The following is a 56,127-nucleotide window of genomic DNA, read 5'->3' on the forward strand; positions in this document are numbered from 1 at the left end:
ATCCGCCACCCGTGGAACCAGCACACGATCCCGCACCCGCAGAAGCGCGACTTCTCGGGCAACTACAGCTGGGTGATGTCGCCCAGATGGTTCGACGGGACCGATCACCTGGCGCTCGACACCGGTGGCGGCCCGCTCGCCCGGCTGTGGTCCACGGCGCTGTCCGGCCTGGTCGACATCGGCTACGTCAAGGCCACCGGGCACAGCGTGATCATCAATCTGCCGAAGACGGCGCTCAAGCCCGAGAAGACGTTCGAGTGGAAGATCCCGCAGTGGAGCAACACCATTGAACGCAACAGGGCGAGGACCTACTTCCAGGCCTACGCGGCGGCGTGCGCCCTGCACTTCACCGAGATGGCGCTGGCCGAGGTGCGCGCGGGCCGTACCCAGACCTGGGCGCCCTTCAAGGTTCCCGAGGAGGCCATCAGCTGCGGTTTCACCGAGGCCGTGCGCGGTGTTCTCTCGCACCACATGGTGATCAGGAACGGGAAGATCGCGAACTACCACCCGTACCCGCCGACACCGTGGAACGCCAGCGTCCGGGATTCCTACGGCACGCCGGGCCCCTACGAGGACGCGGTGCACAACACGCCGATCTTCGAGGAGAACTCGCGGGAGAACTTCAAGGGCATCGACATCATGCGCACGATCCGCAGCTTCGACCCGTGCCTGCCGTGCGGCGTGCACATGTACCTCGGGCAGGGCAAGGATCTCCGGCGCCTGCACAGCCCGCACGCCTTCACCACTCTGTAGGGGACGGGAACGATGACAGCGACGCAGGTGCGGGCCACAGGCGACCAGGTGGAGACACTGCTGTCCGAGCTGGCCGCGATCAGCGACGCGGGCACCCGGGCCAAGGCGGAGGAACTCGTCCGGCTGCTCGTCGAGCTGTACGGCTCCGCGCTCGGCAAGGTCATGGAGATCGTCACCGAGAGCGAGGCGGCCGACGTGCTGCGCCGGCTCACCGCCGACGACCTGGTCGCCGGGCTGCTCGCCGTACACGACCTGCACCCGCTGAGCACCGAGGAGCGGGTACGGGCCGCGCTGGACGGCGTGCGGCCCTACCTGGGGACGCACGCCGGCGGGGTCGAGCTGCTGGAGGTGGGCGCCGAGGGGGTGGTGCGACTGCGGCTGGAGGGGACCTGCCACGGCTGCCCCTCCTCCCTCGTCACCGTCAGGACGGCGATCGAGCGGGCGGTCGTGGAGGCGGCGCCCGAGGTGCTGCGGGTGGACGTGGACGGCATGGTCGACGCCGTCGGCTCGTCGCTCCTGCAGGTCGGGCTGCGCCCGCCGCCGGGGCCCTGCCCGGTGCCCGAGGGGGCCGGTTCATGACCTTGCGCAAGTTCGTCCTGCCGCCTCCCGCCGCGGAGGCGCCCGCGTTCGAGAGGTGCGAGATGTGCGCCGAACGGATCGGGGAAGAGCACGGGCACGTGGTGAACGTGGGCAGCAGGGCCCTGATGTGCGTCTGCCGGGCCTGCCACCTGCTGTTCACCCGGGCCGAGGGGCGGTACCTGGCCGTCCCCGACCGATATCGGCACGATCCGTCGTTCGTCCTGGCGGCGGCGGACTGGGAGGAGCTGCGGATCCCGGTCCGGATGGCGTTCTTCTTCCACAACTCGGCGCTGGGCCGTACCGTCGCCTTCTATCCCAGTCCGGGTGGGGCCACCGAGTCGGAGCTGCCGCTTGACACCTGGGAGCGGGTGCTGGCGGCCAACCCGTCGCTGAGTGATCCGCTCCCCGACGTCGAGGCCCTGATCGTCGACCGGCGGCACGGGGGTGGCGCGGGCTACCTGGTGCCGATCGACGCCTGCTATCGGCTGACCGGTCTGGTCCGCACGCACTGGAAGGGGTTCGGGGGCGGGCAGGAGGCGTGGGAGGCGATCGACTCCTTCTTCGCGGAGCTGCGCGAGCGCAGCCTGCCGGTCCCGGCGGGAGACGGCCGTGGCTGATCTCGACTTCGCCGTCGCCGACGCGTGGGCCGACCGCTACGCGGCGGCGCCGACGCTCGTCTTCCGGCTGGGCGTCACCGCCCCGGCCGCCGTCCACGCGATAGCGCTGCGCTGCCAGATCCGGATCGAACCGCAGCGCCGGGGCTACGGGGCCGAGGAGCGGGAACTGCTCGCCGACCTGTTCGGGGAGCCGTCCCGCTGGGGGGACACGCTCAAGCCGCTGCAGTTCGCCACCGTGTCGACCATGGTGCCCGGTTTCTCCGGCACGCGGGAGGTCGAGCTGGCCGTACCGGTCACCTACGACCTGGAGGTGGCGACGGGCAAGTACTTCGCCTCCCTGCGGGACGGCGAGATCCCGCTGCTGATGCTGTTCAGCGGGACCGTCTTCGCGCGGACGGCGGCCGGATTCGCGGTCGAGCAGATCTCCTGGGCGTGCGAGGCCCGCTACCGGTTGCCCGTCCAGGTGTGGCGGGAGCTGATGGACCACTACTTCCCCGGCCAGGGCTGGATCCGGCTGAACCGCGACACGCTGGACGAACTGCAGCGGTTCAAGGTCTCCCGCACGCTGCCCACCTGGGACGAGGTCATCCACACTCTTCTGAAGGAGGTGCGAGGGTGAGCTCGCGTCTCGAGTCGGCCCGCAAGGTGGCCGACGCCGTGCTCTACGAGGGTTACCTGCTCTACCCCTACCGGGCGTCGGCCGCCAAGAACCGGTCCCGCTGGCAGTTCGGCGTGCTGGTCCCGCCCGGCTTCACCGCCACCGAGGAGCCCGCCGCCTCCCAGACCGAGTGCCTGCTGGAAGCGGGCCCCGACACGACCATCCACCTTCAACTGCGCTTCCTGCAGCTCCAGTCCAGGACCGCGGAGGAGGCCACGGACGACGGTTTCCGCCCTGTCGCCCGGCTGGAGGCCGCCTCCACGACCTACCTGACCTTCGACGAAGCCGTCGATCGTTCCGCGGACGCCACCTTGCCGCTGGCCGGACTGCTCACCGGAACCGCGCAGGTGGTGACGGTGGAGTTCGCCGCCGGGCAGTCGGTGGAACCGGTCGCGGACGGCCGGATCGTCCACGAGCACTGGCCGATCAGCGCGGCGCTGCGGGTCAAGGCGGAACCCCTGCCCGGACCGTACGGCCTGGCCAGGCTGCAGGTCCGGATCGAGAACACCGGCTCGTGGACGGGGCCGTCCCGGCAGGAGGCGTTGCGGCACTCCCTGATCGCCACGCACCTGCTGGTCGCGGTCGACTCGGGCGCGTTCGTCTCGCTGCTCGACCCGCCGGAGTGGGCGGCGCCCGCCGCGGAGAAGTGCGTGAACCTGCACACCTGGCCGGTCCTCGCCGGCGAGCCCGGCAGCCGCGACCTGATGCTGTCCGCGCCGATCATCCTCTACGACCACCCGGCCATCGCGCCGGAGAGCCCCGGCGACCTCTTCGACGCCACCGAGATCGACGAGATTCTCAGCCTCCGCACGATGACGCTCACCGACGAGGAGAAGCGCGAGGCGCGGGCCACCGACGCGCGGGCCGCCGAGATCATCGACCGTACCGACGACCTTCCGCCCGAACTCCTCGAACGCCTGCACGGCGCCATCCGCATGCTCCGGCCCCGAACCACCGTGCATGCCGGAGCGGGCGAGGACCCTGACCCGGAGGCGCGGCGGGAGAGCGTGCCGTGGTGGGATCCGGGAGCGGACGCGTCGGTGTCGCCGGAGAGCGACGGGGTCGTCATCGGCGGCGTCGAGGTCGCGAGGGGGAGCCGGGTCAGGCTGCTGCCGGGGCGCCCGCGGGGGACGCGGCGAGCGGACGCGCACGACATGTTCCTGGCCGGGCGGATCGCGCTGGTGGAGGCGGTCTTCCTCGACGTGGACGGCAACCGGCACCTGGCCGTGACGCTGGAGGACGACGAAGGGGCCGACCTCGCCAGGGCGCAGGGGCGGTTCCTGTACTTCGCCCCTGAGGAGGTCGAGTCGCTGTGACCCCTCGCATGCTGGTCGCGGGCGTCGGCAACGTCTTCCTCGGGGACGACGGCTTCGGCGTGGAGGTCGTCAGGCACCTGTCGCGCGGCGCGCTCCCGCCGGAGGTCAAGCTGGGCGACTTCGGCATCCGCGGCATCCACCTCGCCTACGAGCTGATGAACGGCTACGACACGACGATCCTCATCGACGCCCTTCCGCGGGGGGAGGCGCCGGGGACCGTCTACGTGCTCGACATCCGGCCGGAGGACGTGCCGAGCGGTACCGGGATCGCGGACGCGCACGACATGGCGCCGGAGGCGGTGCTGGCCCTGCTCGGGTCGCTGGGCGGCAGGACGGGCCGGGTGCTGCTGGTCGGGTGCGAGCCCGCGGACATCTCTCCGGGGATGGAGCTCACCCGGCCGGTCGCCGCCGCCGTGCCCAGGGCCGCCGAGCTCGTGGGCGAACTGATCAGAGAGAACCTGAACGAGGAGCGACAACCATGCTGAAAAGCCTGCTGATCACGGCCGTGGTGGTGGGGATCACCGTCCTGATCGTCAAGTCGAAGCCCGACATCGAGCGCTATCTCAGGATGCGAGCCATGTGAAGCGCTGCATACCGAATGTCACAGAAAGTGAGGGACAGTGCACGAGTTTGGGATAGCTGAGAGCGTTCTCGGCGCGGTCGAGAAGCGCGCCGCCGGACGCGGGGTGAGTCACGTCCGCGTCCAGGCGGGGGCGTTGCTCCGGATCACCGAGCCCGCCTTGGAACAGGCGTTCTCCATGGTCGCGGGGGGCACCGTGGCCGAGGGAGCCAAGATCGATCTGATCGTGCTCCCGGTACGGCTCGACTGCCGCTCCTGCGGGGGGAGCGCGGAGTCCACCGACGCCCTGGCGGCCTGCCCGGGCTGCGGGGGCCTCGACATCGACATGCACGGCGGGGAAGAACTCCTCCTCGAATCGATCCAACTGACGGAGGAAGAGCATGTGCCTGGGGATTCCCGGCGAGGTCGTGGAGATCCTGCCTGACCGTCCCGACCTCGCCAAGGTCGACGTGAGCGGGGTCCGGCGGGCGATCAACATCGGCCTGCTGGAGGGGGAAGGGCTGGCGCCGGGGGACTGGGTCCTCATCCACGTCGGCTTCGCGATGTCGAAGATCGACGAGGTGGAGGCGAAGGCCGCGCTCGACTTCCTGGAGAGCATCGGGCAGGCCTACGACGACGAGATCGCCGCGCTGCGCGAATCCATGATCGAAAAGGGGTGAGGCGGGGTGCGTTTCGTCGACGAGTACCGCGACGCCGAGAAGGCGCGGGCGGTCGCGGCCAAGATCGCCGCCCTGTGCGAGCCGGGCCGCTCCTACAAGTTCATGGAGGTGTGCGGCGGGCACACGCACACGATCTACAAGCACGGGCTGGAGGACTACCTGCCGCCGAACGTGACGCTGGTGCACGGGCCCGGCTGCCCGGTATGCGTGATCCCCATGGGCCGGGTCGACGACGCGATCCACATCGCCGGGCAACCCGATGTGATCATGACGTCGTTCGGCGACATGATGCGGGTGCCCGGCGGCAGGGGCTCGTTCTTCGACTCCATGGCGCGGGGCGCCTCGATCCGCATGGTCTACTCACCGCTCGACGCTCTCAAGATCGCCCGGCAGCACCCGGACAAGCGCGTCGTGTTCATGGCCATCGGCTTCGAGACCACCGCCCCGTCGACGGCGATGACCGTGCTACGGGCCGCCGCGGAGGGGATCGGCAACTTCTCCGTCTTCTGCAACCATGTGACCATCATCCCGGCGATCAAGGCCATCCTCGACTCTCCCGACCTGAGGCTGGACGGGTTCATCGGGCCCGGCCACGTCTCCACGGTGATCGGCTGCCGGCCGTACGAGTTCATCGCCCGCGAGTACGGCAAGCCGCTGGTGGTCGCCGGGTTCGAGCCGCTCGACATCCTGCAGTCGATCTACATGATCCTGGTGCAGCTCGCCGAGGGCCGCAGCGAGGTGGAGAACCAGTACGCCCGGGTGGTGCCCTGGGAGGGCAACCCCAAGGCGCTGGCGGTCATCGACCAGACCATGCGGCTGCGCACCTTCTTCGAGTGGCGGGGGCTGGGCTTCATCTCGCACTCGGCGCTCCGGATGCGCGACGAGTACGCCGCCCACGACGCCGAGAAGATCTTCGAGATTCCCGGCGACCGGGTGGCCGACCCGAAGGCCTGCCAGTGCGGCGAGGTGCTCAAGGGAGTACTCAAACCATGGGAGTGCAAGGTCTTCGGTACGGCGTGCACCCCGGAGACCCCGATCGGCACCTGCATGGTGTCCTCCGAGGGCGCCTGCGCGGCCTACTACAACTTCGGCCGGTTCTCCAGGGAACGAGTGAGGGAGGCGACCCGTACGTGAGCGCGGAACGAACCGGACCGGGGACGAGCGTGACCGCCGGCCAGGAGCGGCGGGCCGACTGGGCGGAGGCCGCGGTCCGGGAGCACGCGGGCCGGCCGGCGCCCACCGGCGAGGAACAGGTGCTCGAACGCATCGAGCGGGCCCGCGCCCGCCCCGCGCGGGTCAAGGAGAAGCACATCACGCTGGCCCACGGCTCTGGGGGCAAGGCGACCCAGACCCTGGTGGAGGCGGTGTTCCTGGAGGCGTTCCGCAACCCGCTGCTGGAGCCGCTGGAGGACGGCGCCGTGTTCACCGCCGGGCAGGCGCGGCTGGCCTTCTCCACCGACTCGTTCGTGGTGTCGCCGCTGTTCTTCCCGGGCGGCAACATCGGCGACCTGGCGGTGAACGGGACCGTGAACGACCTGGCGGTCTGCGGCGCCCGGCCCCTGCACCTGTCGGCCGGGTTCATCCTGGAGGAGGGTTTCCCGGTCGCCGACCTGCGTTCGATCGCCGCCACCATGGCGGAGGCGGCCCAGGCCGCGGGGGTGCGGATCGTCACCGGCGACACCAAGGTGGTGCAGCGCGGGAAGGGCGACGGCTGCTACATCACCACCGCCGGGGTCGGACTGCTGGAGCGGCCCGTCACCCTGGGCGCCGGCACCGTGCGGCCGGGTGACGTCGTCCTCGTCTCGGGCCCGGTCGGCGAGCACGGCATGACGATCATGCTCGCCCGCGGTGAGCTCGACATCGAGGCCGACCTGGTCTCCGACACCGCGCCGCTGAACGGCCTGGTGGACGGCCTGCTCGACGCCTGCGGAGCCCAGGTGCGCTGCCTGCGGGACGCGACCCGCGGCGGCGTCGCGACCATACTCAACGAGGTCGCCCGCGCCTCGGCCGTCGCCGTCGTCGCCGACGAGGACGCGGTCCCGGTACGGCCCGCCGTACGGGGGGCCTGCGAGCTGCTCGGCATCGACCCGCTCTACGTCGCCTGCGAGGGCCGCATGATCGCGATCGTGGACGGCTCGGCGGCCGACGCCGCGCTGGCCGCCCTGCGCGCCCACCCACTGGGCGCGGAGGCCGCGATCATCGGCCAGGTCAGGGACGACCCGCAGGGCCTGGTCCTGCTCAGGACGGGGTTCGGCGGCACCCGCATCGTCGACCTGCTCGTCGGTGATCCACTACCCCGGATATGCTGAGAATGAGGTGTGAGCCATGAGTCATTCAGGTGAATCCAAGGAAACCGGCCGGTCCAGAGGCAAGGGCCGGCACGCTCCCGACACGGGGCAGGCCAGCGCCGAGACCCGCCAGGCGGGCGACCGCGCCTTCTCCACCGAGTACGCGCCGCCTCCCGGCCCGCGCAGGGTGATCTCCTCCCAGGAGCGGAAAGGGGTCCCGGCGACCGACTCGACCGCCGCCTCCCCCCTCGGGGTGGGAGTGAGCGCCGGCAGGCGAGCCGAGGACACGGCCCTGCGGGAACAGGAGAAGGGCCGCAAGACCATGGGCTACGAGGGCAGGTCCCGGCGGCCCTACGGCACCTCCGACGCCGGTGACGCCACCGGGGTCAGGCCCCAGCAGCCCGTCCACAGCGGCAGTCCTCACCTCCCGCCCGACTGAGCCGCCCAGGCGACGACCGGCGCGGGGCCGTCCGGCGATCGGTCGCGGGCCGCGGCGATCACGGCCTGCCCGAGACTGACGCCGCCGTCGTTCGGCGGCACCCTGGAATGGGTCAGCACCCGGAATCCCGCGTCGGCCAGGCCGTCGACGGTTCTGGCCAGCAGGAGCCGGTTCTGGAAGACGCCGCCGGACAGGGCCACCGCGGAGAGCCCGCACGACTCCCGGACGGTCGTCGCCGCGGCGACGACCGCGCCCGCGACGCCGTTGTGGAACCGCGCGGCCACGATCGGCGGAGCCGCCCCCCGTGCGAGATCCTCGACCACCGCGCGGATCAGGTCGCCGCCCTGGATCCGGAACGGCTGCGCGGCCTGCGCCGATGCCCGCGTGAGCCGTGCCGGATAGGCGGTGAGCTCGGCCGGGTCGGCGAGTTGTTCCAGTTCGATCGCGGCCTGGCCCTCGTAGGTGACCTTGTCGCGGACTCCGATGATCGCCGCGGCGGCGTCGAACAGTCGCCCGGCGCTGGAGGTGAGCGGGGCGCCGATCCCGGAGCGGGCGACGGCGACGACGTCGGGCCAGTCGGGGTGGCGCAGCCGTACCGGCAGGTCGTCGGGTGGGGCGCCGGCGTAGGCCGCGTCCAGGTGGGCCGCCGCCATTCGCCACGGCTGCCTGATCGCGGTGACGCCGCCGGGCATCGGCAGCGGCTCGAGATGGCCGACGCGCCGGAATTCCGCGAGGTCGGCGACCATGATCTCGCCGCCCCACAGCGTGCCGTCCAGGCCGTAGCCCAGGCCGTCGAAGGCGACGCCGATCACCGGTCCCCACTCCTGGTTGTCGGCCAGGCAGCTCGCGATGTGGGCGTGGTGATGCTGCACCCCGACCAGCTCGGCGTCCAGGTCTAGGGCGTACTTCGTGGACAGGTACTCCGGGTGCAGGTCGTGCGCGACCAGCGCGGGGACGATGTCGAACAGCCGCTTGAAGTGCTCGATCCCCTCGGCGAACGAGCGCAGGGTCTCGTAGTTCTCCAGGTCGCCGATGTGCGGGGAGAGGAACGCGTGGGTGCCCTTGGCCAGGCAGAAGGTGTTCTTCAGCTCCGCGCCGCAGGCGAGCACCGGGCGGGCGACCCGTCCGGGCACGGTGACGGGATGGGGGGCGTACCCCCGCGACCGGCGTACGGGCAGCTCGCGGCCGCGGAAGACGCGGACGACCGAGTCGTCCACGCGCGTGTGGATGTCCCGGTCGTGGGTCAGGAAGGCGTCGGCGATGCCGGACAGCCGCGCCAGCGCGTCCTCGTCGCGGTAGGCGATCGGCTCGTCGGAGAGGTTGCCACTGGTCATCACCAGCGGTCCGGCGAACTGCCGCAGGAGCAGGTGGTGCAGGGGCGTGTAGGGCAGCATCAGGCCGAGGAACCGGTTGCCGGGAGCGACCGAGCGCGCGAGGTTCGGCGGGGCGGATCTCCTGCGCAGCAGCACGATGGGGCGGCGAGGCGCGGTCAGCAGGACGGCCTCGGCGTCGTCGACCTCGCACAGCTCCCGCGCCGCCGCCAGGTCGGCCACCATCACCGCGAACGCCCGCTCCTCGCGGTGCTTGCGGGCGCGCAGCGCGGCCACCGAGGCTTCGCGGGCGGCGTCGACGGCCAGGTGGTAGCCGCCGAGCCCCTTGACGGCCACCACCTGACCGGCGGCGAGACGGGAGGCGGCGGCGACGACGGCGTCCGCGCCCTCCGCCTCGTTCCCGGCGGCGTCGACGAACCTCAGCCGCGGTCCGCACGCGGGACAGCAGGTCGGCTGGGCGTGGAAGCGGCGATCGTCCGGGTCCGCGTACTCCTTCGCGCACCGCCCGCACATCTCGAACCCCGCCATCGTCGTCGCCCCCCGGTCATAGGGGACGTCGCGGACGATGGTGAACCGAGGGCCGCAGGCGGTGCAGTTGGTGAAGGCGTAGCCGTGGCGCGGATCGGCCGGGTCGAGGATCTCGCGCAGGCAGTCGTCGCAGGTGGCGAGGTCGGGGGAGACCAGGGTGCGCCGCTCGCCGTCCGCGACGCTGGGCAGGATCGCGAACTGCGCGGGCCCCACGCGACACCGGCTGCCCACCGGCTCGATGGGGGTGACGGTCAGGCGCTCGACCACCGCGAGAGGAGGCTTCTCCGCGAGGAGGGCGGCGCGGAAGGAGGTCAGCGCGGAGCTGCCGCCCTCGGCTTCCACGAAGACGCCCTGCGCGTCGTTCCCGACCCAGCCGTCCAGGTCGAACCGCAGGGCGAGCCGCCGTACGAACGGGCGGAAGCCGACCCCCTGCACCACGCCCTCCACCCTGATCGCATACCGTTCCCACTCGACCACACGATCATTGTGAGTCCGGTCGGTGACGCCGATCCATCGCGCAAGGCCAAGACGGGGTCTGTCATCGATGCCGATGCGCTTACGCTGTCGGCTCCCGCTCAGGGCGGACGCGGAAATCGACTGGCCCCGGCGCATGGGCGGCTGCCACACTCACCCGGTGCGGACGATGATCGAGGACATGGCCCACCGCTTGGTCGAGGTGCCGGGGGTGCTGGGGGTGCTGCTCGGCGGCAGCCGGGCGCGCGGCGAGCACCGGCCGGAGTCGGATTGGGATCTGGGCGTCTACTACCGCGGCGCACTCGACCTGAGCGCGTTGCGGGCGCTGGCCGGGCCGGAGGTGGAGGTGGCCGGGCCGGGCGGCTGGGGACCCTGGGTGAACGGCGGCGCGTGGCTGAAGGTCGACGGCGTGGCGGTGGACTGGATCCTGCGGGATCTGGACCGGGTGGAGAAGGTGTGGGCGGACTGCCGCGAGGGCCGCTATGAGGTGGGCGTCCAGATGGGGCACCCGCTCGGATTCTGGTCGCCCTGCTATGCGGGCGAGGTGGCCCTCGGCCAGGTGCTGGCCGATCCGGGAGGCGAGCTGACCCGGCTGCGGCGCGAGGTCGCGACCTATCCCGAGCCGCTGCGGAAAGCGTTGGTGGTGGGGGCCCGGGAGGCGGAGTTCCTGGTCGGTGTCGCGGCCAAGGGCGTGGCCCGAGGGGACACGCTCTATGTCGCGCTGTGCCTGTCGCGGGCCTTCGGCGTACTGGTGCAGGCACTCTTCGCGGAGAACCGGCGATGGTGCCTCAACGAGAAGGGCGCCCTGGCCGTCGCGGAGACGCTGCCGGGCGCGCCCGCCGGGTTCGGCCGGCGCGTTCGCCGCCTGCTGGGAGCACCGGGCGAGACGGCGGAGTCGCTGGCGGCGACGGTGACCGAGGCGCGGGCCCTGGTCGACGAGACCTGGGCCGCGCTCACCGGCAGGTGACAGATCATGGCCCCCGGGATGTCGGCGTTGTAGCCGGACTCGCCGAAGATCTGGCCCGGCTGCTCTTACTGACAAAGAGGGTTTACCTACCAGTTAAGTTGATCTATCGCCCATCACGATCTACCTTGGACAAGGTGAGCATGGAAGTGAGAAGCACTCTGGCCGTGAACGTGTCCCCAGGCGTGGGAGCGCGATGACCTCGCCCCTGGGCTCGTTGTACGGAGGCGGGGACGAGGAGCTCGACCGGCTGCTGGGGCAGTTCGAGGGGGAGGTCGCGGAGCTTCAGCGGCTTCAGGGGCGGATGCAGGGGATTCGCGGGCAGGGGCAGGCGGCCGATGGGCGGGTCACCGTGAAGGCGTCGCTGACCGGAGCGCTCGCCGGGCTCACGATCGACCCGCGGGCCATGCGGCTCGGGTCCGCCGAGCTGGCCGACGCGATTCTCCAGGCGGCCGGTGAAGCGATGCACGACGCCGAGAGGCAGGCCCAGGAGCTGATGGGGCCGTTCGTCGCCGGTACCCCGCTGGAGTCCGCGCTGCCGTACCGGGACGAGCGGTGAGCGGCGCGGCGCGGTGGCCCGCCGGGCGGACTGTGGTGGCCGGATCGCGTTGAGGATCAACCCGTCACGCGCCGCCATCTACGGCGCGGGAACGCTGGGCATCACGGCGTTCGTCTTCAAGATGCTCGCGGTCGAGTACCCCGACGGCGATCCGGCGAAGGCGCGCCAGGCCGGCGCCGTGTGGGCGCGGCTCGCCGACCGGCTCGAACAGAGCCCCGAGAACACCTACCCGGCCGCCGAGGCACTGTGGCGGAGGAACACGGGCGAGGGCGTGGAGGCGTTCAAGAAGGCCGTGACCGAAGGGCTCTACCCGCTGCCGCCCGGGGTGGGCCACCCCAAGCGGCTGGCCCTGGTGTGCCGCCGCAACAGTGCGGCGTGCGAGGAGTACGCCGAGGTCATCGAGACGGCGCAGCACGCGTACTGGACGGCCGCGCTGGCGAACTTCGCCAGTTTCGTCTTCATCACCACCTTCCCGTGGCAGGCCGGGGCCGCCTACCAGCTCACCCAGTTCCTGATGCGGCGGGCCCAGGCGAAACTCCTCGCCAAACTGCTCGAACACGCCGTCGCGAAGATCGTGCTCAGCAAGCTCACCGAGTACACGATCGGCAGCGTGTTCTTCGCCGTCGGCGACGTGGCGGTGGTGGCCGGCGTCCGGGCCGCGCGAGGCGAGGACCCGGGCTCGTGGGGCGACAACTCGAAGCAGGCGCTGAAGGAGTTCGCCGCCTCGGTCGCGTTCTACGGCGTGTTCGACGCGGCCATGCCCGCCGCCCGGGCGATGACCAAGAACGTGGACCTGCAGTACTTCATCAGCAGGATGGCGGGCGGATCGGCGGGGTACGGCCCCACCTACGACGCGCTGAACGGCCAGGAGGGCGGCGACCTCGTCCCCACCTGGAAGGAGACGCTGGGCCGGATCCTGCTCTACTTCACCATGTCCCACAAGCCGGCCGGCTGAGCCCGGCACCCGATCGGGGAGAAGCCAGATGTCCGCGGAACCGGCGGAGCCGCCGAAGAGCGTCACGGTCACGCCACCCGGCGAGGCGTACGACTCGTTGTGGAGCATCGCCGAGGAGCTGTTCGAGGACGGTTCGCGCTGGCGGAGCATCTACGACGAGAACCGGGACGTCCTCCAGGACCCGGGCGCGGTACGGCCGGGCATGACCCTCCGCCTGCCCCTGGAGTTCTATCCCGGCCACGTCAGAGCCGTCGCGGAGGTCTACGACGCCGAGCGGGTCGAGCTCGCCGGGTTCGTCAGGCAGGCGGCGGCGGAGCTGAACGGCATCGGGAACTTCTGGGGCTCGGGTCAGTCCGGGACCGCCTTCTTCAAGGGCCACGGCGGCGCCCAAGGGTACGAGGCGGCCTCCGCGCAGGTGATGGAGGGCGTCGAAGCCCTGCAGGACGCCCACGGGGACATCCCCGCGCGCCTGCGCCTCATGGCGGACAGAGTCCAGGTGGGTGACTGGGACAGCGTCCTCACCACGCTCTCGGAACTGCCGGAACCCGGCGAGGACCCGACGGTGTGGGGCGAGCCGTCGGCCTGATCCACGACGGCGGTCAGGGGGTGAGCAGGACCTTGATGGCGCCGTCGCGCTTCTTCTGGAAGATCTCGTAGCCGTGTGGGGCCTGGTCCAGCGGCAGCCGGGGGGTGGCCAGGTCCATCACCCCGAGCGGGTCGGTGTCGTCGGCGACCATCGGCATCAGGACGTCGACCCAGCGTTTGACGTGGGCCTGCCCCATCCGCAGGGTGATGCCCTGATGTCGCCCTCGCCCATGAACGGGCCCAGGATCTCGTACAAATGCTGGTCCGAGCCGCAGATTCCGGTTGAGGTGACCTTGATCAGGGGTTCTGGTCTCCTGGGGTCACCAGGCCGACCTCGTAGGCGATGATCACGGCTTGGACCCGGTCGCGGACCCCGAGCTTGGCGAACGTGTCGCTCACCCGGTTCTTCACCGTCGACAGGGAGAGGCCGATCTCGTCGGCGATCTGCCGGTTGGACAGCCCCCGGGCGATCAGCTCCAGCACCTGCCGTTCGCGTTCGGTCAGTCCCGAGAGCGCGGCGGGGACCACGACCGCGCGGGGGCGGGACGGGCGGACGAAGGTGCCGATCAGGCTGAGCAGCAGCCGGGGCGCCACCGTCGCCTCGCCTCTGTGCACGATTCTGATGCCCTCGATCAGCTCCTCCGGCGAGGCGTCCTTGGGCAGGAACCCGGACGCGCCCGCACGCAGTGCCGCGACCACGTGTTCCTCCAGGTCGAAGGTGCTCAACGCGAGGACCTTGGTGTCCGGCAACTCGGTGGCGATCCGCTCCGTGGCCGCCACCCCGTCCATGCCCGGCAGGTGCAGGTCCATCAGCACCACATCGGGGCGTAAGGCGTGGCTCTGCCGTACCGCGTCGAGTCCGTCGGCGGCCTCGCCCACGGTGGTCAGGCCGGGCGCGGTTTCGAGCAACATGCGCAGCCCCGCGCGGACCAGCACGTGGTCGTCCACGAGCAGCACCTTGATCACGTCTTCTCCTGCAGCGGGATGCGGGCATGTACCACGAAGCCTCCCGCGGATGAGGGGCCCGCGCGTAACTCGCCTCCGCACAGCGACACCCGCTCGGCCATTCCCGCCAGCCCGAGCCCCAGGCCCGCGCCGCCGGGACGGGGGAGACCGTCGTCGGTCACCTCCACTTCGACGAGGCCGGGCCGGTACGCGAGCCGTACCCTGGACCGGGCGCCCGCCGCGTGCTTGCGGGTGTTGGTGAGCGCCTCCTGGACGATGCGGTAGACCGCGTGGTCGACGGTCGTCGGCAGCTCGACCGCCTCGCCCGTCACCTGGAGTGCCGCGTTGCCCGACTTCTCGACCAGCGCGGGAAGCCTCGCCACTCCGATACCCGCCTGGCTCTCCAGTGCCTCGCCGTCGGCGCGCAGCACATCGAGCAGCTGGCGCATCTCCGTCATCGCCTCCCGGGCGGTCCCCTCCCCGGTGAGCAAGGTCTGCCGGGCGCGTTCCGGGTCGATCGGGATCGTCCTCCTGGCCACGCCCATGTAGAGGCTGACGACGCTGATGTGGTGGGCGATCACGTCGTGCAGCTCGCGTGCGATGCGACGGCGCTCCTCCCGTACGGCGTGCTCAGCCGCCTGCTGCTCCCTGCGCTGGGACAGCTCCTTTCGCAGACGGGTGATGTGTCCCGCCGCGACCGGTAGCGCCGGTGTCAGCGTGATGGCCACGTGCATCGACGAAGGGGACTCCCACGACAGGCGGAGGAGCCACCATCCGGCGACCACGGCCAGCGCCGCGATGACGATCGAAGCACGCGCCGAGGAGTATCGGCCCACGCTGTAGAGCGCGAGGAGCATGGCGCTGACCGGTGCGTCGTACGGGGGAAGCAGGGCGGTCACACCGTAGAGCACGCCGACGAGCACGGCCACGACGACCGGATGACGTCGTCGCAGCAGTACGAGCCCCGCACCGCCCAACGCGATCAGCACGATCATGGTGCTGAGCCCCTGGTTGGCGGAGGCGGTCTCCGCCACCAGAACCACCAGGGCCAGCGCGACGTCCCCCACCCATGGACGCCGCGTCCACCGCCGCAGGGCCGCCGAAGACATGCCCTCCAATGGACCACATGGGCGACCACCACGCAATGGATCAGGAGGCGGGCCGACGGCTAGCGCCGGGTTCCGAGGCCGGCGACGATCGTCTCGGTCGTCGGATCCTCGACGACGTTCACCGCCTGTCCGTCGCTGAGGAAGAGCACCCGGTCGGCGTGGGACGCGGCGGCCGGGTCATGGGTGACCATGATGACCGTCTGCCGCAGAGCATCGACGACGAGGCGGAGCAGCGCCAGGATCTCCTGTCCCGACCTGGTGTCGAGGTTGCCCGTCGGCTCGTCGGCGAAGACGACCTCCGGCCTGGCCACCAGCGCGCGGCAGATGGCCACCCGCTGCTGCTGGCCGCCGGACAGTTCGTGCGGTCGCCGGTGGACGTGGTCGGCGATTCCGGTCCGTTTCACCAGTTCCGCCACCCAGCCGGGGTCCGCCCTCCTGCCCGCGAGCCGCAGCGGCAGCTCGATGTTCTCCCTCGCGGTCAGCGCGGGAAGCAGGTTGAACGCCTGGAAGACGAATCCGGCCCGCTCCCTGCGCATGGTGGACAGCTCGGCCTCGGTCAACCCCGTGAGGTCCGCGCCGCCCACGCTGACCGAGCCCGACGTGGGCTGGGTCAGCCCGGCGGCGCACTGCAGCAGCGTGGTCTTGCCGGAACCCGACTGCCCCATCACTCCGGTGAACGACCCGCGAGCGAAGCTGTAGCTGACGTCCCTGAGCGCGGTGACCGCCGAGGCGCCCGTGCCGTAAACCTTCCCGACCCCGTCGAGACGGACCGCAGGCTCGATGCCGCCGTTCATACCTGGCCCCTACCTTTCGTTCCTGATTGCCGCGCGTACGACCAGCAGCGATCCCGCCAAAGTGCCCAGGAGCGCGCCTCCGCCAAGAGGAGCCAGCCAGTCGAAGGGGATGAACAACAACATGTTGGCCAGGCCGGTGGGCTCGCTCGCGGAGTGGACGAGCACCGTCCAGGCGGTCGCGGCGAGGGCCAGCACGAGGACGGGCACCACCGTGAGCACGCTCTCCCAGCAGACCATCCTCATCACCTGACCTCGGCGCATGCCGATGTGCCGCATGCCGGTGAACTCCCGCCTGCGGTCGAGCAGCGCCAGACACAGGCTGTTGACGCCCGCCACCAGGCAGAAGAGCGCGATCAGCACGGAGAGGTAGGGCAGCACCCGGTTCCGCTCGGCGCTCTCCTGCGTCTTGCGCCACACGTACTCCCGCTTGCTCAAGGACTCGACGACCGAGCCTGGGCCCGCGCTCTCGCCGAGGTCCGCCCCTCGCACATACACCGCGTTGTACGGCTCCGGCGACAGGTGGGCGGCGGTGAAGCCGGCTCTGGAGAACAGCGCCGACGTGAGCTCCGGAGTGTCGGGGTAGATCGTCGCCACCATGTAGACCTCGTCCTTCGCCGCCCCGGGAAAGCGGACCCGCAGCCGCGATCCGACCTCGGTCTTGTCCCTGGCCGCCAGCGAGTCGCTGATGGCGACCTCCCTCTTGCCCAGGTCGCCGAGCGGCCGGCCGCGCACGGAGAGGTCCAGGACCCGCGTGATGTCTCCGGTGACCACCGTGGCGGTCGTGGGCGGCAGCGGGCCTTGGACGGGCGGCCGTCCTTCCGCCGTCACGGTGAGCGGCAGTGAACGGATCCCCACCGCGGCGGACGTGTCCTCGTGGTCCTGGACGCGACGCCTCAGCGCCTCGGACAGCCCACCGGTCACGGCCGGGGGCTTCAGCACGTGGTCGGCGCTCACATCCCTGGCGGACTGCTCGGCCGCCCGCCAGTCGTAGAAGAGTTGCGTGCTGACGATCACGCCGACCAGTGTCACGCCGAGCGTGAGCGACCCCACCGCCCCGGCGAACCTGCGGTGGTTGAAGACCACGTTGGCCACGGCCAGGAAGCCGCCCGCCCGCGACGTGCGGGCCGCCCCGCCCCGCAGCAGCCTGCCCACGAGCAGCACGAACCACGGAGCCACCAGGCCCACCGAGGCGACGATCAGGATCATGCCGGCGAACTGCACCGCCAGGTTCCCGAGAGGCCCGCCGAAATCGACCAGGTCCCTGAGCTGGAGCAGCGAGAGGACGGCGGCCATCGCCAGCAGCGCCAAACCGGTCAGCAGCCGTCCCCGGCCGAGTCGCCCGCCCTCCGCCGGAGCCTCCCCCAGCGCGTCCCCCGGGCGGATCCGTAGCGCTCGCCGTACCGCCATCAGGCTCGCCAGCACGGCCACGGCCATGGTGAGCGCGAACGTCCACAGCATGGGGAGAGGGTGGTAGCTGACCTCGAATGCCGCGTTCACCGTGCCGAAGTCGCGGAAGCGAGCCGCGATCACCGGAGCGAGGAGCATGCCGAGTGGGACCGCCACCGCTGTGGCGACCACGGAGAACAGCATCCCCTCTGTGAGCAGCAACCGGCGGATCTGCCCCGGGCGCGCCCCGACGGCGCGCAGAACCGCGATCTCCGTGCCCCTGCGACGGACCGACAGTCCCATGGCCGCCGCGACCATGCCGGTCGCGACGAGCGCCGTGGTCCACACCAGGAACCACAGGGTGTTGAACCCGCCGCCGGGAACGATGTTGCCCTCTTCCGCGCTGCGGTCCGCGCCGCTCGCGATGCGCACCGTCCGCGCACCCGGCGCGTTGTGGGACTGCACGACACGCGCGACGGCCGCCTGAAGCGACTCCACGCCTGTGCCCGGCCGGGGGTAGACGCCGAGCGCGTCGGTCCCCGAGCCGCGCCCGGTCAGCTTCGCGGCGTGGCCGTCCTCGAAGAACAGCGCCGACTGGTGGCGCCAGGCCGTCGGCGTCGTGGCCACGCCGACCACCTCATGGCGCCGGACGGTTCCCGACACGCCGACCTCGACGCGGTCGCCGATCCTGATCCGCGCCGCCTCGGCCAGTCGCGCGTCCACGACCACCTCGTTCTCAGCCCGCGGCGGCCTGCCCTCCCGGATGTGGAAAGGCGTCAGGCGGGCGCTCGACCAGCCATGCCCCCACGGCCGGGGGTACTGGTCACCCGCGACCTCCACCGGAACTCCGCGGACGGAGAGGTTCGCGGCGAAACTGAGGTCCGGGACCGTCGCCGCCACCTCGGGGAGCGCGTCGACGGTCGCCACCAGTTCGGGTGGGATCGCCCCCGCGATACCACCTGTCCCGACGACCAGCGGAACGCCCGCGTACCGTTCCACCGGAACCTCCTGCCGGACCGTCGAGTCGACGACGAACCAGAGCGCGCTGACCACGGTCGCCGCGACGACCAGGGTGATGAGCGCGCCCATCACGCTCCCCGGATGCCATCGCAGCGTGCGCCACGCCATCCACACCAACTGGGCCCTCCGATCCGGCCGAGGCGGCATTCGCCGCCCTCGCCGTCCTCAGTTCCGGCAGTCTCCGGGCCCATGGCCATGAACCCGGAGACCTTCCCACCAGCGTGCTGCGTGCGGCGATCCGGATCCTCGGCCGCTGGAAGGATCCTCCGACGGGACCACAGACCCCCGGATGACGGGAAAGGGGCCTGTGGTCCCGTCGGTCACGGGGGCGAAAGCTGATCGAAAGCGGCCTACAAGTGCAGGCAGGTGGGCATCTCTCTGGTGCTCTCCGGCTCCTACCAGAAATACGTGTGCCTCAGTCAGGGGCCTTTTATCCTCTACGTCCAGCGATAGCTGTGTCTCGACGGGTCCGGTCGTGCTGCGGCGACCGGATCCGTCGCTCGCACCGTGATCGGTTCCAGCGGCGCGGTCTCAGCCGAGGGCCAGGTCCGCGACCCGGCGGGCCAGCAAGCGGGCGGGGTCCAGCACCGGGACGGGGACGCGGGAGCGGTCCAGGGCCAGCACGATCTCGGTGCACGCGGTGACCACCCGCTCCGCGCCGCGATCGGCGAGGGAACGGGAGACGTCCACCAGCGCCCGCCGGTGAGCCGGGTGGACGCCGCCGCTCTTGACGGCGCCGATGGCGGCCGTGACCTGCCGCTGGCCGGGCTCGTCCGGCTCGATCACCGCCAGGCCGCGCCGCCGCAGAGCGTCCGCGTACAGGCCCGCGCGCAGGGTGCCCGTGGTGGCCAGCAGTCCGGCCACGCGGACGCCGTCGGCGGCGAGGGCGTCGGCCGTGACCTCGACGATGCTCACCAGTTCCAGCCCGGCCTCGTCGGCGAGGCGCGGGACGAAGGCGTGGGCGGTGTTGCAGGGTACGGCGAGCATCTCGCACCCCGCCCGCTTCAGCGCCTCGATGCCCCGCCGCAGGTACGGGGTCGGGTCCTCGCCGCCGCCGAGCAGGCTCAGGGAGCGGTCAGGGACGCGGGGGTCGCCCCAGATGACGACGGGCACGTGCCCTTGGTCGCAGGTGGCCGCCGTCTCCTCCACGAGCTTGCCGTAGAAGTCGACGGTGGCCGCCGGGCCCATGCCGCCGAGGACGCCGACCAGCCGGGGCCCGCTCACCGGCCACCGCACGGGCGGAAGCCGGACCGGCCGGTGAACCGAGTCATCACGAAGTGTCCTCTCCCTGTCCGGCGAGCTTGGGGGCAGCCGCCCGGACAAGGATCGAGGTATAAGGTGCTCCCGCTGCCCAGACGCAGCAATACGGCACCAAGGGAGTAATCCATGCAGGATTCCGGCATCGAGCCTCTGGGGTTGCTGTCGGAGACCGACCTCGAACTCATCGACGCCCTCCAGATCAACCCGCGAGCGAGCTGGACCGATGTGGGGGCGGCGATCGGCGCGGACCCGGTGACGGCGGCGCGGCGCTGGCAGCGGCTGAACAGCACCGGGAGGGCGTGGACCACCGTCGCGCTGGGGCAGCGCCAGATGCACGCGATGAGCATGGTGTTCCTGGAGATCGACTGCGAGGCAGGGGCGGCGGTCGAGGTCGCGGACACGCTCGCGACGGCGCGGCACCTCATCACCGTCCAGCACGTCGCCGCCGACCACGACCTGTTCGTGATCGGCGCCGCCGCGTCGATGCCGGCGCTGGCGGACTACCTGCTCACGGACCTGCCGAGGGTGCCCGGCGTGGCGAAGGTGCGCACCCATGTCGCCACCCGCGTCTTCGAGGCCTCCTGCCGCTGGCGGCTGCGCGTGCTGTCCCCCCGGGCCGCGGGCGCGCTGGCCAGGAGACCCGGCCCGCCGGAGTCCACCAGGCAGATGGACGAGGCCGACCGGCTGCTGTTCAAGGCCCTCCTCACGGACGGCCGCGCCGGCTGCGCCGAACTCGCGCACGCTGTCGGCAAGTCCGAGCGCACCGTGCAGCGCAGGCTGTCGCGCCTGGTCGCGACCGGTGACATCGACTTCCGCTGCGACCTGGCGCGCTCGCAGGCGGGCTGGCACGCCTCGGCGGTGCTGTGGCTGCGGATGCCCGACGGGCTGCTGGAGGAGACGGGCCGGGCGCTGCTCGACTGGCCGGAGACGCGGACCTGCGCGGCGCTCGCCGGGGCCCGCAACATGCTCCTCACCGTCGGCCTGCACGGGGTCTCCGACCTGCACCCGCTGGTGGTACGCCTGGAGGAGCGGTTCCCCCACGTGAGCATCGCCGACCGGCAGATCGTCCTGCGGCAGTCGAAGCTCTACGGGCGGGTCCTCGACCCGCTCGGCCGCTGCACGAGCGTCGTCCCGGTGGACCCGTGGAGCCTGCGCGCCTGACGTTCAGCGCGGCTCGGGGATCTCGCCTCCGCGGGCCTCCCGGCACAGGCCGGCCCGCAGCACGTCGGCCTCGCGGCGACCCCGGTCGAACAGCTTCACGCCGATCTTCCGCTCCAGCGCGGTCATCTGCTGGGAGACGGCCGAGGAGGTGTAACCGAGCCGGTCGGCGGCGGCGGCGAAGGAGCCCAGCTGGACGACCTCGCGGAGAGTACGCAGGTGCTCCGGCTTCAGCATTAGAGTTCCTTGCTCTCAAGGTTGCTAAATGTCGTGTTTATAGCGCTTCCAATTCTTTTTGCCACTCCTACAGTGAGGCCCACCATCACTCGAGCCTCTGAGAGTCACCAAGCACCTACAGCGTGGATGCCCCGTCCTTCAGGTCGGGGAGGAAACGCGGCACCATGGGCCATGGTGTTCTCCTGATTCTGTCGGTGACGTTCGGTAGTTTGTTCGGCGTGTCCCGTTACCGGCTTCAGCCGACGCCTGTCCAGGAGGCTGCGCTGCTGGAGCACTGCGGACACGCCCGATACGTGTGGAATCTCGCGGTCGAGCAGCACGCGCACTGGCGTCCGGGACTGAAGTCCGCGCCGGGTTTCGCCGAGCAGTGTCGTCAGTTGACGCAGGCGCGGGCGGAGTTCGGGTGGCTGCGCGCTGGGTCGATCATTGTGCAGCAGCAGGCGTTGAAGGATTTCGCGCAGGCGTTGGCGAATTTCTTCGGTGGAACGCATCGCAGGCCGGGGTGGCGTAGGCGCGGGCGGGGTGAGGGTTTTCGGATCGTGGCGGTCAAGCCGGGTGACGTGCGCCGCGTGTCTCGGAACGTGGGTGAGGTGAGGGTGCCGAAGGTGGGGTGGGTGCGGTTTCGCTGGTCGCGAGCCGTCCCTGTCGGGGTGAGGTCGTATCGGGTCACCCGCGATGCGGCGGGGCGCTGGCATGTGGCGTTCGCCGCGATCCCCGCACCAGTGCCCGGTCCTGGAACCGGTGGGGTTGTCGGTGTGGACCGTGGCGTGAGCGTGTCGGCGGCGCTGTCCACCGGCGAGCTGCTGAACGCGCCCACGCTGCGCGATACGGAGAAGAGGCGTCTGCTGCGGCTGTTGCGCGGGCTGGCGCGGGCCGAGCGCGGCTCAAACCGGCGCGGCAGGGTCAAGGCGGCGATCGCCCGGCTGAAGGCGCGTGAGGTGGATCGGCGTAAGGACTGGGTCGAGAAGACGTCCACCGATCTGGCCCGCCACTTCGACGTGATCGCGGTCGAAGAGTTGAAGATCGGCAGCATGACCCGGTCGGCGAAGGGCACTCTCGCCGAGCCTGGCCGCAACGTCCGGCAGAAGGCCGGCCTGAACCGGGGCATCCTGGCCAACGGGTGGGGCCTGCTCGTGGAACGGCTGGAGCACAAAGCCCCAGGCCGCGTCCAGAAGATCAACCCGCGTTACACGTCGCGGACCTGCAACGCCTGCAAGCATGTCGCCGGGAAGAGTCGTGAGAGCCAAGCGCTCTTCCTGTGTGTGGCCTGCGGGTGGCGGGACAACGCCGACGTCAACGCGGCCCGCAACATACGAGATACCGCCGCAGGGCATGCGGTGGCCGCACGGGGAGGCGCCGGGTTGCCGGAGCCTGTGAACCGTGAACCTCAACACGACCGCCTCCCCGTGGGGTAGTCGCCGTTGGAATCCCCCGCCTTCACTGAAGGCGGGGGAGGATGTCAAACCGTATGAGCAGCTGGTCAAGCTGTTCAGGACCGCGGCCGAGGCGGGGATCGCGGTCGCCACGCACGCCATCGGAGACCAGGCCAACCATCTGGTCATCGACGCGTACGAGGCCATCGGGACGGCGGCGGGGCTGCGGCACAGGATCGAGCACGCCCAGCACCTGCGGTCGCCTGACCTGACCCGGATGGCCAGGCTGGGCATCGCCGCCTCGATGCAGCCCGTCCACTGCACCAGCGACATCGACCTGGTCGACTCGCTGCTGGCCGGGCACGAGCTGGCCTCCTACGCCTGGCGCGGGATGCTGAACGCGGGCGTCGCGCTGGCCTTCGGCTCCGACGCCCCGGTCGAGCACCCCAACCCGTTCGCCGCGCTGTACGCCGCGGTGACCCGTACCCGCCAGGACGGCACGCCCGCCGGCGGCTGGCAGCCCGAGCAGAAGCTGAGCATGGCCGAGGCCATCACGGCGCACACCCTGGGCGCGGCCTACGCGGCGGGGGAGCAGGACCGCAAGGGCGTCCTGGCGCCCGGCATGCTCGCCGACTTCATCGCGGTGGACACCGACCCCTACCTGGAGTCGCCAGACGCGGTGCTGCGCACCAAGGTCATGACCACCGTCGTCGGCGGCGAAGTCCGCTGGCAGCGATCCTGAAGGAGCACCCCCCGTGAACACCCGCATCCGCACCATGCTCGCCGCCGGCGCGCTGCTGGCCGCCACCGCGGCCTGCGGCGCCCAGTCCCTGGACGGCGGCTCCGCCACCGCGGCCCCCGAGGCCGCGCCGCCGGTCACCCTCGACCCGGCTTCCATGGAGGACAAGGCGGCCGACGTCATCAACGCCATCACCCCGGACCAGGCGCTCGCGGCGAAGGCGCCCGCCGGCGTGAAGTCCGGCGGCCTGAAGGTGGTCACCTCCGTCGGCTACCCGCCGATGGAGGTGTTCGCCAGTGACGGCAAGACGGCGATCGGTTTCGACCCCCCCTGACCAGGGCCATCGCCAGGAAGCTCGGCGTCAACGTCACCATCACCGACGAGGAGTTCAACTCGCAGATCCCCGGCGTGCTCACCGGCCGCTACGACTTCGTCATCTCCTCGATGACCGACAACCCCGAACGGCAGGCCAAGGTCACCTTCGTCGACTACGTGCAGGCGGGCGCCGGGATGCTGGTCAAGGCCGGCAACCCGGCCGGCGTCACGGGGCCGGACGACCTGTGCGGCAAGACGGTCTCCGTCGTCGACAACGGCTCGTCGATGGAACTGGCGGAGACCTACGCCGGCGACTGCGAGAAGGCCGGCAAGAAGGGCCTGGACGTCCTGAAGTTCCCCGGCGACCAGGAGGCCCTGCTCCAGGTCAGCAACGGGCGGGCGCAGGCCACCATCACCGACTACGTGGTGGCCGCCAGCAAGGCCGCCGACCCCAAACTCAAGGTCGAGGCGCTCGTACTCGAAGGCACCGAGAGCCCGTGGGGGATCGGGATGAAGCCGGAGAACAAGGAGCTCATCGACGCGGTCAAGGGCGCGCTGGACTCCCTAATCCAGAGCGGTGACTACGCCAAGATCCTCAAGGCGTGGAACCTGGACAGGCTGGCGGTCCAGTCGGCCGTGGTCAACGGCGGGAAGTAGGCGTGCGTACCGAACCGATCGCCGGAATCCCCGTCGCGCGGACCCGCCACTGGGGACGCCTGCTGACCGCGGCCGTCGCACTGGCGATCATCGGCTGGCTGGCCTTCCTCGTCGTCGTCAACCCGCGCCTGGACTGGAGCCAGGTCGCCGTCTACCTGTTCGACGGCCGCATCCTGTCCGGCGTCTGGGTCACCATCGAGATCTCGGTGCTGGCGACGGTCCTCGGGCTGGTGCTGGGCCTGGTGATCGCCATCATGCGGCTCGCTCACAACCCGGTGCTGAGCCGGCTGGCCCTGCTCTACATCTGGTTCTTCCGCGGCACGCCGGTGCTGGTGCAGCTCATCTTCTGGTACAACCTGGCCTTTCTCTTCCCCGAACTGGTGCTCAAGATCCCGTTCACCATGATCGGGCTCAAGTGGGACACCAACGAGGTGATGACCGGCTTCACCTCGGCCATGCTGGGGCTGGGGCTGAACCTGGCGGCCTACTTCGCCGAGACCGTGCGCGCCGGGATCCAGGCCGTCGACAAGGGCCAGACCGAGGCGGCGTACGCGCTGGGCATGACCCCGGCCAAGCGGATGCGGGTCATCGTGCTGCCGCAGGCGCTGCGCATCATCATCCCGCCGACCGGCAACGAGTTCATCTCCATGCTGAAGACCACCTCGCTGGTCTACGTGGTCGCCGGGCGGGATCTGATGACCATCTCCAGCCAGATCTACAAGGCGAACAACCTGATCATGGAGCTGCTGATCGTGGCGAGCCTCTGGTACATGCTGATGACCGCCGTCGCGACCTTCCTGCAGGGCAGGCTGGAGCGCCGCTTCGGCTCCGAGGCCGTACGGCTGGTCCGCGGCGGCGGGCTGGCGGGCCGGATCCTGCCGAAGGTGGCGGCGTGAACCCGGTCGTGCACGCCTCGGGCGTGCGGATGAGCTACGGCGACGCGCAGGTGCTCAACGGGGTGGACTTCTCGGTCGCCTCCGGCGAGGTGAGCTGCGTCATCGGCCCTTCGGGGTCGGGCAAGTCGACGTTCCTGCGCTGCGTCAACGGCCTGGAGCCGGTGCTCGGCGGCAGCCTGCGGGTCCTCGGCGAGGAGGTCGGCCACTCGCTGCGCGCGGGCCGGTACCAGCCGTGGACTCCCAAGGAGTTCGCCGCCTTCCGCAGGAACATCGGCATGGTGTTCCAGCGCTTCAACCTGTTCGCCCACCAGAGCGCGCTGGAGAACGTCGCCTGCGCCCCCGTCCACGTCCTGGGCGCCTCGGCGGACGCGGCCCGGGCGCTGGCGATGGAGCACCTGGAACGGGTGGGCCTGGCCGACCACGCGTACAAGAGGCCCCACCAGCTCTCCGGCGGCCAGCAGCAGCGGATGGCCATCGCCAGGGCGCTGGCGATGAACCCGACCCTGATGCTGTTCGACGAGCCGACCTCGGCGCTGGACCCGGAACTCGTCGACGAGGTGCTGGAGGTCATGCGCGCTCTGGCGGCCGAGGGGATGACCATGGTCGTGGTGACCCACGAGATCGCGTTCGCCAGGGAGGTCGGCGACTGGCTGACCTTCTTCGCCGACGGCGTGGTCGTCGAGCGGGGCTGGCCCGGCGAACTCCTGGCCAACCCGGGCCACGAACGGACGAGGGCGTTCCTGTCCAGCGTGCTCAACCCGAAGGAACGCCAGGAGCTCTAGCGGCGTCTGGTACGGGTACCTGCAGGAACTGGGCGAGCAGGCGGGGCACCGCCTCCTCGGCCAGGGCCAGCCCCTCGGAAACGGACACGTCGCGGACGACGACGGCGAGGGCTTCACGCCGGACGGCGAACAGGGCGGCTTCGGGCTGCGCGGCATGCGGGCCCGGGTGGAGGAGATCAACGAGGACGACGCCGACATCCTGCGCGCGGTGGAGGCGGGCGCGGCGGGCTACCTGCTGAAGGGAGTCTCACGCGTCGAGCTGGTCACGGCCGTCCAGGCGGCCGCCCGCGGTGAGACCCTACTGACTCCGTCGCTGGCCGGCAAGCTGTTCCGGGCGCGGGGGGTGACGACGGCTGCGCTGTCCGGGCGGGAGCGCGAAGTGCTGCGGCTGGTCGGCCAGGGGCGTACCAACGCGGAGATCGGCAGGGCGCTGTTCATCAGTGAGGCCACGGTCAAGACGCATCTGCTGCGCGCGTTCAAGAAGCTCGGGGTGTCGGACCGGACGTCTGCCGTGATCAAGGCCATGGAGAGCGGGCTGCTGTCCTGACGTACCGGATGGTTACGCAGAGTGAAATATTAGACACGTCTCATGATTTATATTTACATGAAGATCCTCGGCGTGCCAGGGTTCAGAGAGCCAGCCACTCGGAGGACGCATGAGGCCGCAGCTCAAGGATGTCGCGTGGGAGCGGGTCGGTGACCAGCTACGACTCGTCTACGACCCTCGTGACCAGCTCCTTCTCACCGACCCCGAGGGCACCGTCGAGAAGTTGCTCGCGTTGCTCCGAGAAGGCGGGCGGACGATCACCGAACTCGCCGCCGAGCTGTCACTCCCCGTCACCGACGTGCTGGCCGCGGTCGAGGCGTTCGACGCCGAGCGGTTACTGGAGAACGGCGACCACCTGGGCGGATTGAACGCCGCCGACGCCGAGCGCCACTTCAGCAACCTGGCCTTCTTCGAGCTGTTCGGCACCCTGGAGCGCAGCCGCGAGGACATGCAGAGACGGCTGCGCGAGGCGCACGTGCTGGTGCTCGGCACCGGCGGCCTCAACTCCAACACGCTTCCCCACCTCAGCGGGCTCGGCGTCGGCAAGGTGACGCTGCTCGACCGGGACACCGTCGATCCGCGCAACTTCGCCCGCCAGTACCTCTACCGCTGGGACGACATCGGCGCCCGCAAGGTGGAGCGCGCCGCGGCCTGGGTGCGGTCCTTCGACCCGTCCATCGAGGTCGAGGCGATCGACACGGGCGTGGAGAGCGCCGAGCAGCTCACCGACCTCATCGGCCGGGTCCGCCCCGACGTGGTGGCCTCCGGCATCGACCAGCCCGCCCGAATCGACCTCTGGGTGAACGAGGCCTGCGTACGGCACGGCGTGCCGTTCGTCCGGGGCGGCATCTGGGCCACCACGGGCACGGTCTGGTCGGTCGCGCCCGGCGTCAGCGCCTGCCGCGCCTGCGTACCCGCCGACCCCACGAACCCCGAGGGCTACGACGATCCCGACGACCCGGCCCTGGCCGGCGAGATCGCCGCCGCCCGCCTCTACTTCGGCAGGCCGCACCCGAACCGCGGGATCGGCCCCGTCGCCGGTCTGCTGGGCGCCCTCGGCGCCTTCGAGGTGCTGCGGTACCTGACCGGATTCGAGCCGCCGGCATACGCCGGTAGGCCGCTCACCGTCGACTTCGCGGGCGGCTGCGCCACGAGTCAGCGTGAGTGGTCACGTAATCCCGCCTGTGAGATATGCGGAAGGAGTTGAGCAGCATGAAGATCGAGATCAAGCGGATTGAGAACACCCGCCTCACCAGCATGATCACACCCGACTCCTAAAGATCGAACAAGGGGCCGCACTCCGGCGTGCCGGGGTGCGGCCTCCGGGAGGCAGCGTGACCACGTCCGTGGACCAGGACCTGCGCGACCGAGCCGCGCGGCTGACGGTCGCCTTCGACGGTGAGGCCTGGATCCTCGGCCGCCCCGACCTGGGAATATTCGTCGCCGTGCCCGAGCCGGGCGCGGTGTTCGTCACCACCCTGCAGGAGAACGGCTCGGCGGCCGACGCGGCCAGGCGCGCCGGGGAGGTGGCCGGTGAGGAGGTCGACGGGGCCGACTTCATCGAAGGGCTCACGGGGGCCGGACTGCTCGACCCGCCCGGCGCGGACACCCCGGGCGGGGTCAGATGGATCGAGGGCGTCAGCCAGAAGGCGGCGGCCCGCCTCTTCGGCCGCGCGGCCTGGTCGGCCTACGCGGCCGCGGCCCTGTTCGCCGTCGCCGTCCTGCTGCTCCGTCCCGACCTGCGCCCGTCCTGGCAGGACGCGTGGTTCCTGCCCAGCCCCGCCCTGTCGGCGTTCACCTACCTGGTGGTCGTCATCCTGTGCAGCGCCCTGCACGAGGCATGGCACTGGCTCGCGGGGCGCGCGCTCGGCATCCCGGCGACGTTCCGGGTCAGCTACCGGGCGCTGAACGTCGTCTTCGAGACAGACCTGAGCCAGATCGTCACCGTGCCGCGCGGCCGCCGCTACGGCGCCTACCTGGCCGGGATGGCCGTCGACGGCGTCGTCCTGGCCGTGGCGCTGGGCCTGCGGCTGCTCGTCCCGCCCGGACTCCTCGACGACTTCCTCGGCGCGGTGGTGCTCTACCTGGTCATCGGCATCGTCTGGCAGTGGGCCGCCGTGCCGCTGCGCAGCGACGGCTACGCGATCCTGGCCAACGCGCTGCGCTGCCACAACCTGTACCGGACCACCTGGCTGACCGCCAAGAGGCGGCTCTTCCGGCTCACCCCCGCCGAGGAGACCGAGCTGGCCGAGGCCGGGGCGCGGGACCGCGCGGTGGCGCGATGGTTCGCGGTGCCGTACGTCGCGGGGCTTCTCGTCATGGCCGGGCTGTTCGCGGCGGTGGCGTTGCCGCTGCTGGTCGCCCTGGCCCGGTGGGGCGTGGAGCGGCTCGGCAGCGGCGGCATCGGGGCGGCGGGCTTCTGGGAGGCGGTCGCCGTCGGGGTGTACCTGGTGGTCCAGGTGGGTCTGCCGCCGCTGCTCGCCCTCCGCGAACGCCGGCTGCGCCGGGCCGGGCGGCTCCTCTGACGAACCGCCAGGCTCGACGGCCGAGGTAGATGACTCCATGGTTTCGGGCGGCGGTCGCCCACGCTCACCCCCTCCGGTCGCTCCGCCGGGAGCCCTCACGCGTGTGAGGAACCGACGGATTCGGCGATGTCATGCTGGGTGATGACTCCCAGCTTCTCCGCGAGATCGGCCAGTGCCCGGGAGACGGCGAGCTCGTCGCCGATCTCCGGCACGCTGGAGTCGGCAGGGTTGCACCGGGCGTGGCCCTCTCCCGACAGTTGAGTGCCGTCTTTGGTCAGGACCGCTCGCGCGGAGGTGTCGCTGCCGCTTTCGGTGATGTCGATCTGCACGGTCCACTGTTTGGCTTCCATCGCCGCAACCCCCTCTTCGAGATGCTGAGCCTTTCACCTCGTCGTTGCAGTTCAGCGCCGGTGGCGTCCTGGGAGCAAGGCTCATTCTGGCTGCTGACTCCAGTCTAGGCGGAGGCCCGGATCGCGTCATGGGCGCGTGGGTACGGCACCGCCGCGCGGCGTGAGTGATCGTCGCCATAAGTACGCGGAACGAATCGGACGCCCCGCCCGCATGGTCAAGCGCGCCTCTGGGTAAGGTAATGCTCGCTTAACTTAGGCAAGGCTCACCTTGGGAGCGTTCACGTGTTCGCCAGCTACCTCATCGGCCTCCGCGAAGGACTGGAGGCGACGCTCGTGGTGTCGATCCTGGTGGCCTTCCTGGTCAAGAGCGACCGGCGGGACAAGCTGCCGCTCGTCTGGACCGGCGTCGCCGCCGCGGTGGCGCTCTCGATCGGGTTCGGCGCGCTCCTGTCCTTCACCGCCGCCCACCTCCAGTACGAGCACCAGGAGCTGTTCGAGGCGGTCGCGTCGATCGCCGCCACCGTGTTCGTCACCTGGATGATCTTCTGGATGCGCGGCGCGGCGCGGAAGATCTCGGCCGACCTGAAGGCCAAGCTGGGCGAGGCGCTCCAGGTGGGCTCGGTCGCGGTGGCGGTGATGGCGTTCCTGTCGGTCGTCAGGGAGGGACTGGAGACCTCGCTGCTGTTCTTCGCCTCCGCCCAGGGCGCCTCCGCCACCGCGACCCCGCTGATCGGGATCAGCCTCGGCGTGCTCACCTCGATCGTGATCGGCTGGGGCCTCTACGCGAGCGCGATCAGGGTCAACCTCACCAAGTTCTTCACCTGGACCGGCCTGCTGCTCATCCTGGTCGCCGGCGGCATCCTCAAGTACGGCGTGCACGACCTCCAGGAGGCGGCCGTCCTGCCCGGCCTGACCAGCCAGGCCTTCGACCTCGGCGCCGTGCTCGACCCGGGCGCGTGGTACTCGGCCCTGCTCAGCGGCATGTTCAACATCACGGCCCAGCCGAGCGTGCTGGAAGTCGTGGCGTGGGCCGTCTACGTGGTGCCCGTCCTCTTCCTCTTCCTCCGGCCGGCCACCGCCAAGGTGACCCCTCAGCCCGCTTCGTAACACAGGAGAACTCCCATGCGTACCTCCCTCCTCGTCGGCGCCCTGGCCCTGGCGACGCTGACCGCGTGCGGCGGCACGGAAAGCCCCACGACCCCCGCCGCCGGCGGCAAGAGCGCGGCGGCGGCCCCCGGCAAGGTGACGGTGGCGGCGAGCGACACCGAGTGCAAGGTCGCCTCGGCCGAGGTCGCGGCCGGCACCTCGACGTTCGCCATCACCAACGGCGGCGGCAAGGTCACCGAGTTCTACGTGTACGCCCCGGGCGACCGCGTCATGGGAGAGATCGAGAACATCGTCCCCGGCCTGACCCGCGAACTGGTCGTCGAACTCCCGGCCGGCACGTACGAGACGGCCTGCAAGCCCGGCATGATCGGCAAGGGCATCCGCGGCCCGCTCAAGGTCACCGGCGCGCACAAGCCCCTCACCGACGACGCCGCGCTGGCCGGCGCCGCCGCGAGCTACCAGCGGTACGTGAAGAGCCAGACCGACGCGCTGCTGGTCAAGACCCAGGAGTTCGTCGACGCCGTGAAGGCCGGCGACGCGGCGAAGGCCAAGGCGCTGTTCCCGGTCGCGCGCACCTACTGGGAGCGCATCGAGCCGGTCGCGGAGATCTTCGGCGACCTCGACCCGAAGATCGACGGCCGCGAGGAGGTCGTCGAGGAGGGCATGGAGTTCACCGGCTTCCACCGCCTGGAGAAGGACCTGTGGGTCACCAAGGACATCAGCAAGTCCGGCCCGATGGCCGACCAGCTGATGGACAACGTGAAGCTGATCGTCGAGAAGGCCAACGCGGAGAAGCTGTCGCCGCTGCAGCTCGGCAACGGCGCCAAGGAGCTCCTCGACGAGGTCGCCACCGGCAAGATCACCGGGGAGGAGGACCGCTACTCCCACACCGACCTGTGGGACTTCGCCGCCAACCTGGCCGGGTCCAAGGCGGCCGTCCAGTCGCTCCGCCCGGTCCTGGAGGAGCGCGCCCCCGAGCTGGTCAAGACGCTGGACGAGAAGTTCGCGGCCGCCGAGACCGCGCTTGAGGCGCACCGGGCCGGTGACGGCTGGAAGCTGCACACCGAGCTGTCCAAGGACGAGCTGAAGGTCCTGTCCAACGCGATCAACGCGCTCGCGGAGCCGGTCAGCAAGATCTCCGCCATCGTCGCGAAGTAGCCCGGCCTGCGAAAGAAGGGGAGAACATGGGCGACATCAGCCGCAGGAAGCTGTTCGGCATGGGCGCGGCGGGCGTGGCCGCCGCCGGGGCGGGCGCCCTCGCGGTCCGCGCGGCGGTGGACGAGCCCGTCGGCGAACTCGCCGTCGCGCACGCCGCGTCCACCTCGGACGCGGTCCCCTTCTACGGCGCCCACCAGGCCGGGATCGTCACCCCGGCCCAGGACCGGCTGCACTTCGTCGCGTTCGACGTCATCACCACCAAGCGCGCGGAGCTCGCCGAGCTGCTCCAGGAGTGGACGGCCGCCGCCGCCCGGATGACGCAGGGCCGCGAGGCGGGCGCCTTCGGCGCGGTCGGCGGCCTCCCCGAGGCCCCGCCGGACGACACCGGCGAAGCCCTCGGCCTGCCCGCCTCCGGGCTGACGCTGACGATCGGGTTCGGTGCCTCGCTGTTCGACGACCGGTTCGGGCTGGCGGCCAAGAAGCCCGCGGGCCTCGCCGACCTGCCGAAGTTCCCCGGCGACGCGCTGCTGCCGGAGATCTCCGGCGGCGACCTCTGCGTGCAGGCCTGCGCGCACGACCCGCAGGTGGCCGTGCACGCGATCCGCAACCTGGCCAGGATCGGGTTCGGCCGGGTCTCGGTCCGCTACTCCCAGCTCGGCTTCGGCCGTACGTCTTCGACCTCGCGCGCCCAGGCGACGCCGCGCAACCTGCTGGGCTTCAAGGACGGCACCGCCAACCTGAAGCTGGAGGACACCGCGATGCTCCGCGACCACCTGTGGGTGGCCGGTGGCGACGGCGCGGCCTGGCTGACCGGCGGCACCTACCTGGTCACTCGCAAGATCAGGATGCACATCGAGACCTGGGACCGCACCTCGCTGACCGAGCAGGAGGTGATCTTCGGCAGGACCAAAGGCGAGGGCGCCGCGCTCGGCCACCACAAGGAGTTCGACGAGCCCGACTTCACGAAGAAGGGCCCCGACGGCGAACCCCTGATCGCCGAGGTCGCCCACGTACGGCTCGCCCACCCGTCCAACCACAAGGGCGCCCGGCTGCTGCGCCGCGGCTACAACTACGTCGACGGCTCCGACGGTCTGGGCCGCCTGGACGCCGGACTGTTCTTCATGTCCTACCAGCGCGACCCGCACACCCACTTCGTGCCCGTGCAGATGGCGCTGGCCAGGCAGGACGTGCTCAACGAGTACATCAAGCACGTCTCCAGCGGCCTGTTCGCCGTTCCCCCCGGCGTCGAGGACGCGGGCGACTACTGGGGCCGGAGCCTCTTCGAGTCGTAACCGCCTTTCCGGTCACAGCAGGGCGAGAGCCTTGGCCAGGCCCGGGTCGCGCCCGGTGGCCAGGTCGAGGGCGGTCATGGGGGCGTGGTGGTCGACCGGCACGCCGATCGTGTCGATGGTTTCGCGGGCGGGCCCGAGGTGCCGGACCTTGGGCAGCAGCAGGATGCTGCCGTCGTTGAGCAGATAGCCTTCGGCGGGGCCGGAGACGGCTCCGGCGGTGCGGGTTCCGATGAGGGTGCCCAGGTTGTTGTCCTTGACGGCCGCGCTGAAGTCCTCGCAGGCCGAGGCGCATCCCCGGTCGGTGAGGACGACGAGGCGCGAGCCGAGCAGCGCGACGGTGTCGTCGGTCCGGTTGGGCACGCAGTCGCCCTTGAGCGGGCAGAAGTAGCTGGTGACCTTGCCGTGCGCGAACGCGCCGAGCAGCCGCGTCACCTCGCGAGGCGACCCGCCGCCGTTGCCGCGCAGATCGAGGACCACCGCTTTCGGCTTACCCTGCAGCTTGGCGATGACCTGGTCGGCGGCGCCTTCGAAGAATCCGGGCAGCCGGACGTAGACGGCGCCGCCGGGAAGCGTCTTCGATGTCACTGCCGGAGGCTGCCTCGTGATGGGCCCCTCCCTGAGGTCGACGGTGCGGGTCCGTCCCGTCGTGGGGCGCTTGAGTGTGAGCTTTACCGGGTTGGTGGCGAAGGCTTCGACGATGCTCTGGTTCACGGTGTTCCCGATGAACGCCGGCACGCCGTTGGCCTTGACGATGATGTCACCGGGTCTGATGCCGGCCTTGGCGGCGGGGCTGCCGGGCAGGACGCTGGTGATGAACAACGGCGGCTTGGCCGCCGGGTCGAGTTGCCGGCCCTGCTGGGCCGATATGCCCACAATGCCCGTTCCGGTCGGCCCGCCTTCCGGTGGGGGAGTCGGCCTGACCCAGCGGGCGTGGTTGTCGTGCAGTCCGGCGACCATTGCGGTGATCGCGGCGCGCAGCGCGGACACGTCACCGGCGCCGAGGACTTTCGCGAAGGCGGCCCAGTCGGTGTCGCGGTTCCCGGTCAGCTCGGGCAGCCGGAGGTCGGCCCGATCGGCGTCGCGCCGCATCAGGTCCTGGGTATAGGCGGCGAAGGCGCTCTTCAGCAGTGCCTTCGGATCCATGGCCGGACCGCTGTAGTAGTTGTCCAGCACGCAGAAGTACGCCTGCCGGAGCGTGTTCACCGATGTCGGCGGCGCCGATTCCGGAGGTGGCGCGGTGGCGGCGGTGCAGCGCTCGCCTGAGGTGGTGGCCGGCGAGGACGAGGGGGCGGACATGGAACAGGCCGCCATCAGGATGGCGGCGCAGAGGGTTTTGATCATGGCCGCCATGGTGGCCGGAGGCGGGTTGCACGGCCGTGAACGAAACGGTTAACGCCACTGTTACCCCGATTCCGGTACGAACATCGGTATGCGGGTTCTGGTAGCCGAAGACGAACGCGACCTGGCCGATCTCGTGGCGGTCGGGTTACGCCGCCACGCCATGGCCGTCGACGTGGTGTACGACGGAGCCGCCGCGGCGGAGCGGCTGGCGGTGCACGACTACGACGTTCTCGTGCTGGACCGGGACCTGCCGGTGATGCACGGGGATCTCGTCTGCCGTGAGCTGGTGGAGCGCGGGAGCCGTACCCGGATCCTGATGATGACGGCGGCCGCGGCGGTGCCGGAGCGGGTCGCGGGGCTCGGGATGGGGGCCGACGACTATCTGCCCAAGCCGTTCGACTACGCCGAGCTGGTCGCACGGGTGCAGGCGCTGGGGCGGCGCAGCCGCTCGCGGGTGCCGCCGGTGCTGATGCGGCACGGGATCGTGGTCGACACGCACCGGCTGCAGGCGTCACGGGACGGGCGGCATCTGCACCTGTCCCTCAAGGAGTTCGCCGTCCTTGAGGTGCTGATGCGGGCGGACGGCGCGGTCGTGAGCTCCGAACGGCTGCTCGAAGAGGCGTGGGACGAGAACGCCGATCCGTTCACGACGGTGGTGCGGGTCGTGGTCAGCCGCCTGCGGGCCAAGCTGGGCGACCCGCCGTGCATCCAGACGGTCCCCGGCGCGGGCTACCTGCTGTGACCACGGTCCGGGTACGGCTCACGCTGATCTACTCCGGGTTGTTCCTGCTGACCTCGGTGGTGCTCCTGGTCACGGTCAACCTGCTGCTGCGCCAGGCGCTGCGCTCGCGGATCGGGGGGCTCCCCGACCCGCCGGACGCGCCGGTTCGGGGAGACCTGGTGGACCGGCCGCCGCCGCTGCCCGACCTGGTGGAGGAGGTGATCAACTATCAGTGGGGGGTGGCCGCGCTGACGGTCGGGGTCCTGGCGCTGGTGTCGGTGATCGTCGGCTGGCTGGTCGCCGGGCGGATCCTGCGGCCCATCCACCGGATCACCGCCACCGCGCGGCGGCTGTCCGTCTCGAACCTGCACGAACGGATCGCGCTCTCCGGGCCGAGGGACGAACTGAAGGAACTGGCCGACACCTTCGACGCGATGCTCGACCGGCTCGAACGCTCCGTCGAGGCGCAGCGGCGGTTCATCGCGAACGCGTCCCACGAGTTGCGGACCCCGCTGGCCGTCCAGCGGGCGGCGATCGAGATCGGCCTCCCCGAGGACGTCGGCGAGATCCGCGACAAGCTCCTGTTCCACAACCACCGCACCGAGAACCTCATCGACGCCCTGCTGGTCCTGGCCCAGGCGGAACACGGCCTGGATCGGAGGCGGCCGGTGGCCCTGGACGAGGTGGTACGGCTGGTCCTGGCCGAAGGAGGCTCGGACGACATCACCGTGACGGCGCGCACCGAGCCGTTCGTCGTCGACGGGGATCCGGTCCTGCTGAACCGGCTCGTCACCAACCTCGTCGACAACGCGATCCGCTACAACCGTTCCGGCGGAACCGTTGAGATCACACTGACCCACGGAGTTCTGACCGTCCGCAACACCGGACCGGAGGTGCCGAGGGAACGTTTCGGCGACCTCTTCGAGCCCTTCCGGCGTCTGCACACCACCCGCGAGCAGGGCACCGGGCTCGGACTGTCCATCGTCGCGTCGATCGCGAAGGCGCACGGGGCCGACGTACGGGTGAGCCCCAACCCGGGGGGCGGGTTGGAACTCGCCGTGGTGTTCGCGAGACATCCGGGTCGCCTTCGGGGGATTACGACGAATCCCCTTTGAATGGCCATGAAAACTACGTTGTATTTCGTGGCCCGTCAAGCCGATGGATCCGCTACTTTAAGGGCCACCTCATATTGCAATGACCTTATGGGTTAATGCAGCGTCGATCGTTGCTGTGTGGGTCGTGAAGGAATATCGGACCGGACCGCGGGAACCTGGTGGCCCTACCCGCCCGAGGCGGTACGGCTCGCCGGGTGCGCGGAGGCGGTGCGCACGATCTCCTCCAGGTGGTCGCTGTGGGCGCCGTGCCAGTAGACCTGCCCGCAGTCGCCGCACTGGCCGTAGGTGTCGTAGTGGCGACGGGTGCCCGCCTGGAGCAGCGGTTCGACCTCCTCCTTGCCGACCGTGACCAGTTCGCCGTTGCACGCCGTGCAGCGCGTCCAGGGTCGCAGCGGCGGTGCGAACCGCCCGAGCAGGTCGCTGAGCTGCTCCTCGGCGTTCGAGCCCCGCACGTACGCGCCCAGCCACAGCGCGCGGCGGCGCAGCAGTCCGCGATCCTGGGTCAGCAGCACCCGCCGCTCCTCGTTGGCCTGCACGACGAGCGAGGGGTCGTCCATGTCGTTGTGGTAGGCGGTGTCGACGCCCAGCAGGCGCAGCCGCCGGGCCAGCGTGCCCAGGTGCACGTCCAGCAGGAACCGCGGCTCCTCCGGCAGCCACTGCGGGCGCGGCACCGGCGGCACCTCGACCACGTCGCCCGAGGCGGGCTGATACGACGGCTCGACTCCGCTGTCGCCGGCTCTCATCGGCCCGACCTCGGTCAGCGGGATGCCGAGCGACTCGACCAGGTGCCCGAGCGTGGCTGTACCGTCGAGCGGCACCTGGTGCCACTCCTGGCGACGGGCCACCGGCAGGAAGAGCCTCAGCTCTGCGGAGATGCGAAGGTGTACGACCACGTTGCCAGCATGCCATCGCGGACGGCGTGAACGCATGCCCGTTTTCGCCCGTCTCTATGGGTGCCAGGGCAGTGGCAAACTCCTGAGATCCCGATCAGCCCGTCCGAAACGGCCGGGGAGACGCCGGTCTCCATTCGTTAAGTGGCATACTTCGCCGTTATTTCCGTACCTATACCGATATGTATACGGATGTCTTGGCTGCCTGTGCGGATCTATTGTCAAGTCACCAAACACCCCCCGCCTCCACACCGCCCCGCCCACACATGGCGGGTGCGCGTGGACGGCCGCATGAAAGGAACTGGCGAGTGCAACGCAGATCCGTTCTCGCGGCAGTCGCCGGGCTGGCCACCGCGGCAGCCTTGGTGATCAATCCGGCCGCCGCCGCGGCGGCCCCTCCCGGCGTGAACCCCTCACCGAACCTGGCAGCGGCGAACGACCCCAAGGGTCTCGCCGCGGCGGCGGCCGACAAGGCCGTCTCCAGCGGGCTGGACGAGTTACGCAAGGGACCCGACGAGACCTACTGGCGCCGAGCCGTGACGGCCGGCGCCAGTGGCATGTTCTATGTCTCCTACGAGCGCACCTACAAGGGCTTGCCGGTCGTCGGCGGCGACGCCGTCGTCGTCACCGACTCCGAGGGACGGGTGCGCGACACCACCGCCGCCTCCGGACCCGGCGTGGACGTCAACGTGAAACCGCGGGTGAGCGCCGAGCAGGCGATCAAGACGTCCAGGGCCCGCCTGTCCCGCGTGGACGACAGTGAGGCGCCCCGCCTCGTCGTGCTGGCCTGGGGCTCGCGGTCCAAGCTCGCCTGGGAGACCGTGGTCTCCGGCGTCGCCGACGGCAAACCGAGCAAGCAGCACGTCTTCGTCGACGCCCGCACCGGCAAGGTCGCCGACTCCTACGACGAGGTGCGGGCCGGCACCGGCAACGGCAACTACTACCCGAACGTGACCATCGACACCAGCCAGGCCACCGGCACCTACCGCATGGTCGACACCTCACGGCCCGGCATCCAGTGCGGCGGTCAGAACGGCCAGCCGTTCACCGGACCCGACGACGTCTGGGGCAACAACTCCGGCACCAACCTGGAGACCGCCTGCGTCGACGCGCTCTACAGCGCGCAGCGCGAGTGGGACATGCTGCGCGACTGGCTCGGCCGTAGCGGCATCGACGGCCAGGGACGCGGCTTCCCCGCCAGGGTCGGCCTGGCGGACGTCAACGCCTACTGGAACGGCAGCTTCACCAACTTCGGCCACTCCCAGGACAACCAGCGCCAGGCCACCCCGATCGACGTGGTCGGCCACGAGTACGGCCACGCCATCTTCCAGACCACCCCGGGCGGCGCCGGTTCCGGCAACGAGAACGGCGGCATCAACGAGGGCACGGGCGACATCTTCGGCGCCCTGACCGAGCACTACGCCAACCACCCGAGCGACCCGCCGGACTACGAGGTGGGCGAGGAGGTCAACCTGGTCGGCGACGGCCCGATCAGGTACATGTACGACCCCTCGCGCGTCGGCGACCCGAACTGCTGGTCCTCCTCGATCCCCAGCACCGAGGTGCACGCGGCGGCCGGCCCCCTCAACCACTGGTTCTACCTGCTGGCCGAGGGCTCGGCGCCGGGCGGCGGCAAGCCGGCCAGCCCGATCTGCAGCGGCGGCCCCTCGTCGGTCACCGGCGTCGGCATCCAGAAGGCCGGCAAGATCTTCATGGGCGCCCTGGCCCGCAAGACCTCGAGCTGGCGCTACGCGGGCGTCCGCTCGGCGTCGCTGGCCGCGGCCGTGGAACTGTACGGCGCCAACAGCGTCGAGTGCGCCACGACCAAGGCGGCGTGGAACGCGGTGAGCGTGCCGGTGCAGACCGGCGAGCCCACCTGCACCGCGCCGAACCAGGACTTCTCCATCAGCACGAACCCTGGCTCCGGCACGGTCCAGCCTGGTCAGTCCGTGCAGACGACCGTCGGCACCCAGACCACCGCGGGCAACCCGCAGTCGGTGAGCCTCGCCGCCTCCGGCCTGCCCTCCGGCGCCACGGCCCAGTTCAGCACCACCCCGGTGACCAGCGGCAACTCCTCCACGCTGACGATCCAGACCAGCGGGTCGACGCCGACCGGCAACTACAACGTCACCGTCACGGGCACCGGCCAGACGGCCACCCACACCGCCACCTACGCCCTGACCGTGGGCGGGGGGCCCAACCCGACCGATCCGCCTGACGTCAGCCTGGCCAATGTGAAGGCGCATCTGGCGCAACTGCAGACGATCGCCACCAACAACGGCGGCAACCGCAGGTCCACCGGCGCGGGCTACACCGCCTCCGTCTCCTACCTGGAGCAGAAGCTCACCGCCGCCGGCTACACCGTGGTACGCCAGAACTGCGGCTCCACCTGCGGCTCCGGCGCGGGACCGAACCTGATCGCGGACTGGCCCGGCGGTGACGCCAACCAGGTGATCATGGCCGGCGCCCACCTCGACAGCGTCGCCGCGGGACCGGGCATCAACGACAACGGCTCGGGCTCCGGCGCCCTTCTCGAAGTCGCGCTGACCCTCGCCGCCAAGAACCCGACCATGGCCAAGCACGTCAGGTTCGGCTGGTGGAGCGACGAGGAGCAGGGGCTCAACGGCTCCGAGGGCTACGTCGCCTCGCTCAACTCGACCGAGCGGGCCAAGATCAAGGTCTACCACAACTACGACATGGTCGGCTCGCGCAACGGTGGCTACTTCATCAACAACATCAACACCACCGCGGCCACCCATCTCAAGGCGTTCTACGACGCGCTGAACCTCCAGCCGGAGGAGAACACCGAGGGTGCCAACCGCTCCGACGACGCCTCGTTCCGCAACGCGGGCATCGCGACGTCGGGTGTGGCGGCGGGCGCCAGCTACACCAAGTCCTCGGCGCAGGCCGCCAAGTGGGGAGGAACCGCAGGCCAGGCCTACGACTCCTGCTACCACGCCTCCTGCGACACCACCACCAACATCAACGACACGATCCTGGACAGGGCCGCCGACGCCTCGGCGTACGCCATCTGGAAGCTCGCGGTGGGCACCCCCACCTCGCGGGACTTCTCCGTCGCGGTGAACCCCTCGTCCGGCACCGTCCAGGCCGGCCAGGCGATCACCACGACGGTCGCCACCCAGACCACCGCGGGCACCGCGCAGACGGTCAACCTGACCGCCACCGGCCTGCCGGCGGGCGTCTCGGTGAACTTCAACCCGGCGTCGGTCACCTCGGGCGGCAACTCCACGCTGACGATCAGCACCACCGCGTCGGCACCGGCGGGCAACCACCAGGTGACGATCGTCGGCACCGGCGAGACCGGCGCGCACAACACGGTGTTCACCCTGACCGTGCAGAACACCACGCCGGGACGCACGTTCCGCAACGACACCGACTACAACATCCGCGACTTCGCCTACATTCAGAGCCCCATCACCTCGACCGCGACCGGTAGTGCCGTGTCTCCGGTGAAGATCTCGATCACCAGCACGCACACCTGCATCGAGGACCTGGAGATCTGGCTGCGCGGCCCCAACGGCTCCTGGTACAAGCTCAGGTCCGCCGGCGGTAGCTCCTGCTCGGTCTTCGGCACCAGAAGCTTCTCGGTGCCGGTGACCCAGCCGGCGTCCGGCACGTGGGTGCTGGACATCGAGGATGTCTACGCACAGGACACCGGAGTCCTGGACTCCTGGAGCATCACTCTCTAGATACACCCGTGGTCCCGGCCGGTTCTCCGGCCGGGACCACGGTCTTTGGTGCGTGACCGCACCCCTACCGCAGCGTCGCACCCGGCCATAGTGGGTTCATGAGTGTGCGCGTAGACGATCCCGCTCGGCTCGGTGAGAGCCGGCTGCCCGATGGGCAGCTCGGCTGGGCCGAGTGGGGGGGCGCCGGACGGAATTCCGGTGCTGCTGTGCCCGGGGGCGGCCACGAGTCGTCGGCTCGGATTCGGCACGGATGTCGTCGACGCGCTCGGCCTGCGTCTTGTCTCCGTGGACCGCCCGGGACTCGGCGCCTCGGCACCCGCGCCCGGCCGGACCTTCGCGGACTTCGCCGCCGACATCCGCCATCTCGCCGGGCTGCGCGGGTTGGGATCCCCGGCAGTGGTCGGCAACTCGCAAGGCGCGCCGTTCGCGCTCGCGTGCGCGGTCGAGGGGATCGCCGAAGATCCTCAGCCCTCTAGGATCGGCCCATGCACGGCACCCGGAACGCCCTTCGAGGATGAGCACCCCCGCGGACCCCCCTCGCTCCCGCCGCATCCAGGCCGAACGCGCCATCCTGGACCAGTACAACGGGGCCGCCACCTGGCAGGCGCTGGCCGTCGCCGCCGTCTGCGTCGCCGCCGACATGTGCGGCATGCTCCTCACCTGGGACCACACCGCCGGACTGCTCTGGGTGGTGCTTCCCCTCGTGATCCTGGCCGACCTCCTGCTCGCCGCGCCGCCCCGCTGGTCGATGGAGGTGGCGATCGCGCACGCCGTCATGGCCGCCGCCGTACCTCTCGTCGTGCCCACCCAGGCCAGCGCGACCGATGCCAACAACGCGGGGCTGATCGTGGCAGCGTTCCTGGCCGGGGCGTGGTTGCGCACCCGGTCGGCGTTCGTGGCGCTCGGGTTCCTGATGGCCGGGCTGGCCGTACACCCCTGGCTGGGCGCCGGTGAGGACGCGGACTGGCGGCTGGTCGCGGTCGTGACCGTGACGAGTTGCCTGCTGCCGTGGCTGGTGGGCCGCTTCACGATGGCCCGCCGCCGCTACATCGACGAGCTGGAGCAGCACGCCGAACGGCTTCGCCGCGACGAACAGGCCGCGGTGCAGCGGGCGGTGCTCCGGGAGCGTACGGCGCTGGCCCGCGACCTGCACGACGTCATCTCGCACCATGTCAGCACCATCGGCATGCACGCGGGAGCCGCCAGGATGAGCCTCGCCGACCCGGCGCCCGCCGTACACCGGTCGTTGTCGGCCGTGGAGAGCTCCAGCCGGGCCGCCATGGTCGACCTGCGCAGGCTGCTGGACGTCCTGCACGGCGGCGGGCCGGGGGCGGCGCACCGGCAACCGGGCCTGGACAACATCGACGACCTGCTGGACGGGGTACGGGCGGCCGGCCTCCCGGTACGGCTGGCCGCGCAGGGGCGGCGCCGGGAGCTGAGCGGGTCGGTGGACATGGCGGTGTACCGGGCGGTCCAGGAGGCCCTGACCAACGCCGTACGGCACGGCGACGGCGCGGGGGCCGATGTCGAGCTCCGATATCGCGACGACGGGGTGGGCGTGGTGGTGACGAACGGGATGGACGCGGCACCACTCAGGTTCGGGGCGCGCGGGGCCGGGCGCGGACTGGCCGGGCTGCGGCAGCGGGTGGCGCTGTTCGGCGGCACGGTCCGCTACGGGCCCGAACGGGGCGGGCGCACCTGGCGCTTCGAGGCCGACTTCACCGACCGCGGAGGAGCTGCCGTGACGCCTCGACCAAGGGATGAGCTGTGACGATCAGGATTCTGCTGGCCGACGATCACTCGATGTTCCGGTCGGGGGTGCTGGCCGTCCTCGACACCCAGCCCGGCCTGGAGTGCGTCGCCGAGGTGGGCGACGGAAGGGCGGCGGTGAGCGAGGTGGCGCGGCTGCGCCCCGACGTGGCCGTGCTGGACGTGCGGATGCCCAGGCTGGACGGCCTGGAGGCCACCGAGGCGATCATGAACAGGCCGGGCAACGCCACCCGGGTGCTCGTGCTGACCACCTACGACGCCGACGCCTACGTCTACCGCGCGATCCGGGCGGGCGCGAGCGGCTTCCTGCTCAAGAGCCTGCCGCCGGAGGAGCTGATGTCGGCGATCAGGGTGGCAGCCCGGGGCGACGCGCTCATCGACCCGTCGGTGACCCGGCGGCTGATCGCCACCTTCGCCACCTCGCTCGAAACCCCGGCCGCCACCCCCGAGCTGGACCGGTTGACCGCGCGCGAGCGCGAGGTGCTGCTGCTCATCGCCGAGGCCAGGAGCAACGCCGAGATCGCCGAGGAACTGCGGGTGGGCGAGGAGACGGTCAAGACCCATGTGTCGAGGGTGCTGGCCAAGCTGGGGCTCCGGGATCGGGTGCACGCCGCGGTGTTCGCCTACCGCGCCGGCCTCATGAAGTAGGGGTTCTGTCCCCCGTACAGGGGATCACAGGTCACGCCTGGCCGTGACGACTCGCGGACGCGCGCTTCGTAGCGTTGCCCGCGATGAATCCCAGACACTTCCTGACAACCCTGGCACTTCTGCTGGGTGCCATGCTGCTCGGCTCCTCTCCGGTGTACGCCGACGGAGCGCCGGTCGGCAACGACGTGCAGGTGGCGCAGAGCCTCGGCGAGCGCGAGCTGACCGTGGTGATCCGCCGCATGGACGCGGTGCCCGGCCCGGTGCGGATCGAGATCGTCACCCACGCGGGCTCCCCCGCGGGGCGGCTCGACCTGCGCCTGGCCGCCGCCGGGTCCGGCACGCCGCCCGAGGGGCTGCCGCCCGCGGGCACCGTGACCAGCTCGGCCGCCGTCTCCCTCGGCGCGGAGCCCGGCCTGTACGGGCAGACCCTGCGGGTGGACCGGCCGGGCCCGTGGGCGCTGGAGGTGGACGACGGCCTGCGGGTGGCCCGGATTCCGTTCGTGGTCCCGGTCAAGGTGATCACGCGCTGGGAGGCGGCCACCTACGGCGGCTTCACGGCGGCCGGGGTGTCGCTGCTGGCCGCGCTGGTGCTCGCGGTGCGGGCCCGCCGTACCTGGACGGTGATGATCCCTGCCGGCGGGCTCCTGATGGCGGTCGCGGTGGCGGTGACGGCGGCGATCCTGTCGTCGAGCATCCCGCCGCTCCCCGCCCCGGGCAGCCGCGTCGACCCGACGATCGACAACGTCACCGACCCGTACGGCGCGGCGGCCGTCCCGGCGGCCGACTACTCCCGCCCCCCGGCGAGCCTCCACGTGCGGACCCCGGGCGCGCCGGTGGCCGGGCGGGCGGCGGAGGTACGGCTGGCGCTGGCCGACGGGTCCACCGGGCGGCCGGTGGACGACCTGCTCGTGCATCACAACGCCTTCGTGCATCTCGTGATCATCGGGCCGTCCGGGGGACTGTGGCACCTGCACCCGGTGCTGGTCGCGCCGGGGGAGTACGAGGCGCGGTTCACGCCGCCCGAGGGCGGGACGTACGCGCTGGCGGCCGAGGTGGCGCGGCGCGGCGGCGGGGTACAGATGCTCCGGCTTCCCACCGGCCTCCAGGTACGGGGACCCGGTTCGCCGGAGTCGTCGCCCGAGCCCGCCGGGCCGGGTGCCCGGGTGGTGGGCGGGGTCAAGGTGAACGTGGCGGTCGGCGGCCTGGGCGGCGCGACCACGGTCAGCGCCCGGATCGGTGACCGGCCCGACCTGCAGCCGTGGCTCGGCATGCTCGGCCACATGATCATCGTGGGACCGCTCCCCAAGGGGTCCCGCGAGGTGGGCGCCGGCGCGACCACCGCCCCCACCTGGGCCCACACCCACGCGATGGCCCCGGTCAGCAACACCCTGGAGAACCCGCCCGACGAGACCGTGGCCGCGTTCGGCCCGGATGTGCGCTTCACCCACACCTTCACCAGCCCCGGACGGTATCGGCTCTGGATCCAGGTTCAGCGCGGGTACTCGGTGCTGACCATCCCCATCGCCCTGGACATCCCGGGGCAGGAAGGAAGGCGGTCATGAGCACGGAAACACCTCCCCGGCCGCGGCGCGGCGTCCCGGCGGTCATCCTGGTCTCGGTCGCGATGCTGGCCGGGCTCGGCTGGATGCTCTGGCCGGGCGGCGGATCGGGGCCGGACGAGTACCAGGCGGTCACCGCCCGGCACACCGTGCGCCTGACCGTGGGCGACGCCCGGACCTGGTCCATCGCCGTGGACGACGCGCGAGGGCGGGCGGCTTCGCCGTACAGCGTGCTGGTGGAGCCGGTGATGACGCACATGGGGCACGCCATCGCACCGGCGGCCGCGCGACCGCAGGGCCAGGGCAGGTATCGCGTCACGCTGGGCGAACAGCCTATGGCGGGCGTCTGGAATGTCAGCGTCACGATCAACGGCCCAGGTGGGGCCGACCGCGTCGTCATCCCTCTCCTCATCTCCTCCTGAAAGGGCATCCATCCATGGACCTCTCCCTCTCCAGCACCCGCGTGAGCCGTCGCGCCGGGCCGGCCGTGGCCGTGGCCAAAGGCCTGCCCGCGAGCCTGGTCCTGGCGGGCGCGTCGATCTCGCTCTTCGGCCTCGCCTGGGACGCCCAGTGGCACAGCGATGTCGGGCCGGACACGTTCTTCACGCTCCCGCACCTGTTCCTCTACGCGGGCAGCGCCATCGCCGGGCTGGTCAGCCTGTACGTCGTGCTCGTGACCACCGCCGCCGCCCGCGCGGGCCGCCCCATCGACCCGGAGGCTGGGGGCCGCTCGATCGGGGTGCTGCGGGGCACGTTCAAAGCACCGCTCGGCTACCTCGTGTCGGGGGTCGGCGCGGCGTCGTTCCTCATGTACGGCCTGTGGGATCTGTGGTGGCACCAGCTCTACGGCTTCGACGCCGTGATCGACTCGCCTCCGCACGTCGGGCTGCTGCTGTCGATCACCGTGTCGATGATCGGGGCGGTCATCGTGTTCGCGGCGGCCAAGGACCAGATGTGGAGCCTGGCCGGGCTGGTCGCGGGGGCGGCCGTGCTCCTGGCGTTCAACACCCTCACCACGCTGGCGCTCCAGATGCTCGGCGACTCGGTGGACGCGGTCGGCGTCGGGATGGCGTTCTTCGCGGTGGTCCTCTTGCTGACCGTCGCGTCCCTGACCCGCCGCCCTCTGGTCATGGTGGGGATCGGCGTGGCGCTCGGCGCCGTACAAGCCGTGCTGTGGTGGTTCGCCCCCCTGGCCACCCGCCTCTACGCCGCCTCCATCGACCTGCCGATGCGCGACTTCGTCAGCGGCCTGCCCACCATGGCGGCCCTCATCCCGATGGGGGTGGTACTGGCCGGGGCACTGATGGCGGGCGTCCTGCGGGTGACCCGCTCGTCCCAGCCGTGGCCTGCGCCTCCGCTGGCCGGGGGCCTCGGGGGGCTGCTGCTGACGCTGGCCAACCCGGTGCAGCAGTCGCTGGTGTACGGCGTGCCGATGCCCGAGGCAGGGTTCCTGCTGGGCTCGGGGGTTGTGGGGAGTGTCGTCGGGGTGGTCGGCGGGTTCCTCGGATGGCGGTTCGGGCTGATGCTGCGGCAGCTCACGCCGCAGGAAGGGTGATCGCGATGGGCATGGCACACCTGATCAGGACCGGGGTGGCGCTCGCCCTGGCGAGCACCTGCGTCGCGGCCTTCCCGGCGGCCTCGGCGTCGGCATTGTCTTCGGTTCCGGCTTCGGTTTCGGTTTCGGTTTCGGTTTCGGCTGAGGAGTACGAGCCTGTGCGGGTCGTGCACACCGAGCGCGTGCAGGCCGGGCCGTACGCGATCACGGTGGGGTTCAGCACCTGGCCGCTCCGGGCTCTCCGCTCGCTCGACTTCTCCTTCGCCGTCGACGGCGGCATCGCCGGGAAGAAGGGCACTCTCACCATCACCGGCCCGCTGGGCGACGAGTCCGAGCCCCTGGCCAGACACCCCCGCAAGCGTGACGTGTGGGGCCTGGACATCAGGGCGCTCATGGCCGAGGGCGACTGGGGACTGCGCTTCGAGATCGACGGCCCCCAGGGGCGCGGGACGGGGGAGCTCACCCACCTCGCCGTCCTGGAACAGCCCGGCCCGCCGCTGGGCCTGAGCTGGTCGATCAGCACATTGCCGCTGCTGGGTGTGGTCGCCTTCGTCACCGTGGCCTGGCGGCGCAACCGCCCCCTCCTCAGAGTCCGCGCCGCCTGCTGATAGGCACCCACTTCAAGGTGGGGCGGTCTCAGGCGGGACGGCTCGGCGGCGGTCCCAGGGGTTCGGCGTGGCAGACGAAGATGACCTGCCTGCGGTCCGCCGAGTCGTCCGTACTCTCCCCGTGAGTCCGCCACCGCGCCACCAGCTCGTCCAGCTCATCCACGAACCGCTGCAGTTCCTCCGCGGTCAGCCGCATCGGCCCCATGCGGCTGAGCACGGAGGCGTCCTGCCACTCCGGCGGCCAGGCGTGCATACCCTCCACCCACCGCCGCATCTGCTCGGCGCTGGCCTCCACCCACTGCAGCATCGTGGCCCGCGAGGCGAGCTGCCCGACCGGGTCGTCGGCGAACTCCGAGGGCGTCAGCGTCAATTCCACGGTCGGTACGTACCGCCACCAGCGTTCGCGCCGATCCCGCGCCAACTCCGGGACCTCCTCCACCAGCCTGTGAAGGGCCAGTTGCCGCATGTGGTAGCTGATCACGCCCACCGGCTGCGCCAGGTGCTCGGCGAGTATGCCGACCGTGGCCGGCCCGATCTCGCTGACCATCAGGAGCAGTCGCATCCGGAGGGGGTGGCTGAGCGCTTTGAGCGCACCGGTGTCCTTGGGGCCGAGATGGCGAGCCTGTTCCATACCAGCACTCTACAAGAGAGGTTGTACAAGTATTCTTGTACAACTATTGTCGTGGAACATGGAGCCGTTACGGAAAAATGTCCGCTTCCAGCTGTTCTGGCTAGGGTCGGCCGCCTCTGAGCTGGGCTCGACGCTCACCTGGCTGGCCTACCCGCTGCTGGTGCTGGCGCTGACCGGCTCACCGGGCCAGGCCGGGCTGATCGGTGCGATCGGCCTGGCCAGCGGGATGGTCTTCGCGCTGCCCGCCGGAGTCCTGGTGGACCGCTGGGACCGCCGCCGCGTCCTGCTCGGCAGCGACCTCGTCAGGGCCGCCACCATGGCCAGCGTCGCGCTCGCGGTGTTCACCGACAGCCTGGTACTGCCCCATCTGATCGCGGTCTCGATCATCAACGGCGCCGCCGGCGCACTCTTCGAGCCCGCGCACGCCGCATCCCTGCGCGCGCTGGTGCCCAGGGAGCAACTGCCGACCGCCTACGCCCAGGAGCAGACCCGCGAGCACGCGGCAGGGCTGGCCGGACCACCGCTCGGCGGTCTGCTCTTCGCGGCCGGCCGCGCGGTGCCCTTCCTCGTCGACGCCGTCACGTACCTGCTCTCGTTCGTCTTCGTCGCGCTCGCCCGCGTGCCCCGCCGGCCCGCCGAGCCCGCTCCGCGCCAGAGCATGTTCGACGGGATCGCCGAGTCCGTGCGCTGGATGTGGAATCAGCGCTTGCTCCGCGCGATCTGCGGCCTGACGCTGGTGGCCAACCTGGCCGCCAACGCGATCATGATCCCGCTGATCGTGCTGGTCGGCTCGCCGGTGCGGGCCGGCGTGGTCCTGGCCTGTCTGGGGGTCGGCGGCCTGCTCGGCGCCATGATCTCCGGGCGGCTCATCCGCCTGCTGCCCACCGGCCGCCTCATGCTCGCCGGGTGCTGGTTCCTCGCGATCATCCTGCCGCTGACGGCGCTGCCGCTCGGCTTCTACTGGCCGGCGGCCGTCCTGTTCGTCGGCGGCCTGGCCCTGCCCGCGCTGAACATCGCCCTGTCCGTCGAGGTGGCCAGAACCGTCCCCGACCACATGCAGGGCCGCATCCAGTCACTGCTCAACGTCGCCACCATGGGCATCACACCACTCGCACCGCTGGTCGGGGGCCTGCTGACCCAGTACGGCGGCGCCATCACCGCCATCGTCGTCCTCGGCGTCTACCTCGCGGTCTGCTGCGCCATCGGCACCCTGTCACCGACGCTCCGCCGCACCCCGGCCCCCAGCACCGCGGACAGCACGCCCTAGAAGATCGGCGGCCACCAGCCTTGCCCGTCTGATGCCTCCGCAGACAGGCACCTCACTGGTGGCCGAGTTCGATCAACTGCCGGTTCCCGGCCCTCCATCCCGCCACCCAAGCGGCATCAGCCACCGGCCGGCCAGATGGATTCGCTCAGGAGGTGGCGGAGGTGTATGCCTTGGCCAGGTCTTTCCAGACCTTGTCAGCGGTACCGGTGTTCATGTGGTTGGCGACGACCATCAGAGTCACGCCTCGCGTCATGTCGGTCGCTCCCATCGAGGTGAAACCGGCGTAGGCGCCCGGGTGGCCCTGCCAGACGCGCCCGCTGACCTCGGCGCGCTCGGTGGCCATCCCGTAGGAGTCGTTCTGCGCGGCGGCCTGCGGCGACGTCTTGATCATCTCCTTGATCGTGTCGGGCCGCAGGAGCCGGTCCCTGGCGTACAACGCGTCGAGGAACTTGGCGCCGCCGAGCGCGGTGCCCGCGAACAGCCCGTCCCCGAACGGCAGGCCGTACACGTCGGTGGGGATGCCCGTGGCGCCGAAGGTGGTGAAGTAGTCGACCAGCCCTTGCTTCTCGACGGAGTAGCCGTGGGCCATGCGGCGGAAGGCTTCCTCGGATCGCTCGGCGGTCAGCTCTACGTTCGTCGCCCCTGTCCGCCGAAGGAAGAGCCGGAGGTCGCGCTCGAGCGCCTTGTCTCCACCGGACATCTTGGTCAGCACGTGCGTCAGGATGAGGAATCCGGTGTTGGAGTACTCGTACTGCTTGCCGGGGTTGACCGGCTTGGTAATCCCCTTCGCCAGCATGGCGAAGGTGTAGGGCGTGTTCGGATCGTAACGGTCGCCGCCCTCGAACAGCGGGGCGACCTCGGGGTGCTCGTACAGGTCCGGGTAGCCGGCGGTGTGCGTGAGCAGCATCCGGAGCGTGACCACATCCGAGCCCGGCACGTCCTTGCCGATATAGGTGGAGATCGGCTTGTCCATCGCCAGGACACCGCTCTCGACCTGGCGCAGGGCGTACGCGCCCAGCACCAGCTTGCTGAAGCTGGCGTAGCTGAACATCGTCGAGTCGATGACCGGCGCGGGCGGGTCGTTGATCGCCTTGCCGGAGTTCGCCGACCAGATCAGCTTGCCGTTGCGTAACACGACCGCCTGGACGCCGGGATCACCGTACTTCGCGGCTGCCTTGGTGAACGCCTTGTCCAGGGCGGACTGCACCGGCCCCTCGCTGACCCGGACCGCCGCTGCGGACGCTGGGGGGATGCCCAGCCCGCCCGCGAGGAGGCTGCATGCCACCACGAGTGCTTTGATCATCGCTGTCCTTCCATGAGGTCTGCGCTTCTCTTCCTCGGATGAGTTCGCACCAGTGTGAATTCGCTTCCACGACTGATCATTGGCGAGAGCGCCAAAGAGTTCAGCCGTGCGAGTGACGCAACCGCCAAACTTCGGCCGGGCCGCCCTGGTCTCGTGGGCCGACCGGTGGTACTAGACCAGGCCCGGGGGGATGCCCACGGGCTTGGTGCCCTCCGGCTGGGCGATGAGGCGCATGCGGCGGAAGCTCTCGCCGCTGATGGTCAGGTCGCCACCGGCCTCCAGGCGGAGGGTGAAGGGACCCGCCTGCCAGGCTCCCGCCGGGGCGGGTTCGGTGTCGACTTCCAGGGTCAGGCCCATGGTGAACTTGCCGTCCTTGATCACGGCCAGCACGTCGTACTCGTCGCTGAGCCACGCGCCGTCCGGGGCCCTGTCCTCGCCGGGGGCAGAGCAGGGGGTGAAGATCGTGAGGGGCTCGTCCCGAGGGGTGCTGCCCATGACGAGATTGCCGTCCTCGACGGTCAGCCAGGTGGTGCGCGCCTCGCCCACGCCGTGCCAGAGGCCGTCCGCGCCCGGGGCGAACTCGGCCTCCTGCCGCACGATGGCGACCCGGCCTTCGCCGGCCTCGACGACGGTGATCGGGGTGTCGGTCGCCTCCTCGTACCAGTGCCCCACGACCGGGGCGGGAGCCTGGCCCTGGGCGACGTTTTCGGAGTCCTCCTGGTGACCGATGAGCTCAAGGGCCACCCGGTGGCTGAGGCCGACTGCGTCCAGGGCGCTCTGGTTGGTCAGTACGGCCACGCCGAGATCGGGCCCCGGCAGGTAGAGGAGGTTGGAGACGTACCCGTGCATGCCGCCCGTGTGGCCGAACGCGTCGAGCTCGCCCACCTTCGAATGGAAGATCCCGTACGCGTAGCACAGCACGGTCCCGTCGGCCAGCACCCCCCGCTCCAGCAGCGCGTCACGCAGCCGCGTCCCCAGCACCCGCCCGTCCGCCAGGAACCCGAACCACGGCGCGAGCTGACTCACGCTGGTCACCAGGCCGCCGTCGCCCACCGCCCCTTCCTCGGTGTCGGCCCTGACCGGCCCCTCGGCGTACCCGTACGCCATCCGCGGCAACGGCACCGAGGCGTCGTCGCGGTAGACGGTGTCGTCCATGCCGAGCGGCCCGAACACCCGCTCGGCCGCGAACTCGGCCAGCGACTTCCCGGTCACCCGTCTGACCACGACGGCCGCGAGGATGTAGCCGGTGTTGGAGTAGGAGAAGGCGGTGCCCGGCTCGAAGGTCGTCCGGCGGATGCGGCTGATGATCTTCATGAGCCGCTCCTCGGTCAGCACCTGGAGCGGGACCCCGGTGATGCCCTGCAGGGCGTACCACTCCGGGAGGCCGCCGGTGTGCCGCAGGCACTGGCTGATGGTGACCTCGGTCTCCAGGGCCAGCTCCGGCACGTGCTTCCTGATGTCGTCGTCCAGGCTCAGCCTGCCCTCGTGGGCCAGCATGAGTACGCAGGCCGCGGTGAACTGCTTGGAGGCCGAGGCGATGTCGAAGCGGGTCGTGGCGTCGATCGGGACGCCGAACTCCACGGTGGCCACCCCCCTGGCCGCGGTCAGCGCCCGGCCACCGGAGTAGACGCCCACGGCGAGGCCCGGGGCGCCCGGCCCGTCGGGGGTGAAGTCGGCGACGGCGCGTTCTAGCAGCTCGAGATCCATGTCCTCCAGTATCTGGATCCGCGCACGCGCCGCGTTTGGCCTCCGCGGCAAACTTGGGACCTCCGCGCTTGGAGTCCGGCACACCGGCGTCGAGGTCGATAAGGCGCTGCTCGTGCCTCAACTTGATCCTCAAGAGAGGAAGCGCTGACAGACAGAAACAGTACGGGACGGGGGTCCACGACCTGAAACTGACGTGCGGCGTGACCGTGCACAGCACCGGCGGAATGTTCAACGGCTCGTACACCTACGCGATGTCGTCCCGCGACGGCAAGCACTCACTCGCGATCAACATGAACGGCGACTGGGCCAAGGACAAGACCGAGCAGCCGGTCAACTTGCTCATCGAGGCAGCCACGGCGGAGTTCTGCGGCGACTAGAACCAGCCGTTGCCGCAGGTGCCTGGGATCACCTGCGGCAGCGGCCTTCCCGGACGGTCAGTTCAGTGAACCTCGCGGCGTCGTCTAGCGCCGCTCCGCGCCGTCGTCCCGCACCGTCTTGTAGAGGCCGTACAGGGCCTCCAGGCCGCCGATGACCATCATGACCAGGCCGAGCTTCGACGGCGTGAACACGACGATCTCGATGTCGAGCCCGAACAGCCACAGCGCCACCCCGGCGACGAAGACGGTCAGCCCGGTGAGGAGCGTCTTGTGGGCGGGGGCCATGAGAACCTCTTTCGATCATTGGGGGACATGACAACGCTAGTGAAGAGCCGGGTCGGGAGGCTTCCTACGCGCTGAGGAGATCGGGCTACACCTTTCGGGGGACCTCCTGCCCACGGCCAGATCGGTCTGTCACTCCACAACAGAGGGTTTCGGCGTCGTGCCGGATGCGCCCGCCGGTGCGCTTTCGCGGCTTGGGGGGTCGCCGTGGACATAGGAGTTCCGGGCCGTGGCGGAGACGATCGCGATCAGGGCGAGGCCGGCGAGTGCCGCGGTCGTGGCCCCAGCGTCGAAGAGCCGCCCCACGGCGAGCCCTCCGGCGACGGCGACGGCTCCCGACAGGAAGCCGAGCACCCCGAAATAGGAGCCGAACCGGTGCGCGGGAGCGTACCGGGCGATGGTCTGAAACAGCGCGGGTTGCGTCAGGCCGTTGCCGAGGCCGTTGAGCACGGCCGCCGCGAGCAGGACGGCCATCGGGCCGCCGCCCTGCGGGACGGTCAGCAGCACCAGGTAGCCGCCGCCGGAGCACAGCAGCCCGGCCCGCAGCACCCACGGCCGCCCGGCCCGTCCGGCACACCACGGTTGTACGGCGGTCGCGACCGCCGCCACCACGCACAGGAACACGGTCGTCGCGGCCGAGCCGACGTCCTTCAGCGGGACGACCGTCATGATCTGGTCGGCGAGCAGCGTGCTCGGCGCGGCCGTCAGGGCGAACCGCAGGAAGGCCCGATCACCGGCCGCCTTGGCCGCGCCGTCCAGGACCGCCCTCGGCCGTACCCCCGAGGCGGCGGGCCGGTGCGGGAGCAGCAGGAACAGCAGGGCGGCGACGGCCCACGCCCCCGCGGCCGCTCCGGCCAGCAGCTCGAAACCGCCCGTCAGCAGGGCCAGCCCGGCGGGCGGCCCGGCCACCGCCGCCACCTGGCCGACCGCGACATAGGCCGCGAACCCGCGCGTACGGCGGGCGGGGGACAGCCCCGCCAGCAGCGACTGGGCCGCCGGATGGAACAGCGCGCCGCCCGCACCGAGCAGGACCGCCGCGCCCAGCAGCTCCGCGAGCGACCCCGCCATCCCCAGCAGCGCGAACCCCGCCGCCCGCAGCGTGCAGGCCAGCGCCCCCGCCCGCGCCGGGCCGATCACATCGGTGACCGCCCCGACCGGTAACAGCAGCCCGTACTGCACGGCGGTCCGCACGCCGAGCACCAGCGTGATGGCCCCGGCGAGCATGCCGAGATCGTGTCGCAGGTGTGTCACCAGGTGCGCCATCACCGCGAAGAACCCGAGCGAGATGGCCAGCTGCACGCCCACGACCACGGTCATCACCCGCCGGTCGGAGGTGGCCGGTCCGGGAACGGCTTCGTCGGGGGCAGCTTGGTCAGGCAGGGGCATGTTGGCTTTCGGGTCGGTTTCGGCAGAACGCGGGTCAGGCGCTGGGCAGGACGCCCAGGCGCTGCAGCAGGTCACGCGCGAGCGGAACGCGCTTGCCGGTGTCCCCGTCGGCCTTCACGTCGATGGTGAGCGCGAAGGTGTGAGTCCGGCCGCCACGCTCGACCCAGCCCACGTACCATCCGACGTTCGGCTTGCTCGTCATGTCCCAGCCGGTCTTCGCATAGAGGGTATAGCCGTCCTTCTGCTCGATCTTCAGCAGGTCTCGGACGGTGCGCTGGTTGTCCTTGGAGGCGGGGAGCTTCTGGTCGGCCAGCCTGGACAGCCACCGGGTCTGCTCCACCGGCGAGATCTCCAGCGGCCCCCGCAGCCAGAAGTGCTCCACCACCGTGCCGACCTCGCGGTTGCCGTAGCCGAGGCGGTTGAGCCACTGGCGCTCCCGCTTCAGGCCGATCCGGCGGGCGAGCGTCTGGAACACCGGGATGCTCGACGCCTTGACCGCGTCGCGCAGGTTCATGTCCTTCTCCCATTCGGGGAAGGGCTGCGGCTGCCCGCCGTACGGGATGACCTCGTTCTCGTCCTTGACCGCGCCGGTCTCCAGGGCGATCAGGCTGTGCGGGATCTTGAAGGTGGAGGCCGGGATGGTCCTGTGCTCCGCCCGCCGCCGGTCCACCACCGTGGTACGGCCCCGGTCCACGTCGAGCAGGGCGAAGGTGCCCTTGACGCCCGCTCGGTCGAACACGGACAACAGGTCGTCGCGGACGACGGTGCCGCCCTGCTCGGCGTGCTTCGTCTGGTACGGCGGCGCGGTGTGCGCGTTCGCCACGGCGTTCGGGGCCGCGCCGAGCAGGGTCGCGGTCATCGCCACGGTGAGGCTCCACTTCGCTCGGTTCCCGCGGCGGCCGGCGAAGCTACGAGAGGTGCGCATATTCGGATCTCCTCGTTGTCGATTGCCGTCCGAGGAGACCAGAAGCAGCCTCACCATGTCCAATAGTGATATTGAGGGATGTTTGAGTATGAAATGGATATTTATCCTGGTCGTGGGCTTGGTTTGAGATCATCAGCCGTCCCTGCGGGCACGCGGAACGCGGGTTTTGGATGAGGCGGGTGGCCGTCATGTCCGTCGTTGCGCTCCAGGCGAGCCGCGCGATCTCCAGCGTGGATGAAGGCCGGCCTCGGCATGGCGAGGAGTTAAAGCACCCTTCTCGCATCCTCGGGAAGCACCGGCGTCTGCCAGGACTGACACGCGGGTGGCGACCAGTCGTGCGCGAACGGTCCCCGGCGGGTCTCGATTACAACGATCGTCCGCCGGGTGGTCGCGTGGACCCCGTACCGGTGACCGGCCTGCTGCGGCCTTGAGAGAGGTGGCTCTCAGCCGCGTGTCCTCCCGTCGCTCGGCTCGTTCAGTGGGGTCAGCGTGGCCGTGGCCTCGTCGTGGTCCATTCCGGTCGCCTCGAGCAGGTCGACGGCGATGGAGCGCAGTTGCGCGATGGTGACGTTCGCGGAGAAGCCCAGCTCCTTGGGGCGCTCCCGCGCGGCGACGGCGAGCAGCGCCTGCCTGGCGAGCATCGGTTCGCGCCCGGCGCCCAGTTCGAGCTGCAGGAGCAGCGCCGCCTCCGAGACCTCGCGCAGCGACTCGGCGAGCGCGGGCGGAGGCGGGCTGGCCTCGCCAAGAGCCGCCAGCGTACGGCGGACCAGCACGCGTGCGTTGCGCAGCGCCAGGTCCACCGGTACGGCCGCGGTCTCGTACCTGGCCAGCCTGGCCCGGTGATGCCAGCGCAGCGGCGAGATCATGATGATCTCCTTGCTGTTCTCCAGCGCCGCCTCGAACTCCTCCACCACGGTCTGGGTCCTGCGTCCGCACTCCAGGGCTTCGGCGGCCAGGTCCATGTCGCTCTTCTCGATCGCCTCCGCCGCCTGCTCCAGGACGGTGGACAGGGCGTCGAGCACGCCGGACAGGTGCTTGCCCGCGATGGCGAGCGGGCTGGCGGGCAGCAGCGCCACCGCGACGAGGCCGATGACCCCGCCGGTGAGCGCGTCGGCCATCCGGTCCAGCCCGCCGACGTCCTCGCCGGGCACCAGCATGGCGACCAGCACCGCGGACGAACCGACCTGCGACACGAACAGCTCTCCGCTGTTCAGCAGCCCCGCGACGGCCATCGCCAGCGCGATCACCAGCGCCATCTGCCAGGGCCCCGAGCCGATCCAGGACACCAGCAGGTCGCCGATGCCCACGCCCAGGCTGACGCCGACCACCAGCTCGACCACCCTGCGCAGCCGCCGCCCGAGCCCCACGCCCACGCAGATCATCACGGAGATCGGCGC

At 70.8% G+C, this 56,127-nt stretch carries 58 protein-coding genes (2 of these 58 running past the window's edge); 40 read left to right on the forward strand and 18 right to left on the reverse strand.

The features are described 5' to 3' along the window. The 11 genes from ABZ911_RS17005 to ABZ911_RS17055 all read left to right on the forward strand — a co-directional run. Positions 1 to 753: the final stretch of a nickel-dependent hydrogenase large subunit gene (locus tag ABZ911_RS17005; RefSeq protein ID WP_358056102.1), read on the forward strand. Its footprint begins 1,014 nt before the window's first position; only the last 753 of its 1,767 coding nucleotides appear in the window; its start codon lies off the left edge, out of view; its stop codon occupies positions 751 to 753. Between the two features lie 12 nt (positions 754 to 765). After that, positions 766 to 1,332, forward strand: a complete 567-nt coding sequence (locus ABZ911_RS17010; protein ID WP_358056104.1) for a NifU family protein — start codon at positions 766 to 768, stop codon at positions 1,330 to 1,332. After that, positions 1,329 to 1,949, forward strand: a complete 621-nt coding sequence (locus tag ABZ911_RS17015) for a DUF5947 family protein (RefSeq protein WP_358056106.1) — start codon at positions 1,329 to 1,331, stop codon at positions 1,947 to 1,949. Before ABZ911_RS17010 ends, ABZ911_RS17015 begins: the two co-directional genes overlap by 4 nt. Further along, positions 1,942 to 2,568 carry a DUF6084 family protein gene (locus ABZ911_RS17020; protein WP_358056108.1) on the forward strand — a complete coding sequence of 209 codons (627 nt, stop codon included), beginning with the start codon at positions 1,942 to 1,944 and terminating at the stop codon, positions 2,566 to 2,568. The genes ABZ911_RS17015 and ABZ911_RS17020 overlap by 8 nt, the downstream gene beginning before the upstream one ends. Continuing rightward, positions 2,565 to 3,923, forward strand: a complete 1,359-nt coding sequence (locus ABZ911_RS17025; protein ID WP_358056110.1) for a hypothetical protein — start codon at positions 2,565 to 2,567, stop codon at positions 3,921 to 3,923. The genes ABZ911_RS17020 and ABZ911_RS17025 overlap by 4 nt, the downstream gene beginning before the upstream one ends. Beyond that, positions 3,920 to 4,408: a hydrogenase maturation protease gene (locus tag ABZ911_RS17030; protein WP_358056112.1), complete on the forward strand. Its 489-nt coding sequence runs from the start codon at positions 3,920 to 3,922 to the stop codon at positions 4,406 to 4,408. Before ABZ911_RS17025 ends, ABZ911_RS17030 begins: the two co-directional genes overlap by 4 nt. 135 nt (positions 4,409 to 4,543) lie before the next feature. After that, positions 4,544 to 4,927: a hydrogenase maturation nickel metallochaperone HypA gene (locus tag ABZ911_RS17035; protein ID WP_358056114.1), complete on the forward strand. Its 384-nt coding sequence runs from the start codon at positions 4,544 to 4,546 to the stop codon at positions 4,925 to 4,927. Beyond that, positions 4,884 to 5,162: a HypC/HybG/HupF family hydrogenase formation chaperone gene (locus tag ABZ911_RS17040; RefSeq protein ID WP_358056116.1), complete on the forward strand. Its 279-nt coding sequence runs from the start codon at positions 4,884 to 4,886 to the stop codon at positions 5,160 to 5,162. Before ABZ911_RS17035 ends, ABZ911_RS17040 begins: the two co-directional genes overlap by 44 nt. A 6-nt stretch (positions 5,163 to 5,168) precedes the next feature. Continuing rightward, positions 5,169 to 6,296: a hydrogenase formation protein HypD gene (gene hypD, locus ABZ911_RS17045; protein WP_358056118.1), complete on the forward strand. Its 1,128-nt coding sequence runs from the start codon at positions 5,169 to 5,171 to the stop codon at positions 6,294 to 6,296. Then, positions 6,293 to 7,471, forward strand: a complete 1,179-nt coding sequence (hypE, locus tag ABZ911_RS17050) for a hydrogenase expression/formation protein HypE (protein ID WP_358056120.1) — start codon at positions 6,293 to 6,295, stop codon at positions 7,469 to 7,471. The genes hypD and hypE overlap by 4 nt, the downstream gene beginning before the upstream one ends. Before the next feature lie 16 nt (positions 7,472 to 7,487). Further along, complete coding sequence (locus tag ABZ911_RS17055; RefSeq protein WP_358056122.1) at positions 7,488 to 7,889, forward strand: hypothetical protein; 402 nt, start codon at positions 7,488 to 7,490, stop codon at positions 7,887 to 7,889. Here ABZ911_RS17055 and hypF read toward each other — a convergent pair. Next, positions 7,871 to 10,225, reverse strand: a complete 2,355-nt coding sequence (hypF, locus tag ABZ911_RS17060) for a carbamoyltransferase HypF (protein WP_358056124.1) — start codon at positions 10,223 to 10,225, stop codon at positions 7,871 to 7,873. The genes ABZ911_RS17055 and hypF overlap by 19 nt on opposite strands. Before the next feature lie 166 nt (positions 10,226 to 10,391). Here hypF and ABZ911_RS17065 point away from each other — a divergent pair, with 166 nt between their 5' ends. The 4 genes from ABZ911_RS17065 (at position 10,392) to ABZ911_RS17080 (ending at position 13,286) form a co-directional block, all read left to right on the forward strand. Further along, positions 10,392 to 11,189, forward strand: a complete 798-nt coding sequence (locus ABZ911_RS17065; RefSeq protein WP_358056395.1) for a DUF4037 domain-containing protein — start codon at positions 10,392 to 10,394, stop codon at positions 11,187 to 11,189. A gap of 193 nt (positions 11,190 to 11,382) precedes the next feature. After that, positions 11,383 to 11,745, forward strand: coding sequence for a YbaB/EbfC family nucleoid-associated protein (locus ABZ911_RS17070; protein WP_358056126.1), 363 nt, complete (start codon positions 11,383 to 11,385; stop codon positions 11,743 to 11,745). Positions 11,746 to 11,794: 49 nt separating this feature from the next. Further along, on the forward strand, positions 11,795 to 12,700 hold the full coding sequence (locus ABZ911_RS17075; RefSeq protein ID WP_358056128.1) for a hypothetical protein: 906 nt from the start codon (positions 11,795 to 11,797) through the stop codon (positions 12,698 to 12,700). 28 nt (positions 12,701 to 12,728) lie between these two features. Further along, entirely contained in the window at positions 12,729 to 13,286 is a 558-nt protein-coding gene (locus tag ABZ911_RS17080) for a hypothetical protein (protein ID WP_358056130.1), read from the forward strand. A gap of 13 nt (positions 13,287 to 13,299) precedes the next feature. On the opposite strand, the gene ABZ911_RS17085 is transcribed toward ABZ911_RS17080, so the two are convergent. From ABZ911_RS17085 to ABZ911_RS17110, 6 genes are all read right to left on the reverse strand, one after another. Further along, a complete protein-coding gene (locus ABZ911_RS17085) occupies positions 13,300 to 13,482 on the reverse strand; it encodes a hypothetical protein (protein WP_358056132.1) in 183 nt (60 codons plus the stop codon). Positions 13,483 to 13,582: 100 nt separating this feature from the next. Further along, a complete protein-coding gene (locus tag ABZ911_RS17090; protein ID WP_358056134.1) occupies positions 13,583 to 14,251 on the reverse strand; it encodes a response regulator transcription factor in 669 nt (222 codons plus the stop codon). Beyond that, positions 14,248 to 15,339 (reverse strand): histidine kinase, encoded by a 1,092-nt coding sequence (locus tag ABZ911_RS17095; protein ID WP_358056136.1) that lies wholly within the window; start codon positions 15,337 to 15,339, stop codon positions 14,248 to 14,250. The genes ABZ911_RS17090 and ABZ911_RS17095 overlap by 4 nt, the downstream gene beginning before the upstream one ends. A 59-nt stretch (positions 15,340 to 15,398) precedes the next feature. After that, entirely contained in the window at positions 15,399 to 16,133 is a 735-nt protein-coding gene (locus ABZ911_RS17100; RefSeq protein ID WP_358056138.1) for an ABC transporter ATP-binding protein, read from the reverse strand. A gap of 9 nt (positions 16,134 to 16,142) precedes the next feature. Then, a complete protein-coding gene (locus ABZ911_RS17105) occupies positions 16,143 to 18,608 on the reverse strand; it encodes an ABC transporter permease (protein ID WP_358056140.1) in 2,466 nt (821 codons plus the stop codon). Between the two features lie 462 nt (positions 18,609 to 19,070). Continuing rightward, positions 19,071 to 19,763 carry an amino acid racemase gene (locus ABZ911_RS17110; protein ID WP_358056142.1) on the reverse strand — a complete coding sequence of 231 codons (693 nt, stop codon included), beginning with the start codon at positions 19,761 to 19,763 and terminating at the stop codon, positions 19,071 to 19,073. Between the two features lie 162 nt (positions 19,764 to 19,925). On the opposite strand from ABZ911_RS17110, the gene ABZ911_RS17115 reads away from it, so the two are divergent. After that, positions 19,926 to 20,960: an Lrp/AsnC family transcriptional regulator gene (locus tag ABZ911_RS17115; RefSeq protein WP_358056144.1), complete on the forward strand. Its 1,035-nt coding sequence runs from the start codon at positions 19,926 to 19,928 to the stop codon at positions 20,958 to 20,960. Between the two features lie 3 nt (positions 20,961 to 20,963). On the opposite strand, the gene ABZ911_RS17120 is transcribed toward ABZ911_RS17115, so the two are convergent. Beyond that, positions 20,964 to 21,194, reverse strand: a complete 231-nt coding sequence (locus ABZ911_RS17120; RefSeq protein WP_358056146.1) for a LysR family transcriptional regulator — start codon at positions 21,192 to 21,194, stop codon at positions 20,964 to 20,966. Positions 21,195 to 21,412: 218 nt separating this feature from the next. Between ABZ911_RS17120 and ABZ911_RS17125 the strand changes: the two genes are divergently transcribed. The 9 genes from ABZ911_RS17125 to ABZ911_RS17165 all read left to right on the forward strand — a co-directional run bounded on the left by ABZ911_RS17125 (position 21,413) and on the right by ABZ911_RS17165 (position 29,028). Continuing rightward, entirely contained in the window at positions 21,413 to 22,609 is a 1,197-nt protein-coding gene (locus tag ABZ911_RS17125; protein ID WP_358056148.1) for a transposase, read from the forward strand. Further along, positions 22,575 to 23,309, forward strand: a complete 735-nt coding sequence (locus ABZ911_RS17130; RefSeq protein WP_358056150.1) for an amidohydrolase family protein — start codon at positions 22,575 to 22,577, stop codon at positions 23,307 to 23,309. The genes ABZ911_RS17125 and ABZ911_RS17130 overlap by 35 nt, the downstream gene beginning before the upstream one ends. Before the next feature lie 13 nt (positions 23,310 to 23,322). Continuing rightward, entirely contained in the window at positions 23,323 to 23,640 is a 318-nt protein-coding gene (locus ABZ911_RS17135) for a hypothetical protein (RefSeq protein WP_358056152.1), read from the forward strand. A gap of 38 nt (positions 23,641 to 23,678) precedes the next feature. Then, positions 23,679 to 24,278 carry a transporter substrate-binding domain-containing protein gene (locus tag ABZ911_RS17140; protein WP_358056397.1) on the forward strand — a complete coding sequence of 200 codons (600 nt, stop codon included), beginning with the start codon at positions 23,679 to 23,681 and terminating at the stop codon, positions 24,276 to 24,278. Between the two features lie 2 nt (positions 24,279 to 24,280). After that, complete coding sequence (locus ABZ911_RS17145) at positions 24,281 to 25,174, forward strand: amino acid ABC transporter permease (protein ID WP_358056154.1); 894 nt, start codon at positions 24,281 to 24,283, stop codon at positions 25,172 to 25,174. Between the two features lie 29 nt (positions 25,175 to 25,203). Then, positions 25,204 to 25,956: an amino acid ABC transporter ATP-binding protein gene (locus tag ABZ911_RS17150; protein WP_358056399.1), complete on the forward strand. Its 753-nt coding sequence runs from the start codon at positions 25,204 to 25,206 to the stop codon at positions 25,954 to 25,956. A 154-nt stretch (positions 25,957 to 26,110) separates the two neighbouring features. Then, positions 26,111 to 26,503 (forward strand): response regulator transcription factor, encoded by a 393-nt coding sequence (locus ABZ911_RS17155; protein ID WP_358056156.1) that lies wholly within the window; start codon positions 26,111 to 26,113, stop codon positions 26,501 to 26,503. 109 nt (positions 26,504 to 26,612) lie between these two features. Beyond that, on the forward strand, positions 26,613 to 27,710 hold the full coding sequence (locus ABZ911_RS17160; RefSeq protein ID WP_358056158.1) for a ThiF family adenylyltransferase: 1,098 nt from the start codon (positions 26,613 to 26,615) through the stop codon (positions 27,708 to 27,710). A gap of 127 nt (positions 27,711 to 27,837) precedes the next feature. After that, a complete protein-coding gene (locus ABZ911_RS17165) occupies positions 27,838 to 29,028 on the forward strand; it encodes a hypothetical protein (RefSeq protein WP_358056160.1) in 1,191 nt (396 codons plus the stop codon). Between the two features lie 95 nt (positions 29,029 to 29,123). Here the strand turns inward: ABZ911_RS17165 and ABZ911_RS17170 are convergent, their stop codons facing one another. Beyond that, entirely contained in the window at positions 29,124 to 29,357 is a 234-nt protein-coding gene (locus tag ABZ911_RS17170; protein ID WP_358056162.1) for a dsRBD fold-containing protein, read from the reverse strand. A gap of 303 nt (positions 29,358 to 29,660) precedes the next feature. Here ABZ911_RS17170 and efeU point away from each other — a divergent pair, with 303 nt between their 5' ends. Genes efeU through efeB form a run of 3 tightly spaced genes read left to right on the forward strand, consistent with a single transcriptional unit; the run spans position 29,661 to position 32,935 of the window. Beyond that, a complete protein-coding gene (gene efeU, locus ABZ911_RS17175; RefSeq protein WP_358056164.1) occupies positions 29,661 to 30,485 on the forward strand; it encodes an iron uptake transporter permease EfeU in 825 nt (274 codons plus the stop codon). 15 nt (positions 30,486 to 30,500) lie between these two features. Next, complete coding sequence (gene efeO / locus ABZ911_RS17180) at positions 30,501 to 31,643, forward strand: iron uptake system protein EfeO (protein WP_358056166.1); 1,143 nt, start codon at positions 30,501 to 30,503, stop codon at positions 31,641 to 31,643. 26 nt (positions 31,644 to 31,669) lie between these two features. Continuing rightward, entirely contained in the window at positions 31,670 to 32,935 is a 1,266-nt protein-coding gene (gene efeB / locus ABZ911_RS17185) for an iron uptake transporter deferrochelatase/peroxidase subunit (RefSeq protein ID WP_358056168.1), read from the forward strand. A gap of 12 nt (positions 32,936 to 32,947) precedes the next feature. Here efeB and ABZ911_RS17190 read toward each other — a convergent pair whose 3' ends face one another. Continuing rightward, positions 32,948 to 34,276, reverse strand: coding sequence for a S41 family peptidase (locus ABZ911_RS17190; RefSeq protein ID WP_358056170.1), 1,329 nt, complete (start codon positions 34,274 to 34,276; stop codon positions 32,948 to 32,950). An 88-nt stretch (positions 34,277 to 34,364) separates the two neighbouring features. On the opposite strand from ABZ911_RS17190, the gene ABZ911_RS17195 reads away from it, so the two are divergent. After that, positions 34,365 to 35,018 (forward strand): response regulator transcription factor, encoded by a 654-nt coding sequence (locus ABZ911_RS17195; RefSeq protein ID WP_358056172.1) that lies wholly within the window; start codon positions 34,365 to 34,367, stop codon positions 35,016 to 35,018. Continuing rightward, complete coding sequence (locus ABZ911_RS17200; RefSeq protein ID WP_358056174.1) at positions 35,015 to 36,112, forward strand: ATP-binding protein; 1,098 nt, start codon at positions 35,015 to 35,017, stop codon at positions 36,110 to 36,112. Before ABZ911_RS17195 ends, ABZ911_RS17200 begins: the two co-directional genes overlap by 4 nt. 164 nt (positions 36,113 to 36,276) lie before the next feature. Here the strand turns inward: ABZ911_RS17200 and ABZ911_RS17205 are convergent, their stop codons facing one another. Continuing rightward, complete coding sequence (locus tag ABZ911_RS17205; protein ID WP_358056176.1) at positions 36,277 to 37,041, reverse strand: Mut7-C RNAse domain-containing protein; 765 nt, start codon at positions 37,039 to 37,041, stop codon at positions 36,277 to 36,279. A 269-nt stretch (positions 37,042 to 37,310) separates the two neighbouring features. Between ABZ911_RS17205 and ABZ911_RS17210 the strand changes: the two genes are divergently transcribed. From ABZ911_RS17210 to ABZ911_RS17245, 8 genes are all read left to right on the forward strand, one after another. Further along, positions 37,311 to 40,712, forward strand: coding sequence for a M28 family peptidase (locus ABZ911_RS17210; protein ID WP_358056178.1), 3,402 nt, complete (start codon positions 37,311 to 37,313; stop codon positions 40,710 to 40,712). 150 nt (positions 40,713 to 40,862) lie between these two features. After that, entirely contained in the window at positions 40,863 to 41,666 is an 804-nt protein-coding gene (locus ABZ911_RS17215) for an alpha/beta fold hydrolase (RefSeq protein ID WP_358056401.1), read from the forward strand. A 76-nt stretch (positions 41,667 to 41,742) separates the two neighbouring features. Further along, positions 41,743 to 42,483, forward strand: coding sequence for a histidine kinase (locus ABZ911_RS17220; RefSeq protein ID WP_358056403.1), 741 nt, complete (start codon positions 41,743 to 41,745; stop codon positions 42,481 to 42,483). Further along, entirely contained in the window at positions 42,480 to 43,130 is a 651-nt protein-coding gene (locus tag ABZ911_RS17225) for a response regulator transcription factor (protein WP_358056180.1), read from the forward strand. The genes ABZ911_RS17220 and ABZ911_RS17225 overlap by 4 nt, the downstream gene beginning before the upstream one ends. Before the next feature lie 83 nt (positions 43,131 to 43,213). Further along, the gene (locus ABZ911_RS17230; protein WP_358056182.1) at positions 43,214 to 44,692 is read left to right on the forward strand and encodes a hypothetical protein; all 1,479 of its coding nucleotides are present in this window, start codon (positions 43,214 to 43,216) and stop codon (positions 44,690 to 44,692) included. Further along, positions 44,689 to 45,111: a FixH family protein gene (locus ABZ911_RS17235; RefSeq protein WP_358056184.1), complete on the forward strand. Its 423-nt coding sequence runs from the start codon at positions 44,689 to 44,691 to the stop codon at positions 45,109 to 45,111. Before ABZ911_RS17230 ends, ABZ911_RS17235 begins: the two co-directional genes overlap by 4 nt. A gap of 14 nt (positions 45,112 to 45,125) precedes the next feature. Further along, on the forward strand, positions 45,126 to 46,244 hold the full coding sequence (locus tag ABZ911_RS17240) for a hypothetical protein (RefSeq protein WP_358056186.1): 1,119 nt from the start codon (positions 45,126 to 45,128) through the stop codon (positions 46,242 to 46,244). Between the two features lie 158 nt (positions 46,245 to 46,402). After that, positions 46,403 to 46,852: a hypothetical protein gene (locus ABZ911_RS17245; protein ID WP_358056188.1), complete on the forward strand. Its 450-nt coding sequence runs from the start codon at positions 46,403 to 46,405 to the stop codon at positions 46,850 to 46,852. 28 nt (positions 46,853 to 46,880) lie between these two features. On the opposite strand, the gene ABZ911_RS17250 is transcribed toward ABZ911_RS17245, so the two are convergent. Then, positions 46,881 to 47,483 carry a helix-turn-helix domain-containing protein gene (locus ABZ911_RS17250; RefSeq protein WP_358056190.1) on the reverse strand — a complete coding sequence of 201 codons (603 nt, stop codon included), beginning with the start codon at positions 47,481 to 47,483 and terminating at the stop codon, positions 46,881 to 46,883. 58 nt (positions 47,484 to 47,541) lie between these two features. Between ABZ911_RS17250 and ABZ911_RS17255 the strand changes: the two genes are divergently transcribed. Then, a complete protein-coding gene (locus ABZ911_RS17255; protein WP_358056192.1) occupies positions 47,542 to 48,750 on the forward strand; it encodes an MFS transporter in 1,209 nt (402 codons plus the stop codon). Positions 48,751 to 48,895: 145 nt separating this feature from the next. Here ABZ911_RS17255 and ABZ911_RS17260 read toward each other — a convergent pair whose 3' ends face one another. Both ABZ911_RS17260 and ABZ911_RS17265 read right to left on the reverse strand, forming a co-directional pair. After that, positions 48,896 to 50,053, reverse strand: coding sequence for a serine hydrolase domain-containing protein (locus tag ABZ911_RS17260; protein WP_358056194.1), 1,158 nt, complete (start codon positions 50,051 to 50,053; stop codon positions 48,896 to 48,898). Positions 50,054 to 50,224: 171 nt separating this feature from the next. Continuing rightward, entirely contained in the window at positions 50,225 to 51,760 is a 1,536-nt protein-coding gene (locus ABZ911_RS17265; protein ID WP_358056196.1) for a serine hydrolase domain-containing protein, read from the reverse strand. A gap of 200 nt (positions 51,761 to 51,960) precedes the next feature. On the opposite strand from ABZ911_RS17265, the gene ABZ911_RS17270 reads away from it, so the two are divergent. Continuing rightward, a complete protein-coding gene (locus tag ABZ911_RS17270; protein ID WP_358056198.1) occupies positions 51,961 to 52,137 on the forward strand; it encodes a hypothetical protein in 177 nt (58 codons plus the stop codon). A gap of 84 nt (positions 52,138 to 52,221) precedes the next feature. On the opposite strand, the gene ABZ911_RS17275 is transcribed toward ABZ911_RS17270, so the two are convergent. The 4 genes from ABZ911_RS17275 to ABZ911_RS17290 all read right to left on the reverse strand — a co-directional run. After that, positions 52,222 to 52,422: a DUF5708 family protein gene (locus tag ABZ911_RS17275; protein WP_358056200.1), complete on the reverse strand. Its 201-nt coding sequence runs from the start codon at positions 52,420 to 52,422 to the stop codon at positions 52,222 to 52,224. Between the two features lie 129 nt (positions 52,423 to 52,551). Beyond that, a complete protein-coding gene (locus ABZ911_RS17280; protein ID WP_358056202.1) occupies positions 52,552 to 53,805 on the reverse strand; it encodes an MFS transporter in 1,254 nt (417 codons plus the stop codon). A gap of 34 nt (positions 53,806 to 53,839) precedes the next feature. Continuing rightward, the gene (gene blaOXA / locus ABZ911_RS17285) at positions 53,840 to 54,730 is read right to left on the reverse strand and encodes a class D beta-lactamase (RefSeq protein ID WP_358056204.1); all 891 of its coding nucleotides are present in this window, start codon (positions 54,728 to 54,730) and stop codon (positions 53,840 to 53,842) included. Positions 54,731 to 55,173: 443 nt separating this feature from the next. Next, a protein-coding gene (locus ABZ911_RS17290) for an FUSC family protein (RefSeq protein ID WP_358056206.1) crosses the window boundary here: on the reverse strand, positions 55,174 to 56,127 show its 3' portion. It continues 144 nt past the right edge of the window; the window shows 954 of its 1,098 coding nt (coding positions 145-1,098); its start codon lies beyond the right edge, outside the window; its stop codon occupies positions 55,174 to 55,176.

Source organism: Nonomuraea sp. NPDC046570, from assembly GCF_040645915.1.
GTDB lineage: Bacteria > Actinomycetota > Actinomycetes > Streptosporangiales > Streptosporangiaceae > Nonomuraea.

Coding starts and splice junctions, on each gene's coding strand:
- ABZ911_RS17055 (WP_358056122.1), top strand. CDS start 7,488: ATGAGTCATTCAGGTGAATCCAAGGAAACCGGCCGGTCCAGAGGCAAG.
- ABZ911_RS17255 (WP_358056192.1), top strand. CDS start 47,542: ATGGAGCCGTTACGGAAAAATGTCCGCTTCCAGCTGTTCTGGCTAGGG.
- ABZ911_RS17085 (WP_358056132.1), bottom strand. CDS start 13,482: ATGGGGCAGGCCCACGTCAAACGCTGGGTCGACGTCCTGATGCCGATG.
- ABZ911_RS17250 (WP_358056190.1), bottom strand. CDS start 47,483: ATGGAACAGGCTCGCCATCTCGGCCCCAAGGACACCGGTGCGCTCAAA.
- ABZ911_RS17155 (WP_358056156.1), top strand. CDS start 26,111: ATGCGGGCCCGGGTGGAGGAGATCAACGAGGACGACGCCGACATCCTG.
- ABZ911_RS17230 (WP_358056182.1), top strand. CDS start 43,214: ATGAATCCCAGACACTTCCTGACAACCCTGGCACTTCTGCTGGGTGCC.
- ABZ911_RS17205 (WP_358056176.1), bottom strand. CDS start 37,041: ATGCGTTCACGCCGTCCGCGATGGCATGCTGGCAACGTGGTCGTACAC.
- ABZ911_RS17280 (WP_358056202.1), bottom strand. CDS start 53,805: ATGCCCCTGCCTGACCAAGCTGCCCCCGACGAAGCCGTTCCCGGACCG.
- ABZ911_RS17275 (WP_358056200.1), bottom strand. CDS start 52,422: ATGGCCCCCGCCCACAAGACGCTCCTCACCGGGCTGACCGTCTTCGTC.
- ABZ911_RS17010 (WP_358056104.1), top strand. CDS start 766: ATGACAGCGACGCAGGTGCGGGCCACAGGCGACCAGGTGGAGACACTG.
- ABZ911_RS17120 (WP_358056146.1), bottom strand. CDS start 21,194: ATGCTGAAGCCGGAGCACCTGCGTACTCTCCGCGAGGTCGTCCAGCTG.
- ABZ911_RS17015 (WP_358056106.1), top strand. CDS start 1,329: ATGACCTTGCGCAAGTTCGTCCTGCCGCCTCCCGCCGCGGAGGCGCCC.
- ABZ911_RS17215 (WP_358056401.1), top strand. CDS start 40,863: ATGGGCAGCTCGGCTGGGCCGAGTGGGGGGGCGCCGGACGGAATTCCG.
- efeO (WP_358056166.1), top strand. CDS start 30,501: ATGCGTACCTCCCTCCTCGTCGGCGCCCTGGCCCTGGCGACGCTGACC.
- blaOXA (WP_358056204.1), bottom strand. CDS start 54,730: ATGCGCACCTCTCGTAGCTTCGCCGGCCGCCGCGGGAACCGAGCGAAG.
- ABZ911_RS17240 (WP_358056186.1), top strand. CDS start 45,126: ATGGACCTCTCCCTCTCCAGCACCCGCGTGAGCCGTCGCGCCGGGCCG.
- ABZ911_RS17040 (WP_358056116.1), top strand. CDS start 4,884: ATGTGCCTGGGGATTCCCGGCGAGGTCGTGGAGATCCTGCCTGACCGT.
- ABZ911_RS17080 (WP_358056130.1), top strand. CDS start 12,729: ATGTCCGCGGAACCGGCGGAGCCGCCGAAGAGCGTCACGGTCACGCCA.
- ABZ911_RS17095 (WP_358056136.1), bottom strand. CDS start 15,339: ATGTCTTCGGCGGCCCTGCGGCGGTGGACGCGGCGTCCATGGGTGGGG.
- ABZ911_RS17195 (WP_358056172.1), top strand. CDS start 34,365: ATGCGGGTTCTGGTAGCCGAAGACGAACGCGACCTGGCCGATCTCGTG.
- ABZ911_RS17160 (WP_358056158.1), top strand. CDS start 26,613: ATGAGGCCGCAGCTCAAGGATGTCGCGTGGGAGCGGGTCGGTGACCAG.
- ABZ911_RS17115 (WP_358056144.1), top strand. CDS start 19,926: ATGCAGGATTCCGGCATCGAGCCTCTGGGGTTGCTGTCGGAGACCGAC.
- ABZ911_RS17220 (WP_358056403.1), top strand. CDS start 41,743: ATGGCCCGCCGCCGCTACATCGACGAGCTGGAGCAGCACGCCGAACGG.
- ABZ911_RS17235 (WP_358056184.1), top strand. CDS start 44,689: ATGAGCACGGAAACACCTCCCCGGCCGCGGCGCGGCGTCCCGGCGGTC.
- ABZ911_RS17260 (WP_358056194.1), bottom strand. CDS start 50,053: ATGATCAAAGCACTCGTGGTGGCATGCAGCCTCCTCGCGGGCGGGCTG.
- efeB (WP_358056168.1), top strand. CDS start 31,670: ATGGGCGACATCAGCCGCAGGAAGCTGTTCGGCATGGGCGCGGCGGGC.
- ABZ911_RS17265 (WP_358056196.1), bottom strand. CDS start 51,760: ATGGATCTCGAGCTGCTAGAACGCGCCGTCGCCGACTTCACCCCCGAC.
- ABZ911_RS17105 (WP_358056140.1), bottom strand. CDS start 18,608: ATGGGCGCGCTCATCACCCTGGTCGTCGCGGCGACCGTGGTCAGCGCG.
- ABZ911_RS17150 (WP_358056399.1), top strand. CDS start 25,204: ATGAGCTACGGCGACGCGCAGGTGCTCAACGGGGTGGACTTCTCGGTC.
- ABZ911_RS17100 (WP_358056138.1), bottom strand. CDS start 16,133: ATGAACGGCGGCATCGAGCCTGCGGTCCGTCTCGACGGGGTCGGGAAG.
- ABZ911_RS17065 (WP_358056395.1), top strand. CDS start 10,392: ATGATCGAGGACATGGCCCACCGCTTGGTCGAGGTGCCGGGGGTGCTG.
- ABZ911_RS17190 (WP_358056170.1), bottom strand. CDS start 34,276: ATGATCAAAACCCTCTGCGCCGCCATCCTGATGGCGGCCTGTTCCATG.
- ABZ911_RS17070 (WP_358056126.1), top strand. CDS start 11,383: ATGACCTCGCCCCTGGGCTCGTTGTACGGAGGCGGGGACGAGGAGCTC.